Source organism: Acinetobacter portensis, assembly GCF_009372215.1.
Lineage (GTDB): Bacteria > Pseudomonadota > Gammaproteobacteria > Pseudomonadales > Moraxellaceae > Acinetobacter > Acinetobacter portensis.
In genome coordinates this window covers 1-57,671 of the sequence record NZ_LWRV01000058.1, presented here as the reverse complement: position 1 = coordinate 57,671, position 57,671 = coordinate 1, and the positions used below count along the sequence as shown (strand labels likewise).

Annotated in this window: 50 protein-coding genes, 1 tRNA gene and 3 pseudogenes (1 of these 54 running past the window's edge); 28 read left to right on the top strand and 26 right to left on the bottom strand. The window is 36.4% G+C overall.

Annotation, left to right across the window (positions count from 1 at the left end; all coding sequences use genetic code 11):
* A protein-coding gene (gene gyrA / locus A6M14_RS06480; RefSeq protein ID WP_152874172.1) for a DNA gyrase subunit A crosses the window boundary here: on the top strand, window positions 1–601 show its final stretch. Its footprint begins 2,372 nt before the window's first position; the window shows 601 of its 2,973 coding nt (coding positions 2,373–2,973); the start codon falls outside the window, past its left edge; the stop codon is at window positions 599–601.
* An 80-nt stretch (window positions 602–681) separates the two neighbouring features.
* Window positions 682–1,122, top strand: coding sequence for a DUF3887 domain-containing protein (locus A6M14_RS06475; RefSeq protein WP_152874196.1), 441 nt, complete (start codon window positions 682–684; stop codon window positions 1,120–1,122).
* Window positions 1,123–1,368: 246 nt separating this feature from the next.
* Here A6M14_RS06475 and A6M14_RS06470 read toward each other — a convergent pair whose 3' ends face one another.
* Complete coding sequence (locus A6M14_RS06470) at window positions 1,369–1,779, bottom strand: hypothetical protein (RefSeq protein ID WP_152874171.1); 411 nt, start codon at window positions 1,777–1,779, stop codon at window positions 1,369–1,371.
* Window positions 1,780–2,235: 456 nt separating this feature from the next.
* Here A6M14_RS06470 and A6M14_RS06465 point away from each other — a divergent pair, with 456 nt between their 5' ends.
* Entirely contained in the window at window positions 2,236–2,469 is a 234-nt protein-coding gene (locus A6M14_RS06465) for a hypothetical protein (RefSeq protein WP_152874170.1), read from the top strand.
* Window positions 2,470–2,622: 153 nt separating this feature from the next.
* Here A6M14_RS06465 and A6M14_RS06460 read toward each other — a convergent pair whose 3' ends face one another.
* The 6 genes from A6M14_RS06460 to A6M14_RS06435 all read right to left on the bottom strand — a co-directional run bounded on the left by A6M14_RS06460 (window position 2,623) and on the right by A6M14_RS06435 (window position 9,622).
* Window positions 2,623–3,123, bottom strand: coding sequence for a GNAT family N-acetyltransferase (locus A6M14_RS06460; protein ID WP_188110868.1), 501 nt, complete (start codon window positions 3,121–3,123; stop codon window positions 2,623–2,625).
* 188 nt (window positions 3,124–3,311) lie between these two features.
* The gene (gene gltP / locus A6M14_RS06455) at window positions 3,312–4,601 is read right to left on the bottom strand and encodes a glutamate/aspartate:proton symporter GltP (RefSeq protein WP_152874169.1); all 1,290 of its coding nucleotides are present in this window, start codon (window positions 4,599–4,601) and stop codon (window positions 3,312–3,314) included.
* A 256-nt stretch (window positions 4,602–4,857) separates the two neighbouring features.
* The gene (locus A6M14_RS06450) at window positions 4,858–5,955 is read right to left on the bottom strand and encodes an ABC transporter permease (RefSeq protein ID WP_152874168.1); all 1,098 of its coding nucleotides are present in this window, start codon (window positions 5,953–5,955) and stop codon (window positions 4,858–4,860) included.
* Window positions 5,952–7,082: an ABC transporter permease gene (locus A6M14_RS06445; RefSeq protein ID WP_152874167.1), complete on the bottom strand. Its 1,131-nt coding sequence runs from the start codon at window positions 7,080–7,082 to the stop codon at window positions 5,952–5,954. Before A6M14_RS06445 ends, A6M14_RS06450 begins: the two co-directional genes overlap by 4 nt.
* Entirely contained in the window at window positions 7,082–8,161 is a 1,080-nt protein-coding gene (locus A6M14_RS06440; RefSeq protein ID WP_152874166.1) for an HlyD family secretion protein, read from the bottom strand. The genes A6M14_RS06445 and A6M14_RS06440 overlap by 1 nt, the downstream gene beginning before the upstream one ends.
* Before the next feature lie 18 nt (window positions 8,162–8,179).
* A complete protein-coding gene (locus A6M14_RS06435; RefSeq protein ID WP_241678048.1) occupies window positions 8,180–9,622 on the bottom strand; it encodes a TolC family protein in 1,443 nt (480 codons plus the stop codon).
* A gap of 428 nt (window positions 9,623–10,050) precedes the next feature.
* Here A6M14_RS06435 and serC point away from each other — a divergent pair, with 428 nt between their 5' ends.
* On the top strand, window positions 10,051–11,130 hold the full coding sequence (serC, locus tag A6M14_RS06430; protein ID WP_152874194.1) for a 3-phosphoserine/phosphohydroxythreonine transaminase: 1,080 nt from the start codon (window positions 10,051–10,053) through the stop codon (window positions 11,128–11,130).
* Between the two features lie 84 nt (window positions 11,131–11,214).
* Here the strand turns inward: serC and A6M14_RS14090 are convergent, their stop codons facing one another.
* Together A6M14_RS14090 and A6M14_RS06425 are read right to left on the bottom strand one after the other, a co-directional pair.
* Window positions 11,215–11,355, bottom strand: coding sequence for a hypothetical protein (locus A6M14_RS14090; protein ID WP_171500249.1), 141 nt, complete (start codon window positions 11,353–11,355; stop codon window positions 11,215–11,217).
* A 422-nt stretch (window positions 11,356–11,777) separates the two neighbouring features.
* On the bottom strand, window positions 11,778–12,707 hold the full coding sequence (locus tag A6M14_RS06425; protein ID WP_152874165.1) for a hypothetical protein: 930 nt from the start codon (window positions 12,705–12,707) through the stop codon (window positions 11,778–11,780).
* Window positions 12,708–12,955: 248 nt separating this feature from the next.
* Between A6M14_RS06425 and A6M14_RS06420 the strand changes: the two genes are divergently transcribed.
* Window positions 12,956–13,423 (top strand): YaiI/YqxD family protein, encoded by a 468-nt coding sequence (locus A6M14_RS06420; RefSeq protein WP_163123296.1) that lies wholly within the window; start codon window positions 12,956–12,958, stop codon window positions 13,421–13,423.
* A 9-nt stretch (window positions 13,424–13,432) separates the two neighbouring features.
* Window positions 13,433–14,341 (top strand): DMT family transporter, encoded by a 909-nt coding sequence (locus A6M14_RS06415; protein WP_152874164.1) that lies wholly within the window; start codon window positions 13,433–13,435, stop codon window positions 14,339–14,341.
* Between the two features lies 1 nt (window position 14,342).
* On the opposite strand, the gene A6M14_RS06410 is transcribed toward A6M14_RS06415, so the two are convergent.
* On the bottom strand, window positions 14,343–14,915 hold the full coding sequence (locus A6M14_RS06410) for a PilZ domain-containing protein (RefSeq protein WP_152874163.1): 573 nt from the start codon (window positions 14,913–14,915) through the stop codon (window positions 14,343–14,345).
* A 23-nt stretch (window positions 14,916–14,938) separates the two neighbouring features.
* On the opposite strand from A6M14_RS06410, the gene A6M14_RS06405 reads away from it, so the two are divergent.
* The 3 genes from A6M14_RS06405 to A6M14_RS06395 all read left to right on the top strand — a co-directional run bounded on the left by A6M14_RS06405 (window position 14,939) and on the right by A6M14_RS06395 (window position 19,361).
* A complete protein-coding gene (locus A6M14_RS06405) occupies window positions 14,939–16,174 on the top strand; it encodes a lipoprotein-releasing ABC transporter permease subunit (protein WP_152874162.1) in 1,236 nt (411 codons plus the stop codon).
* The gene (locus A6M14_RS06400; RefSeq protein ID WP_152874161.1) at window positions 16,167–16,850 is read left to right on the top strand and encodes an ABC transporter ATP-binding protein; all 684 of its coding nucleotides are present in this window, start codon (window positions 16,167–16,169) and stop codon (window positions 16,848–16,850) included. Before A6M14_RS06405 ends, A6M14_RS06400 begins: the two co-directional genes overlap by 8 nt.
* Before the next feature lie 84 nt (window positions 16,851–16,934).
* Window positions 16,935–19,361, top strand: a complete 2,427-nt coding sequence (locus A6M14_RS06395; protein ID WP_152874160.1) for a DNA internalization-related competence protein ComEC/Rec2 — start codon at window positions 16,935–16,937, stop codon at window positions 19,359–19,361.
* On the opposite strand, the gene A6M14_RS06390 is transcribed toward A6M14_RS06395, so the two are convergent.
* Window positions 19,351–20,292: a lysophospholipid acyltransferase family protein gene (locus A6M14_RS06390; RefSeq protein ID WP_152874159.1), complete on the bottom strand. Its 942-nt coding sequence runs from the start codon at window positions 20,290–20,292 to the stop codon at window positions 19,351–19,353. The two genes, A6M14_RS06395 and A6M14_RS06390, sit on opposite strands and share 11 nt — an antisense overlap.
* Window positions 20,293–20,429: 137 nt before the next feature.
* Here A6M14_RS06390 and sppA point away from each other — a divergent pair, with 137 nt between their 5' ends.
* The gene (gene sppA, locus A6M14_RS06385) at window positions 20,430–21,449 is read left to right on the top strand and encodes a signal peptide peptidase SppA (RefSeq protein WP_152874158.1); all 1,020 of its coding nucleotides are present in this window, start codon (window positions 20,430–20,432) and stop codon (window positions 21,447–21,449) included.
* Window positions 21,446–22,246 carry an alpha/beta fold hydrolase gene (locus A6M14_RS06380; protein ID WP_152874157.1) on the top strand — a complete coding sequence of 267 codons (801 nt, stop codon included), beginning with the start codon at window positions 21,446–21,448 and terminating at the stop codon, window positions 22,244–22,246. The genes sppA and A6M14_RS06380 overlap by 4 nt, the downstream gene beginning before the upstream one ends.
* Window positions 22,247–22,299: 53 nt before the next feature.
* Here the strand turns inward: A6M14_RS06380 and purN are convergent, their stop codons facing one another.
* Together purN and purM are read right to left on the bottom strand one after the other, a co-directional pair.
* Window positions 22,300–22,929, bottom strand: a complete 630-nt coding sequence (gene purN / locus A6M14_RS06375; protein ID WP_152874156.1) for a phosphoribosylglycinamide formyltransferase — start codon at window positions 22,927–22,929, stop codon at window positions 22,300–22,302.
* A 10-nt stretch (window positions 22,930–22,939) separates the two neighbouring features.
* Window positions 22,940–24,010: a phosphoribosylformylglycinamidine cyclo-ligase gene (gene purM / locus A6M14_RS06370; RefSeq protein ID WP_152874155.1), complete on the bottom strand. Its 1,071-nt coding sequence runs from the start codon at window positions 24,008–24,010 to the stop codon at window positions 22,940–22,942.
* Between the two features lie 135 nt (window positions 24,011–24,145).
* Between purM and cxpE the strand changes: the two genes are divergently transcribed.
* The gene (gene cxpE, locus A6M14_RS06365; RefSeq protein WP_152874154.1) at window positions 24,146–25,366 is read left to right on the top strand and encodes a chloramphenicol efflux transporter CxpE; all 1,221 of its coding nucleotides are present in this window, start codon (window positions 24,146–24,148) and stop codon (window positions 25,364–25,366) included.
* A 15-nt stretch (window positions 25,367–25,381) separates the two neighbouring features.
* The gene (hda, locus tag A6M14_RS06360; protein WP_152874153.1) at window positions 25,382–26,086 is read left to right on the top strand and encodes a DnaA regulatory inactivator Hda; all 705 of its coding nucleotides are present in this window, start codon (window positions 25,382–25,384) and stop codon (window positions 26,084–26,086) included.
* Window positions 26,087–26,159: 73 nt separating this feature from the next.
* Here hda and A6M14_RS06355 read toward each other — a convergent pair whose 3' ends face one another.
* The 5 genes from A6M14_RS06355 to A6M14_RS06335 form a co-directional block, all read right to left on the bottom strand.
* Window positions 26,160–26,561: a DUF3106 domain-containing protein gene (locus tag A6M14_RS06355; RefSeq protein WP_152874152.1), complete on the bottom strand. Its 402-nt coding sequence runs from the start codon at window positions 26,559–26,561 to the stop codon at window positions 26,160–26,162.
* The gene (locus A6M14_RS06350; RefSeq protein ID WP_152874151.1) at window positions 26,551–26,871 is read right to left on the bottom strand and encodes a hypothetical protein; all 321 of its coding nucleotides are present in this window, start codon (window positions 26,869–26,871) and stop codon (window positions 26,551–26,553) included. The genes A6M14_RS06355 and A6M14_RS06350 overlap by 11 nt, the downstream gene beginning before the upstream one ends.
* Window positions 26,868–27,482, bottom strand: a complete 615-nt coding sequence (locus tag A6M14_RS06345; RefSeq protein ID WP_152874192.1) for an RNA polymerase sigma factor — start codon at window positions 27,480–27,482, stop codon at window positions 26,868–26,870. The genes A6M14_RS06350 and A6M14_RS06345 overlap by 4 nt, the downstream gene beginning before the upstream one ends.
* 160 nt (window positions 27,483–27,642) lie before the next feature.
* Complete coding sequence (locus tag A6M14_RS06340) at window positions 27,643–28,419, bottom strand: TrmH family RNA methyltransferase (protein ID WP_152874150.1); 777 nt, start codon at window positions 28,417–28,419, stop codon at window positions 27,643–27,645.
* Window positions 28,420–28,479: 60 nt separating this feature from the next.
* On the bottom strand, window positions 28,480–29,454 hold the full coding sequence (locus A6M14_RS06335; protein WP_152874149.1) for a class 1 fructose-bisphosphatase: 975 nt from the start codon (window positions 29,452–29,454) through the stop codon (window positions 28,480–28,482).
* Between the two features lie 182 nt (window positions 29,455–29,636).
* Here A6M14_RS06335 and A6M14_RS06330 point away from each other — a divergent pair, with 182 nt between their 5' ends.
* Window positions 29,637–29,819: an NF038105 family protein gene (locus A6M14_RS06330; protein ID WP_152874148.1), complete on the top strand. Its 183-nt coding sequence runs from the start codon at window positions 29,637–29,639 to the stop codon at window positions 29,817–29,819.
* Window positions 29,820–29,902: 83 nt separating this feature from the next.
* Here the strand turns inward: A6M14_RS06330 and pal are convergent, their stop codons facing one another.
* From pal to ybgC, 6 genes are all read right to left on the bottom strand, one after another.
* Window positions 29,903–30,472, bottom strand: coding sequence for a peptidoglycan-associated lipoprotein Pal (gene pal, locus A6M14_RS06325; protein WP_152874147.1), 570 nt, complete (start codon window positions 30,470–30,472; stop codon window positions 29,903–29,905).
* Window positions 30,473–30,511: 39 nt separating this feature from the next.
* A complete protein-coding gene (gene tolB / locus A6M14_RS06320; RefSeq protein WP_163124722.1) occupies window positions 30,512–31,795 on the bottom strand; it encodes a Tol-Pal system beta propeller repeat protein TolB in 1,284 nt (427 codons plus the stop codon).
* Between the two features lie 202 nt (window positions 31,796–31,997).
* Window positions 31,998–33,206 (bottom strand): cell envelope integrity protein TolA, encoded by a 1,209-nt coding sequence (tolA, locus tag A6M14_RS06315; RefSeq protein ID WP_152874145.1) that lies wholly within the window; start codon window positions 33,204–33,206, stop codon window positions 31,998–32,000.
* A gap of 3 nt (window positions 33,207–33,209) precedes the next feature.
* Complete coding sequence (tolR, locus tag A6M14_RS06310; RefSeq protein ID WP_152874144.1) at window positions 33,210–33,662, bottom strand: protein TolR; 453 nt, start codon at window positions 33,660–33,662, stop codon at window positions 33,210–33,212.
* Window positions 33,662–34,360: a protein TolQ gene (gene tolQ, locus A6M14_RS06305; RefSeq protein WP_152874143.1), complete on the bottom strand. Its 699-nt coding sequence runs from the start codon at window positions 34,358–34,360 to the stop codon at window positions 33,662–33,664. The genes tolR and tolQ overlap by 1 nt, the downstream gene beginning before the upstream one ends.
* A gap of 26 nt (window positions 34,361–34,386) precedes the next feature.
* Complete coding sequence (ybgC, locus tag A6M14_RS06300) at window positions 34,387–34,794, bottom strand: tol-pal system-associated acyl-CoA thioesterase (protein ID WP_152874142.1); 408 nt, start codon at window positions 34,792–34,794, stop codon at window positions 34,387–34,389.
* Between the two features lie 426 nt (window positions 34,795–35,220).
* Between ybgC and A6M14_RS06295 the strand changes: the two genes are divergently transcribed.
* The 3 genes and pseudogenes from A6M14_RS06295 to A6M14_RS06285 all read left to right on the top strand — a co-directional run.
* Window positions 35,221–37,254, top strand: coding sequence for an NADPH-dependent 2,4-dienoyl-CoA reductase (locus tag A6M14_RS06295; protein WP_152874141.1), 2,034 nt, complete (start codon window positions 35,221–35,223; stop codon window positions 37,252–37,254).
* 97 nt (window positions 37,255–37,351) lie between these two features.
* Window positions 37,352–37,441 (top strand) — tRNA-Ser (locus tag A6M14_RS06290).
* 187 nt (window positions 37,442–37,628) lie between these two features.
* A pseudogene (locus tag A6M14_RS06285) lies at window positions 37,629–37,778 on the top strand (tyrosine-type recombinase/integrase); the annotation flags it as partial.
* Between the two features lie 493 nt (window positions 37,779–38,271).
* Here A6M14_RS06285 and A6M14_RS06280 read toward each other — a convergent pair.
* Complete coding sequence (locus tag A6M14_RS06280; protein ID WP_152874140.1) at window positions 38,272–38,703, bottom strand: hypothetical protein; 432 nt, start codon at window positions 38,701–38,703, stop codon at window positions 38,272–38,274.
* Between the two features lie 698 nt (window positions 38,704–39,401).
* Here A6M14_RS06280 and A6M14_RS06275 point away from each other — a divergent pair.
* The 4 genes from A6M14_RS06275 to A6M14_RS06260 all read left to right on the top strand — a co-directional run bounded on the left by A6M14_RS06275 (window position 39,402) and on the right by A6M14_RS06260 (window position 41,737).
* The gene (locus A6M14_RS06275) at window positions 39,402–39,920 is read left to right on the top strand and encodes a YagK/YfjJ domain-containing protein (RefSeq protein ID WP_171500248.1); all 519 of its coding nucleotides are present in this window, start codon (window positions 39,402–39,404) and stop codon (window positions 39,918–39,920) included.
* 65 nt (window positions 39,921–39,985) lie between these two features.
* Entirely contained in the window at window positions 39,986–40,240 is a 255-nt protein-coding gene (locus tag A6M14_RS06270; protein ID WP_152874138.1) for a hypothetical protein, read from the top strand.
* A gap of 581 nt (window positions 40,241–40,821) precedes the next feature.
* Entirely contained in the window at window positions 40,822–41,052 is a 231-nt protein-coding gene (locus tag A6M14_RS06265) for a hypothetical protein (RefSeq protein WP_152874137.1), read from the top strand.
* 469 nt (window positions 41,053–41,521) lie between these two features.
* The gene (locus A6M14_RS06260) at window positions 41,522–41,737 is read left to right on the top strand and encodes a helix-turn-helix transcriptional regulator (protein WP_378226905.1); all 216 of its coding nucleotides are present in this window, start codon (window positions 41,522–41,524) and stop codon (window positions 41,735–41,737) included.
* Between the two features lie 45 nt (window positions 41,738–41,782).
* Here the strand turns inward: A6M14_RS06260 and A6M14_RS06255 are convergent, their stop codons facing one another.
* The gene (locus A6M14_RS06255; RefSeq protein WP_152874136.1) at window positions 41,783–42,250 is read right to left on the bottom strand and encodes a hypothetical protein; all 468 of its coding nucleotides are present in this window, start codon (window positions 42,248–42,250) and stop codon (window positions 41,783–41,785) included.
* A gap of 189 nt (window positions 42,251–42,439) precedes the next feature.
* On the opposite strand from A6M14_RS06255, the pseudogene A6M14_RS06250 reads away from it, so the two are divergent.
* The 7 genes and pseudogenes from A6M14_RS06250 to A6M14_RS06220 form a co-directional block, all read left to right on the top strand.
* A pseudogene (locus A6M14_RS06250) lies at window positions 42,440–44,014 on the top strand (type I restriction-modification system subunit M).
* Window positions 44,014–45,303, top strand: a complete 1,290-nt coding sequence (locus A6M14_RS06245) for a restriction endonuclease subunit S (protein WP_152874135.1) — start codon at window positions 44,014–44,016, stop codon at window positions 45,301–45,303. Before A6M14_RS06250 ends, A6M14_RS06245 begins: the two are co-directional and overlap by 1 nt.
* 9 nt (window positions 45,304–45,312) lie before the next feature.
* Window positions 45,313–46,221: a DUF4357 domain-containing protein gene (locus A6M14_RS06240; RefSeq protein WP_188110867.1), complete on the top strand. Its 909-nt coding sequence runs from the start codon at window positions 45,313–45,315 to the stop codon at window positions 46,219–46,221.
* 39 nt (window positions 46,222–46,260) lie between these two features.
* Window positions 46,261–49,128: pseudogene (locus tag A6M14_RS06235) on the top strand (type I restriction endonuclease subunit R).
* A 518-nt stretch (window positions 49,129–49,646) separates the two neighbouring features.
* A complete protein-coding gene (locus A6M14_RS06230) occupies window positions 49,647–51,404 on the top strand; it encodes a ShlB/FhaC/HecB family hemolysin secretion/activation protein (protein WP_152874134.1) in 1,758 nt (585 codons plus the stop codon).
* Between the two features lie 11 nt (window positions 51,405–51,415).
* Window positions 51,416–51,931 carry a toxin-activating lysine-acyltransferase gene (locus A6M14_RS06225; RefSeq protein ID WP_152874133.1) on the top strand — a complete coding sequence of 172 codons (516 nt, stop codon included), beginning with the start codon at window positions 51,416–51,418 and terminating at the stop codon, window positions 51,929–51,931.
* A gap of 34 nt (window positions 51,932–51,965) precedes the next feature.
* Window positions 51,966–57,671, top strand: a 5,706-nt coding sequence (locus A6M14_RS06220) for a two-partner secretion domain-containing protein (protein ID WP_152874132.1), incomplete at its 3' end; no start/stop codon positions are given.

Here is a 57,671-nt window from a genome sequence, read left to right as displayed (position 1 = left end):
TCGCTTCGCTGAAACTGACGTACGTTCAATGGGTCGTTCTGCAAAAGGTGTACGTGGTATGCGCGTAACATTTGCAGCATCTGTTGTAGAAGATGATGTTGAAACAGATGTAGATTCAGATGATGAAGATACTTCAGATTCGGCATTTGTTAGTCGTATTGTTTCATTGGTTGTTGTACCAGAAACTGGCGAAGTACTTTGTGCTTGTGCAAATGGTTATGGTAAACGTACACCAGTAGGCGATTTCCCAACCAAAAAACGTGGTGGTAAAGGTGTTATTGCAATTAAAACATCTGAACGTAACGGTGAATTGGTTGGTGCGGTTTCTATTGATGAAACGAAAGAATTAATGCTTATTTCAGATGGTGGTACTTTGGTTCGTACTCGTGCATCTGAAGTTGCAACAACGGGTCGTAATGCTCAAGGTGTTCGCTTAATTCGTTTAGGCAATGAAGAGATTCTTGTTGGTGTGGTTTCTGTTGAAGCTGTAGAAGAAGATGACTTTATTGAAGAAATTGAAGGCGAAACTTCTGACGTTGAAACAACAAATGTAGATGAAACTGAAGTTGAATCTGATGTAAATCCATCAGAAGAAGATTAAGTTTTATTGTGTAAAAAAGGATGCTTAGGCGTCCTTTTTTTATATACTGAGCATCTAAGATTTTAATGAAAGTGTAAATGATGAAAGTAAAAATATTGCTTTTAAGTAGTCTGTTTGCTTTAACAGGTTGTGACAAGCTTGGTCAAAAGGCAATGGATTCTATTCCAAACCCAAGTCCTGCACAGGAACAGGTTGCTGTAGATGCTTATAATGATTTACGTGATAAAAAATTCGATCAATTTCTTACTTATTTAGAACCTGAATTACAGGCTGAATTTAATAAAAATACGAAAACTTTGCATAAGTTTGCATCTGCTTTACCAAAGTCGGAGCTAAAGCATAAGAAAATTGTGTCTAAGCAAATTGAAAAATCGACCAATAAGCCAAGTTTATACACGGTCACTTATGAATATAACTATGATAAAAACTTGGTTCAGTACGATGTAAGCTTCGATAAGCCGAATGGTAGCACTAAAATTCGTGACCTCAATGTTTCGGTATTTGGTGAATCTACCAATTAAAAATGAAATCAAATTTGTAGAAAAGGACGCTGAAGCGTCCTTTTTACTAAATAAACTTGTGAAACAATGATGATTTAATGACCGTAAAACATGAAAAATCATTAAAAAGTCTAGAAATAAAGTATCTAGATTTTTTATATGCGATAACGTTTTAATTTGAAAGAGGAAATTAAAAAAAATTCGTATAAGGTGTATTATGTTAATTTTAGAAGAATTAAATAACTACTAAAATTCCTATTCATTTCTTTAGTCTTCATTAACATCGCAACTACTAAGTAATGTATTCAATACAAAAGCTTCATTAGCTACATCATCTAGACCCTCATACTCAAAGTCGTAAATACCTTTAACTAGAATAGTTAATTTATTTTGCCTGCTTAGAAAAAAGCTTAAACCTATTACATCTACAGGGTGGTGGGCCCCACCTAAATATATCGAACCACTTAAATCACCTTGAGCAAAAGTCACAGATTTATTAACCAATAAGCAAAGCTTTGTTGATTGTAAGTCAATATCATCTAAGCGAATTATTGGACTTACGATCTCATCTTGGTAGATAAATGGTTCCATAAAAATATGGATAGATATTTCAGAATCTGAAGAACTAAAAATAATTGCATGTTTCGCAACTAAGTTTTTTGTGTTGAATTTTTCCATATATAGTTGATATGAATAAAAATGATTGATTTTATTTTACATCAATATCTTTTAATTAATAATGGTGAAATTTTTAACTAAATCTCTCTCCATTTAACATAATGGTCGCTATATGAAATGCACAAATTGAAACAAATTAAAATCAATCACTTGTGCTATAAAAATAGTGCTCGATGATGTTCAAAAACCGACGCCGAAACATGTCGGCTTTTTTTTAGGCGGTTTTGTCACCTTATGCCAATAAAATCGATCAAAAAGACACAAAAAAAACAATCCATTAATATTTTTATGGATTTAAGCCAAAAAAATCATCCATAATTTCTGCGGATAAATACAGGGATAAATACAGGGATAAATTTTATCTGAATGTTATGGTCAAAAAAATAAATAATCATAGAAATTACCAAGGTATCAAATATAATTCAGACAAGTCATTTTTAGGTCAAAGAGAAAATAATGAAGTCTAAATTCAATGTGGATTATTTTTCTGATTCAGAATATGAAAAACTGACAATAGAGATAAGTTTTGATGGACAAATACTATGTCAAATCAATCAAGATAAGGGTAAAGAGAATTTAGAAATAGAATTTTTTCATCAATATTATCTAGATAAAAATGATTATATGTTTAAATTTTCATTAAAAGACTTTTTATCTATTATCGATAAAGCAATATCAGAATTGGAGTAAAACTTTAGGTTCTGTTGCATTAAGGGTGAAAGAAGCTATTAATTTAAATATTAGAGTAATTTTTTTGCAACACTTTGCAAATATTTTAACTATTTGTTTAATATTTTTTAATAGATTTCGCATAAGCGCCATTATGTTAAGTCGATGATATCTTTATAGATCCTTACTGAAGAAAACCACATCCATATTTAAAAAATTAGAAGTAAAAGTTTTAATAAATCCTAACTTCTTTAAAAGGTTATGAGCTGGCAGATTTTGTTCTTCAGAAAATGCTATTATCTTTTTAAAGTTTCTATTTTTCATATCTTCTAGCAATATTGAAGCAGCTTCAAGGACATACCCTTGTCCTCGTTCGCTTTTAACCAATCTAAAACCTAATTCTGCTTCATCTATCCCATCTACAGTACATATTTCAAAACCACAGTAACCAACAATCTTATTGGTTTTTTTAGAGATAATAGCTAATTTTCCAAATCCATATCTTTCATAATGTTCTAAGATTTCATAAAAACGATTTGTTGAATCTTTAACATCCAATGTTCCATTAGGTGAAAAAGCCATGAAATCTTTATCTTGAAACAGTGTGATGGCTTCATTTAAGTTTTCTTCAGCAAATGGTTTTAATAATAAGTTTTTTGTTTCAAATGCAGCCACTTTTAAATCTACCTAAAATTAACATAATACACCTTATACGAAATGCCCAGATTAAGGGCATTTCTAGTATGCTTTTAACATAAATCTCTTATGCGAAACCTAATTTAGCATCCAATTCTATATTTATAGTATTTTCTAAAAGCAAAAAAAAGGATGCCGAAGCATCCTTTTTTTTTAATCATAAAGAATTATTTGCTGTTTAACTCAAGCTCATATTCTTTACGTTTATCTTGGTCAAATACGCCTTCCCATTTACTAATTACCAGTACTGCCAAAGCATTACCAACAACGTTCAATGCAGTACGCGCCATATCAAGAATACGGTCAATACCAGCAATGAAAGCAAGACCTTCAAGTGGAATACCTACGCTGCCTAACGTTGCCAATAACACAACAAAAGAAACGCCAGGAACGCCTGCAATACCTTTAGAGGTAATCATTAAAGTTAAAACAAGCGTAATTTCTTGAGTTAACGTTAAATCAATACCATAAAGCTGAGCAATGAAGATTGCCGCAATACTTTGATATAAAGTCGAACCATCAAGGTTAAAAGAATAACCAAGCGGAATTACGAAACTTGTAACTGGTTTTGGCGCACCATAAGCTTCCATTTTTTCCATGATTCGCGGTAAAACAGTTTCAGAGCTTGCGGTTGAATAGGCAAGAATCAATTCATCTTTAAGAATTTTGATGATGGTCCAAATACTGAAGCCACAAATTTTAGCAACAACACCTAATACAACAAAAATAAAGAAGAAAATTGCGCCATATACAAGAAGTGCAAGTTTTAACAATGGTAGTAGCGATGCGAAACCAAAGTTAGCAACAGTTGCTGCAATTAGACCAAATACACCAATTGGTGCAAACTTCATGATCATGTGAACAACTTTAAACATTGTTTCAGAAACAGCGTTTAATACATTAAGTAATGGTCGTTTAACTTCTTGATCAAGCGCACCTAAACCAATACCAAACATTACCGAGAAGAAAATAATCGGAAGCATTTGACCGCTATTTAAAGCAGCAAAGAAGTTTGATGGTATAACCGAAAGAATGGTTTGTATTAAACCATGGTGTGCTTCACTTACTTGGTGTGTCGTTTCAGCATATTTAGAAATGTCGACTTGTGTAAGCGTAGACATATCGATACCAGTACCAGGCTGGAATACGTTTGCAGCAACAAGACCAACAACAATTGCAATTGTTGTAATAATTTCAAAATATAAAATTGTTTTGAAACCGAGCTTACCAAGACTCTGACCGTGACTATTTGCAATACCTAGAATTAACATAGATACCACAAGTGGTACAACAATCATTTTAATTAGCGTAATGAAAATTGAACCTAAAGGATTCAAGAAATTCGTTACTAAATCATCGCGATATTCAGGAGAATAGTGCAGGATAGAGCCTACCAGTACACCAACAATAAGGGCAATTACGATCTGCCAAGCAAGGCTAATCTTAATTTTTTTCATACTCAGCTCTGAAAATATAGATTAGTTAAAAGAATTCATTGGCAAATTCACATAATGAATTCCTATAAAATAAGAAGATATTATGTGAAATTTGTAAGCGAATTCGGATGGGGCTTATTTTTGCAGTTAATCTAATAAATAGGCTGTTGTTTTTAGTAAATCATGGATCGTTTGGTTAATTATTTAACAGTTTTAGTTGATAATTCAATCTAATTGTAGGGTTTAATTGGTTTTTTGGATAGTTGTTCGCTTTGTTTTAATCGATGTGTTTGTTTTTTAAACGATACCAAGCCAGTATTAAACAGCCTATAGAGAAACTAAATAAGTAAATTAATTTGGGAATTACAATTGCGGTGGGAGTACCCATTTGATTCAATTGAATAAACATTTGAATCCCTTGAGTAGATGGAAAAGCATTTCCTAAATACTGCATCCAAATTGGCATAGCCGCATGTGGCCAAGCTGTGCCTGAAAGCAGAAAGAGTGGTATAGAAGTAAATACAATTAAGTGTCCTGCGCGCTCAGGTATATCTAAAAAGCTAGCAAGCAATAAACCTATGGCAGTAACACAGCTTACATAAATAGGTACAGCAAGCAACATTCCCCAGAAATTACCGCCATGCGGATAATCATAAAGCCAAAAGGTAAAACCAAATAAATAAAACGCGCTTAAACATCCAATAGTGAAAATGGCAAAAAATATACCCCAAAATTCACTGTGTTGAGGTTGCCATTTAAATTGTCTATAACCTGCAATAAGCATACAAAGTCCTAGAACAAGCGTTTGATGCACAATTAAAGGCGCAATTGCAGGGAATACATAACTGCCATAGCCTGAACGTGTGTTAAATAAAGGAATTTGATGGATGGACATTGCAGGGGAAAAATGTGACACATTGCCAAATTTTTCTGCTTGAGTCGCTAATGTATTTTCAATTGCTGTAGCAAGTCCTAAACCTATTTGCTTTGTTTTTAAAAAATTGGCAGCACTTAAATATAATCCAACACCACCAACTTCACCACGCCTTAAACTATTCGATAAATTTTCAGGCAAAAGTAAAATTCCATCGGCTTTTTGCTCTTTCAGCATTTGTTCAGCTTCTGCAAAATTACTGGTAATTGCTTTTATATCGACATTTGGGCTACTAGCAACATGATTCACAATGGTTGCAGTGGTTACGCTTTGCTCTTCATCGACAATGACAATAGGCAAAAACTCTGCTTGTTGAGCTTTATACGCTGTAGGATAAAAGAAACTATAAAATACGACCGATAGAATAAGCGTGGTCAGAATAGACTGATTTGATGCAATATCTTTAAACGTCTTAAAATAATATTTCAAAAAGTCTTTCATGCTTGCATTCCTTTTATATATTTTTTAAAAAGGAAAACTGCCAAAGAAAAATAGAAAATGACATAAATCAATAGAACAATAAGAGGTGTAATGGACGAAGCAACTGGACTACCAATAACCCATTGTTCTGTTTGTAATTTGGCATAAGGTGTATATGGAATAATATGCGCCCAAAATTTGGTGAAAAGTGGGGCATTATTCAAAGGTAAAGTTACCCCAGCAAAGCTCAAAGATGAACCACCATAAACCGCAATTAAGCCAAAGGTTTTACTTAAATCTTTTGTGATTAAAACAATGACGGTACTAATAAATGCATAGGCTGAATAAAAGAAAACCTGACCCAATAAAATCAGCCACAAATGTCCTGCGACAAACCAACCACGAATTCCGACAAGCCAAATCATCCAAAGCCAAGTCCATGCACTAAAGATTAAAATATAAACCAAATTTTTAGACAAAATTGCTTGAGCAAATGTCTGATCATTCAACCATTGTTTTGTGGTTTTATATTTAAGTTCCTGACCTACAGAAAATGCGACACAACAGCACATCAATAAATGCAGAATGGCAGGAATCATATAAGGCTCTAAATACAATTCATAATTTAATTCTGGGTTATAAAGCGGAGATATTTTTACATTTGGCGTTGGAACATCTAAATAAGGAATATCATTTTCTAAATAATCTTTGCCCATGAAATTGGCTAAAGCTTCTAAGGTGCTGGCCAGCATTGCCGATGAAATAGCATTGCCAATACTAAAATAACTTTGATTAAAAACAATGCTAATTTCAGCATCTTTTGCCTGAACTAAACGTTGCTCTGCACCACTTGGAATATGAACATAACCCCAAATTTTATTTTGGTTGAGTAAGCGTTCAGCTTCATCTTGGCTTTGTGTTTGATCTTTAATATGTAGGGTATGGTTAAGCGCAATGTATCTTTCAATATTTCGGCTTAAAGTGCTTTGGTCTTGATCAATAATCGCAATAGGTAAATGTTCAGGCTTGCCTTGAGCGAACATGCAACTGAATAAAACCACAATAAATAAAGGCGCAAGCGTGACTAGACACAAATCCCATTTATGTTGAATTAAATAATTGAGTTCACGCCAAATGCCCGTAAACATTATTTTGACTCTTCGACTTTAAACAGAACACTCATGCCTACTTTTAAGTCGGGGAGTGCTTGAGTCGGGACTAAATGAACTTTAAAACTGCGAATGTCATAACCACCTGTTTGACGTGTGGTTTTTATGGTTGCAAAGTCACCTTCGGCATCAATGTGTTTAATTTTAAATTGCACCTGTTTATCGAGTGCAGGAACATATCCTTCAAGCTGTTTCGTTTTATAAACATTTGCATATTGATCTTCACGAATATTTAAACTCACCCAAAAGTTTTGATCAATCAAACTTACAACAGGCACGCCCATAGCAACCAGTTCAGATACTTTGCCATAGGTTTTTGAGACAATACCATCAATAGGCGAGAGTAATTGAGTTTCTGCTTCTAAAGCATTGACTTCGGCAACAGCGGCTTTGGCAATATCCACTTGTGCATCTGCGGTGGTTTTTTGTTGAGGTGTACTGCCACGTTGGGCACGTGAATATTGTTGATATGCTGCTTCTGTCATTTCAGATGCTGAAATTGCCGCCGCATGCATTTCATCTTTACGTTGGCGTGAAATGACACCTTCTTTATATAAGTTCGCACCACGTTGATCAGTCGTTTTAGCCAAAGCTTCTTGTGCTTTTAAAGATTGCCAATTTGCATATAAGCTTGCAATATTTTCCTCTTGTGAACCACGATTAGTAGTCGATTGAAGTGCTAATGCTGATTGTAAAGAGGCAAGTGCTTGTTGTTTTTTTGCGTCCACTTCTGGGCTATGCAAACGAACAAGCATTTGCCCTTTTTTGACAGCTTGACCTTCTTGTACATAGATATCTTCAATACGACTTGGCACTTTTGTACTGATATGTACAGTTTCGGCTTCAACGCGACCCTGAATTTCAACTGCTTTCGGTTGATATGCTTTCCAAAGTCCAAACGCAATAATGCCTAAAACAATAGGAATGAGCGCAAGAAGAAGATATTTTTTCTTTTGATTTTCAGTGTTTTTCTCAGGTTCAGGTAATTTATCCGTAGTTGCATCAGGAGATGAAATGATTTCATTCGCAGGATCATTCAAATTTTGATCTTGAGTCATTTTATTTTCCTCTCCAAATTAACGGATATAACGTGTATTAGGTTGATTAATATAGCTTTGGAACTGATCTATCGAGCCATGACTTTGTAATAATGTCGCTAAAGACATCACATATTTATAAGCATTTAACGCTGTTTCTGCTTTTAATGCACTTAAACTATTTTGTGCATCAATTACTTGAGTTGCTGTGCCCATATCTTCTTTAAAAGAAAGTTCTTGAATACGTAAATTCTCTTGAACTGCTTTCAAGTTTTGTTGAAGTAAAGCATCACTTTGCTGTGCGGTTACTGCTTCGCTATAAGAGGTATAAATAATATTTTCAATTTCTTGTTTAGTGCGAGATGTGAGTAGTTCGGTTGCATATCTTTGTAATTCTGCTGCTTGCACATTTTTATTACTGTCGATTCCTGAGAAAAGGTTATATCGAGCAGCAATGCCGACAATCCAATCTTGTTTATTATCTAGGCTATATTCGCCAAAAGCAAAAACGTTGGGTTTTTTCGCAGCGCTTTGAACTTTGACATTGGCTTTTGCAAGTTGGGTATCTTTTTGCATTTTTTGAATTAATGCAGATTGTTCAGGAAAGCTTTTGAGCAAGTTATTTAAAGATTGATTTTGTGTGGTATTTACGAACAATGGTGTGGTTAAAGCAGTGACATCACTACTTTGTAAAAGATTATTCAAGCGAAATAAACTTGCTTTATATGATGCATCTGAATTTTGGTAAGTTCGCTGTGCATTGTTTTTTGCAACTTCAAATTGCATGCGCTGACCTTTGCTAATAAAACCTTGTTTTTCGAGTTTTAAAGCATTGTTGTAGTGCGTTTGCATCGCATTGAAGTTGTATTGGCTACTCTCAACAAGTTGCTTTTGTAATTGTGCATTAAAATACGCCTGAATAATTTCGAAGCGTTGAGTATCTTGTTGTTGGCGTGTATTGAGTTGGCTTCTTTCAGCATTAATATTGGCAACTTCTTTGGCGCTTGTGGTTAATCCACCTGTATAAATGGGCATCATGAATGACACCGTTGGACGGATTACCTCATCATCCAAACTGACTTGATATTGATTTGGAATCAGACCAATACCGTCATGTATTCCTTGGTTTATTCCATCTTGCAAACCTGAAATATTTGCCCCAGAACCTTGTTGCCATTGATTAATTTGTGAATCGACACCTTGAGTGAGCGATTGATCTAGATGATTTTTTAATGCGCCTAAAGGAATATCAATTTCTTTATGTAAGGCGTAGGCACGAACGTTTAAATCTACACGAGGTAAAGCGATATTTTTGACGGCTTCCGCTTCTAATTTTGCGGCTTGCTCAAGTGCTGTATTGGCTTGCGTTGTAAATGATTCTTTTAATACAGCTTGTTCTGCTTGCATATAACTTATGCTTTGTTGAGCATAAAGTTCACAAGATATTAAAGATGCGAATGAAACAAAGCTAACTTGCACCATACTTTTTATAGATATATGCATTTTCGTTGTTTTAAAGCATTGTTCAAATTGGCTTAACATCATTTCTACTCTTAGAAATAGAATAAAAACAGCAGTATAAAGTATTCATTTGAATTGGTGTTTAACAATATTTGGCGAACAATAAAGAAAATACATTTATATAACATTTTAGCTATCTTAAAGGTATGCATTGGAGAGGGTGGTAATAAATTGGAAAAATTAACTCTTTAAAATAATTTGGATTTTTCAATTTATTGAATTAAATAGTTTTTTTGGATCATTCCAATGCAGATGTATCAGAACGATTGAGATTTTGATTGTAAATGTCCGACAAGATTGAAATTTCTTCAGCTTTAAATACTGCACATATAGCCTATATGTGGTTAAATGCCATCATTTTATTGTGTTTCACTCTGAAAGGAAAAATCATGCGCGCGTACAACTTCTGTGCTGGTCCTGCTGCATTACCTACTGCTGTTTTAGAAAAAGCTCAAGCTGAAATGCTGGACTGGCAAGGTAAAGGTCTTTCGATCATGGAAATGAGCCATCGTAGTAAAGACTATGTTGCGGTTGCTGAAAAGGCTGAAGCAGACCTACGTAAACTCATGAATATTCCTGAGAACTATAAAGTATTGTTCTTACAGGGTGGTGCATCATTACAGTTCTCTGCAATTCCATTAAACCTTTTAGGTAAAAATAATAAAGCAGATTACATTCATACTGGTATCTGGTCTGAAAAAGCATTGAAAGAAGCGCAGCGTTATGGCGATATCAATGTGGTTGAAGCAGGTACAACAATTGACGGTAAACTTGCAATTACAGAACAAAGCACTTGGAACTTATCTGCAGATGCAGCTTATGTTCATTATGCTGAAAATGAAACCATTGGCGGTATTCAGTTTGCAAGTATTCCAGAAACTGACAAGCCGTTAGTTGCAGATTTATCTTCAAGTATTTTATCTGCGCCCATTGATGTCACTAAATTTGGTTTAATTTATGCAGGTGCGCAAAAAAATATTGGACCTGCAGGTTTAACTATTGTCATTGTTCGTGAAGATTTACTCGATCAAGCAAAACCTGAAATTCCAAGTATTTTGAAATATTCAGCACAAGCGAAAAATGATTCAATGGTGAATACGCCATCTACTTATGCATGGTATTTATCTGGTTTGGTATTTGAATGGTTACTTGAGCAGGGTGGTGTTGAAGCAATTCATAAAGCCAATACTGCAAAAGCAGAACTGCTTTATGGTTATATCGATGCAAGCGATTTCTATGCAAATCCAATTGCCAAAGCAAACCGTTCAATTATGAATGTGCCGTTTACTTTGGCAAATCCTGGACTTGAAAAACAATTCTTGAAAGAAGCAGAAGAAAATCATCTTCTTAACTTAGCAGGTCACCGTTCTGTGGGTGGTATGCGCGCAAGTATTTATAACGCAGTTCCATTAGAAGGCGTACAAGCTCTTGTAAATTTCATGGATGATTTTGCGAAACGTAATGCATAAGTTTATTTAAGCAGAATTGCAAAAAGCCCATCAAATGATGGGCTTTTTTATATTTGGTCGAATCTAAACGAGAATAATAAGGTCTTAGAAAACGAAAGTATGTAATAAATAAGCAGAAGCAAGCATCCCCAATACAAAAAATAGGCATGACATAAAATCTAATTGGTAGCGATTTCCAATTCGATGTTCCACTTGCTGTAAATTTTCTTCTTGCACGATTCTCATAGATATTATTTCCGATGATCTATTTATCGTTGATTCATAGGTTTGTCATATTTTTAACATAAAAAATTGATTAAATAAAGTACTATTTCAAATTAACTTAATAAAGTTTTTATTTTAGTCATTGAATTGCTCATTATTATAAAAAACCGCGTAAATTCAGGCTTTCAGATTATGTTTATAAAATTGGTTTAGAATAAAAATTATCCACAGTTATTTGAATTTAAAAACGAGATGTTGAATTTAAAGCTGTGGATAACTGATTATTTTTTGAATTTAAATTGATTAAAAAACAGTCTTTAATTGTGGGTAAAATAATCAAAATTTAAATAATGACAATGAAATATAAATATCTAAAATAAATAAAACCTCGAAATTTATGATGCAAAAGCAAAAAAATAATCGAGGTTTTGGTTTTACTTAAATTATTGTTTTATATTAAAAATACTTACTTGTAGCCAGATGTTTCCGCGAATGTATTGTCCAATTTCAAAGCGACTATATTCAGGATTCTTTGTGGCAATACGCGCAAGAATTGCAGGTTGATTTTCTTCTAAGAAAAGTGTGACATCGTATAATGTATATTCATTATCCATGAAATTCATTGATGTTTTGCCTACAATTTTACTTTGGAACCAAGCTTCATCTTCTTGTCCCATGGTTTCGCCATAAAGATATGCCACCATTTTTGAAAAATTTACGGTAACAGGTTCTTTATCATCATCAGATTTAGGCTCCCAAGCATCTAATAACGCTTGAAGATTTTCAGGTGCAACACCGCCATTTTCAGCCAAAATATCATTGAGTGCGCGATGATGCTTAATTGAAGCAGGATCATCGACAACAATTTGTTCATGATCTGAAACGGCTTCTAATTCATAAGCCCAACCATTGAATTGCACTGTATAAGTTTGGTCTTTGTTGTATTTCAGGTGATTGACACTGTATAAGTTGTCAAATGCATAGGCAACGCCAGCACCTACGTTTAATTGAAGTACGGCTTGTGTATTCGATTTTCCACAAATAATACGTTCAATTTTTGCATCAACCTTGTAAGGGCTTTCAAAGGTTGGAAAAGCAGTTTTGACCGCTTTGGGTTTATTATCTTCAACATCAATGACTTGATTTAGTAAAATAGCCGCTTTATTTGGGCCTTGAATTAACCAAGATTGTGCATCCATTTCACACTCTTCTTTACACAACCCCATTGGCATAATTGGCGCATCAAGTGCCAAACCAAGCCATTTTGGTACATCTGTTGCAGGATTATCTGTTAACAGATTCCAATGTTCTACATGGCTACCGAAGCTTTGTTCTTCAATGGTGATCCGTTCAGGACTATTTTGATTTTTCATATGCACAATTGATTTCGGGTTGTATTTATCTATTAGATCGAGGGTTATTCAGAATTTTCAAGTCGAAGCATCGAATAAACTGAAATTATATCTTTTAAGTTACAAAAGACTCATTTAAAGCTAATCAAATTCTAAATAGATGGCAAGTGTAAATACAAATCTACTTAGATGAGTTTAAAAGAGATTATCTATCATATAGCCTAATCAAATTTGTTAAACTTATCCCACACTCATTTCAGGATTAACTTGTGCTGCCATTTAAACTTTGGGTTGATGCCGATGCTTTACCACGTATTTTAAGAGATGTGATTATTCGTGCATCGGATCGTTATCAAATGGAAGTGACATTTGTGGCAAACCAAAGTGTGGGCATTACACCTTCAATTCGTATTAACTCTATTCAGGTCATGAGTGGGGCAGATGTAGCCGATCAAGAAATTGTAGATCGAATGAAGGAGCACGATATTGTGATTACTCAAGATATTCCTTTGGCGGCTCAAGTTATTGAAAAGGGGGGAGTCGCAATTAATCCTCGAGGTGAAATATATACGACTTCAAATATTAAAGCGCGCTTACATTTACGCGATTTTATGGATACGTTACGTGGCGCAGGTGTGCAAACAGGTGGGCCTCCACCGCTTGTAGAGCGAGATAAACGCGAGTTTTCAAGTGCATTAGATCAAACGATTCAAAAACAAAAAAGAAAAACAGCCTAAGAGTTTAAGATGCCGTCTAAAGCGAACTTAATGTCGACCTATGTGTTACTCATATTCATTTGGTCGACAACACCTCTTGCCATTGTTTGGAGTGTTGCTGACATTCATAACTTGTGGGCATTGGCATTACGATTTTTTATTGCATTACCGTTATCTTTAGCTTTGCTTGTACTGTTAAAAGTGAAGTTAAAATTAAATACAATTTCAATTCATAGTTATATTGCGGGTGCTTTTAGTTTTATTGGTTCGCAAATTTTCACTTATTTAGCAACATCATATTTAAGCTCGGGCATTATTGCTTTAATGTTTGGCTTAGCACCCATTATGACAGGGCTGATTGGTCGTTTTGTTTTTAATATTCATTTACATCGATTGCAATGGCTAGGCATGTTTGTTGCTGTTATTGGCTTAGGTGTGATTTGTATTGGTGGTAGTGATCATCATGTTCAGCCACTCGGTATTGTTTTAATGCTGATTAGTGTTTTTGTGTATTGCATGTCAATTTTCTGGGTTAAAAAAGTCAATGCTCCGCTAGAACCGATGGCACAAGCGTCAGGTTCAATTATTGTTTCTAGTATTTTTGCACTGTGCTTATTGCCCTTTATTTGGCAGTATGCACCGACGCATCTTCCAAGTACAAAGTCTTTAATTGGTTTGTTTTATGCCGTGATTATGGCTTCTTTACTTGCGATGTTCTGTTACTTTAAATTGGTACAAAATATTAAAGCCACAACATTGTCATTAACAACGGTGATGACACCGATGCTTGCAATGTTATTTGGTGCTTTATTAAACAATGAAAAACTAACAGGCATGATTTTCTTTGGAACAAGCATTTTATTGTTTGGTTTGTTTATTTACTTTTATAAAGATTTTATTCAAAGTAAGTCTGTCAAAAAAGCTGAATCTATTGAATAGATCAGCTTTGCTGAGATTTTATAAGTTCTAAAGCTTGGCTTAATTTGCTACGATCTTGTGGAAGTAAACTAATAAAATAAGCACCAGTACGATATGTCCCATTTTCTTCTTGGCGGCAATGAACAATTTGTGCAATGGCGGCAATATGAAAGAAGTTTTCTGGATGGCTTAGTGTAATGTGAATGTAAGAATTATCGGCAAGTGCTTGGTCTGAATAAAAGCTAATACCACTTTCAGATATATTCACATTTGCTGGTACTGGTAACAAGGATTGTACAATTGCATCGTACAAAGTACCTGTGATGAGGTTTAACTTTTGATTGAATAGCGATAAGATGCGTGCAATCTGTTGATCTTTTTCAGATATTTGTTCTATTTCGTGGTCTAAAGCAAGATCGAATTGATCTAACTCTGCAAGTAGAAGAAAATAACGTGGCAACACAAAATTTGAATCATACGGGTCGTTTAGCGCAACTTCTTCAGAAATGACCTGATAGTTGATTCTCAAGGCAGCATCTATGCGTGACATCACTCTGCGGTCATTTTGACCACTTTGATGCTGAAATTTTTCCATAATATTACCTCGGACTAGATGGTATGTTTAAACCAATCTCGCTATATATAGGGTTGAGATACACTCGCGCTAGGCGCAGTAACCATTTTATTTCTTTTATTGCTTTGGTTTCTATGATCGGCCTCACCCTTGGTGTTGCTGTACTCATTACTGTCCTTTCTGTAATGAATGGTTTTGATCGCGAACTTAAGAATCGTGTTCTTGGGATGGTGCCACAAGCCACTGTTTCTTCAACTCAAATATTAACAGATTGGCCTGAACTTGCAAAAAAAATTGAGCAACATCCACATGTGACAGGTGCAGCACCTTTCACACAATTACAGGGGATGTTAACAGCTCAAGGGCAAGTTTCTGGCATTATGGTTACGGGTATAGAACCAAAGTATGAAAAGAAGGTTTCTATCATACAAAATCATATGGTTGAAGGCAGTATTGATAGCCTGAAAAAAGGTGAGTTTGGTATTGTTTTAGGCAAACAACTGACAGATGCCTTAGGTTTAGGCTTAAACGATAATGTGACTTTGGTTTTACCTGAAGCAACGCCATCTCCAGCGGGTGTTGTGCCACGTTTTAAACGCTTTAAAATTGTGGGTATTTTCAGTATTGGTGCTGAAGTCGATTCAATGATGGGCTATATCGCCTTAAATGATGCTTCAACACTTCTACGCCTTCCAGATGGCGCGCAAGGCGTTCGAATGAAGTTGGATGATATTTTCCAAGCACCGATTGTTTCGAATGAAATTGTACGTGAATTGCCATCTAATTTTTATGCATCAGATTGGACATTTACCCACGGTAATTTGTTCAGTGCCATTCAAATGGAAAAGGCAATGGTAAGCTTGCTGTTATTCCTTATTGTATTGGTTGCGGCATTCAATATTGTGTCTTCTTTAGTGATGGTGGTCACCGATAAAAAAGCGGATATTGCCATTTTAAGAACTTTAGGTGCTTCACCTGCAACCATTACTAAAATCTTTATGGTTCAAGGAACTGTGATTGGTGTTATTGGTACAGTTTCGGGTGCAATTTTAGGAGTTATTTTGGCTTCAAGCATTAGTAGTGCAGTGGGTTGGATCAGCAGTGTATTTGGTCTAAATCTATTTGATGCCTACTTTATCAACTACTTACCATCTTATTTAAGATGGCAAGATGTTGTGGTTATTGTGAGCTTATCTTTAATTTTAAGTTTCTTAGCAACAATTTATCCTGCTTTACGTGCTGCGAAAATTCAACCTGCGGAGGCATTACGTTATGAGTAAAGTCGTCCTTGAAGCAAAAAATGTATCGAAGCATTTTACAGATGGTAAAACCACGGTAGAAGTCATTCGTGGCCTAGATTTACAAGTACAAGAAGGGCAGTTTGTTTCTATTGTTGGTTCAAGTGGTTCGGGCAAAAGTACTTTATTGCATGTGTTGGGTGGTTTAGAACGTCCAACAGAAGGTATGGTATTTTTAAACGGACAACGCTTCGATAATTTAGGTGAATCTGAACGTGGTTTTCAGCGTAATTTACACTTAGGTTTTGTTTACCAATTCCACCATTTGTTGCCTGAATTTACAGCGCTAGAAAATGTCGCAATGCCTTTAATGCTACGTGATGGTACAAGCTACAAGAAAGTGAAAGAACAAGCGGAATATTTGTTAGATCGTGTAGGACTATCACACCGTTTAACACATAAACCAGGTGAACTTTCGGGTGGTGAGCGTCAACGTGTCGCAATGGCACGTGCCTTAGTTGCTAGACCTGCGGTTATGCTTGCAGATGAACCAACAGGTAACTTAGACCGTAAAACAGCAGTTAAAATTTTCGAATTATTAAGCGATTTACGTAATGAGTTTAATATGGCGATGCTGATTGTGACGCACGATGAAGCACTTGCACAATCTGCCGATAAAATTTTGCATATGCAAGACGGTGTTTGGGTAAACGAATAAATCCAAAAATACGACAAGTAACCTTGAAGCTCACTTAGGTGGGCTTTATTATTGCGTCCAATAATTAAAATTTAGATAACAATAATGATTCAAATCATCTGTGCAGGATGGATCTTCGGCATCAGTTTTTTAGGTAAAAATATTCATCCATTTTTTCAGTTATCAACGATTAGTTTTTATCTTTTTGCTACCTTGCTTGTGGTTGAATTTGTAATTCATCTACGTATCAGTAATAACTATTTAAGGCTGATGAATGCACTTTTTGCATGTGCAATTGCAACAGTTTTAGGGATGAGTTTTTCAAACCATCAATTACTAGAGCGACTGAAATATAGAGTAGAAAACACAGATGATGTAGAAATTATTGTTGCGGTAAACTCCTTAAATCAATTGAAACCTGAAACGATTCAACAGCAATTGGTGGTTTTAAATCAATTTGAAAAACCTGTTATTTGGAATAGCTCACTTAAAATTGAACAGCATGAAGCACTTAAAATTGGTGATTATTATCGCTTACAAGGAAAAGTTTCACCCATTCATAGTTATGCAACGCCAGGTGTATTTGACATTGAACAGTGGTATATACAGCAAAACTGGATGGGAAATTTTCAAATTAAAGCGGTTGAAAAGCTCTCTGAGCAAGATATAAAAACGCTTGGTTACACCGCTTATGTGAAGCAAAACCAAAGCTTCTTGGCAAAGTTTAAACGGTGGGTAGAGCTTCAGCGTTTAGATATTCGTCATTTTATTCAGAAACAACCCATACAACATAAAGGTCTTACACTTGCATTATTAACAGGCGATGAAAGCTTTCTCAATAAACAGATAGAAGCGCAATTTCAACGCTTTGGAATGAGTCATTTACTCGCAATTTCAGGGCCTCATGTCTTAATTTTTGCTTGTATGATGTGTTGGCTTATTCATCAAATAATTCAAAAATATTGCCCGCAAATTTATTTGAAAATTCCCAAGCAATATCTACTGATTTTTCCATTTTTAAGCTGTGTATTTTTATATTGTGCTTATGTGGGTTTTGAAATTCCTGCATTAAGAACTTTGTTGGTAACGTTGTTAGCGAGTGTATGGATTCTATTTAAATTTCCTATTAAAGCTCTAACTTTATTGCTCTTAAGTGCATCATTATTATTAATATTCGATCCTTTTAGTATTTTATCTGCAGCATTTTGGCTGTCTTATGGCGCGTGTTTTGTATTATTGAGAATTTATCAAACCATACAAGAACAAAATTTTGAAAGTCGAAATATTACTGAAAAAGCGATTCAAGCATTAAAAATTTTAGTGGAATCTCAGTGGAAAATTTTCGTTGCATTATTTCCATTAATGATCATTTTCTTTAAACAAATCGCTTGGATTACACCATTAAGTAATTTGTTTGCTATTCCTTTTATTGGCTTAATTATTGTGCCTTTAGATGTTTTAGCGGGAATGAGCTACTTTTTATTTGAGCCTTTAAGTCAGTTATTTTTTCAAATTAACAATCTGTGTATTACTTTGCTCCTTTCTATAATGAATGGCATTGACGCCATTTTATCTCCACAGCTGATTCCTGTAGCAATGAATTTTTGGATGATGTTATGTGTGATTTTATCGTTGATTATTCTATTTTTACCTCAAGGACTTGTGCCAAAATTTTGGGCCGCTATTTGTTTGTTACCCTTTATTTTGAGTGAAAATACTAAGCATCCATTTGAACTTTCTATTTTAGATGTAGGGCAAGGGCAATCTATATTTATCCAAGCTCAAAATCACACTGTTATGGTGGATACAGGTGGATATTATGATGAAGAAAAATTTAGTGTGGGTCAGCAAATTATTCAGCCATTTTTATCGGTAAAAGGCTTTCGTACAGTGAATCATTTATTTCTTACGCATTTAGATCAAGATCATAGTGGGGCATTTTCATATTTGAAAAATAAGTTGAATTTTGAGCAAGTTTATTCAAATGAACAACTTGATATTTCACCATCTTCTAAGTTTGAGTATTGTCAAAAAGGACAAGTTTTTCATATTAATCCTCATATAAAAATTGCAGTACTCTCGCCAAAGGCGGAGCAATTAGCTTTTGCAAAATTTGATAAAAATGAGAATTCTTGTGTGTTGTATGTTCAGGTATTGAATGCCAAAAACTATCAAAATTATTTATTAATGGGTGATGCAGGCTGGCAAACTGAATATGAAATTTTGCAGGCATATCCAAATCTAAAGGTAGATGTATTGGTATTGGGACATCACGGTAGTCAGCATAGTTCTTCTTATGCATTTCTAGAAAAAATTCGACCTAAAATGGCAATTGTTTCGGCAGGTTTTAATAATCGTTATGGGCATCCTAGCGCAATTGTAGAGACTCGTTTGAATGAATTGAATATTCCATTTTTAAGCACGATTGAAAATGGAACGATACAATTTTCACAGAATAAAAAAGGCGATATATACATTAATAAAGAACGTGATCAAAGGCTTTGGTTAAAAAGAAATAATCTTAGATCATAGGGTCTTGCTGACGTACTTTTTCAACCAATGTTAAAGCATTCTCTGTAGGAATATCATAAATTGTAAAAAGCTCAGGATTTGCACTAAAACGTTTATAGCTCCAATGGTAATTTTCTGGATTTTTAAGTATTAAAGTTTCGATGGCTTTATGAATAATTTCTGTGCCTTGTTCGGCTGTTTGTGAATAAATAGAAGGGTCGATTTCTTCTATAAAAATATCGAAAGAACTATTTTCATTGCGTAGTGCGTACATAAATAATGCAGCAGCTTTGGTTTTTTGAATAAGCTTCGCACTTAAATTACTTGAAAAAAGTGGAATACCAAAATAAGGAACGAGTTCGCCAATAGAATCGGGTGAATGATCTGGCAAAATGACGGTTGTACCACCTTGTTTAAGCGCTCTAAAAATTTGACGAACGCCAGATTCATCTGTAGGTACTAAATTCGCTTGTTCACGGCTTCGTGCGTTACGAACAAAATCATCGGCAGATTGGTTCTTAATGGGTTTATACATGATGGTCATTTGAGTGTGCTGTGCCAGCCATGCATTCATAATTTCCCAAGTACCAAAATGCGGCATGATTAAAACCACACCTTTATTTTGGGCAAGTGCATTATGGAATAAATGCTCATGATGAACTTGATGAATTCGCGCAACATTTTTATGACTTTCTGCGCCCCAAATATGAAAAAACTCAAAATAAGAAATCAATTCATTTTGTATGGCATTTTGCCCAATTCGATTTCTTTCAGCCTGACTCAAGTGTGGTAATGCAATTGCTAAATTCAAACGAATAACATGAGATGTTTTGGTTAACTTTAAAGTATTCACCAATAACGCAAGAAACTTTGCAGTAAAGCGAGCAACAGTAAGAGGTTGGCGACTTACAAAATTTATTAAACGTGTAAAATTTGAATTTTTTTGAGTCATTGTCTTAAATTTTGTAGAAAGCTTAGGGGCGTGAGAAATAATTCAATTTATTATAAGGTAATTTGTGATGTATAAATATAGAACGCACCATCATTGTATATAATGTTGGCAATATTAATAAATTTTGGAATATTTTTATGTCGGATTGGCCGCCAAACCCACAAGATAAAGATCAAAATAGTCAAAAAATTCAACAACAGCCTACTGGCGAAGAATGGAAGTTGTTAGAAAAAGTTATTTTGGTATCTGTGGATGAACAGCGAAAAGCACGTAAATGGGGAATATTTTTCAAATTTTTAACCTTTGGTTATATTTTTTTATTACTCGTGATTATGGGTAAAGGCTGTAGTAATAATGCATCTTCTCCTGCCTCAGAGCCACATATTGCAGTTGTAAATATCATAGGTACCATTGCTGCTGACAAACAAAGCGTGAATAGTAGCGATACCATTAAGTCATTACGCAAAGCTTTTGAAAATACCAATAGTAAAGCTGTGGTGTTAAATATTAATTCACCAGGTGGTTCACCTGTTCAGTCTGATGAAATTTGGCAAGAAATTCAGTATCTGAAAAAACAGCATAAAGATAAAAAAATCTATGCAATTATTGGCGATACAGGTGCATCAGGTGCTTACTATATTGCTTCAGCTGCAGATGAAATTATTGTTAATCCATCAAGTCTTGTTGGCTCGATTGGTGTCATTATGCCGAATTATGGCGTGAATAATTTAATGCACAAATTGGGTGTTGAAGATAGAACCATGACATCAGGTGAAAACAAAGCATTGTTGTCGATGACACAACCTGTAGATGCAGCACAGAAAGCGCATGTTCAAGGAGTGTTAGATAATGTTCATGATCACTTTATTCATGCAGTAAAAGAAGGTCGTGGTGCAAAATTAAAATCTGAAGATCCAGCAATTTTTTCTGGTTTATTCTGGACAGGCGAACAAGCGGTTAAATTGGGTATTGCAGATAAAACAGGTAGCTTAAATACACTTAAACGTGAGCTTAAGTTAGACACTGCTGTAAATTATACAGTTGAATATAGTCCATTTGATTCTATTTTAGATCGTATGGGGGCTTCAATTGGTGAGGGTTTTGCGACTTCACTTTCTAAGCAAGTTCAAACTGAACAAAGTGCGAAAATTCAATGAAGCCATTAATTCATTTTGCGCACGCCAATGGCGTGCCATCGAAGGTGTATCAAAAGTTATTTGATGCACTTAAGGATGATTTTGACATTATTTATGTGCCATTGCTTGGTCCAGATAAGCGATACCCAATTGATAATCATTGGAAAAGCTTAACTCAGCAAGTGATTGATAGCATTGTACGTCAAGCAAATGGACGTAAAGTGATTGGTTTAGGGCATTCATTGGGTTCAGTTCTGACTTTTCAGGCAGCATTACAACGCCCTGAACTGTTTGAGCAAGTGATTATGCTCGATCCACCATTAATTGTAGGTAAGGATGGTTTTGCATTTCATATTGCTAAATTACTGCGCTTAAAGGCACTTGATAAAATGTCGCCCGCAGGTTTATCGAAACGTCGTCGTGATCATTGGGATTCTCGTGAACAAGCGGCTGAGTTATTGCGTCCAAAAGGTTTCTATCAGCATTTTGATATAGATTGTTTTAATGATTATATTCAATATGCTCTAAAAGATGATTCTGTTCGTGGTGGTGTTGAACTCACCATTTCACGTGATGATGAAGTTGAAATTTTCCGTACCAATCCATCTTTATGGTGGTTGCCTCAGGCAAAACCCAAAGTTCCTGTGCAATTGGTTGTTGCAAAAGATGGTCCATTTTTAGCACGTAAATTCCCGCAAATTACACAAAAGAAATTTGGTATTCCATTTAGTGTAGAAGAGGGCGGGCATATGTTTCCTTTAGAACGCCCAATCGAAATTGCACAAATGTTGAAAGATCTCATCAAGCAAAATACTTAAATTTTGACAATAAAAAAACGCATCCTCGGATGCGTTTTTTTATGATTTAAATTTTAGAACTTACAAAACTGAACGGGTGCTTTCATTGGGTGATCTCTATAGATCACACCATTTGAAGTATGTTTTAACGCGCCAGTACAAATCCATTCAACAACTTGAGGATAAATAATATGCTCAAGCTCATGAACACGATTTGCTAAAGATGTTTCGGTATCTTGGTTCGATACTTTTACCACACCTTGAGCCAGTGCTTGACCTGCATCAAGTTCAGCTGTCACGTAATGCACAGTACATCCGTGAAAAACATCACCTGTGTTCAAAACACGTTTATGCGTATGCATACCTTTGTAATTTGGCAATAAAGAAGGGTGGATGTTGACCATTTTCCCTTCCCAAGATTGCACAAATTGAGCACTTAAAATTCGCATGAAACCAGCAAGAATAACTAAATCAACATCCCAATCTAGAAGTTGCTGATGCATAACTGCATCGAAGGCTTCACGAGTAGGATATTGCTTGTGTTCAATGGCTGCTGTTTGAATGCCTGCATTTTTTGCACGTTCTAAAGCATATGCATCAGGTTTATTGGAAATAACACCTACAATTTGCCCCGAAAGATTTGCATCAATCAAGGCTTGTAGGTTGCTACCACTGCCTGAAACAAGTACAGCAATTTTAATCATGGGATGTCTATTACGCGAAAATCACACGGATTTTTTCGTCAGCACCTGAAACAGATTCTGCATTGTCAGCAATATGACCCATTGTCCATGCTTTTTCACCAAGACTATTTAGCATTTCAACAGTTTTATCTGCATCTGCAGCATCAACAACTAGAACCATACCTACGCCACAGTTAAATGTGCGGTACATTTCGAATTGTTCAACACCACCTTCTTTTTGTAGAAGTTGGAATAGTGAAGGCCACTCCCAAGATGACTCATTCACAATTGCTTGTGCGCCATTTGGTAATACACGTGGAAGGTTGCCCGGTAAGCCACCACCCGTGATGTGTGCCATTGCATAAACATCAACGTGTTTAAGAAGTTCTAGAATTGGTTTAACGTAAATGCGTGTTGGTTCCATTGCAACATCTGCAAGCGGACGACCATCTACGATTTGAGTTAAATCAACATTTTTAACATCTAAAATTTTACGGAGAAGTGAGTAACCGTTTGAATGAGCACCAGATGATGCAACACCAATTAAAACGTCACCCGCTTTAACTTTTGAACCATCAATAATTTTGCTTTGTTCAACTACACCTACACAGAAACCTGCAAGGTCATAGTCTTCACCTTCATACATGCCTGGCATTTCAGCAGTTTCACCGCCAACCAACGCACAGCCTGAAAGTTCACAACCTTTACCAATACCTGTTACTACATTTGCTGCAACGTCTACATTTAAGTGACCAGTTGCGTAGTAATCGAGGAAGAATAATGGTTCTGCACCACACACAAGAAGATCGTTTACGCACATTGCAACCAAGTCTTGACCAATTGTGTCATGACGGTTTAAGTTTAATGCTAAACGTAATTTTGTACCAACACCATCCGTGCCAGATACGAGAACAGGTTCTTCATAACCTTTAGGAATTTTACAAAGTGCGCCAAAGCCACCTAGACCGCCCATTACTTCGGGACGTGCAGTGCGCTTAGCGACAGATTTGATACGATCGACTAACGCGTCGCCCGCCTCAATGTCGACACCTGCATCTTTGTAGCTTAAACCAGTGTTTGGGGTAGAAGTTGAGTTGCTCATATTGAAGTCTCCGCATTCGCGCGGGGATTATAACCTGAATATACGAAACTCTTATGTAATTTCTATACTAAAATGTTATCTTTGTTTAAATATTTTATTTTCTATAATGAATATACTTAAAAAAGGCGAGTTCTTATGGTAGATCGCACCTTAGGTCGAATTTTTGTCCTGGTTGGAATTGGATTATTTCTTTGGATTTTATACTTATTAAAGCCGGTGCTTATTCCATTTGTAGGCGCATTTCTCATTGCTTATTTATTTAGCCCTTTAGTTGATAAAATTCATAAAATTGGTTTGCCACGTTGGGTTGCCATTAGTATTGTTTTTATTGGCATAGGTTTAGTTGTTACTTGGGCAATGTGGTATTTAGCACCGCTCGTTTGGCAACAGCTAATGTATGCAAAATCGAGTATTCCTGCCGGAATTCATTGGGTTAATTATACCTTTTTACCATGGTCATCGCATACATTTGACTTAGTTCCTATGGAATTAGATGTAGATCAAATTTCAGCTGCGGTCATGGAGTATATTCAAACAAACTATAGTGCAGACAGTATTCAAAGTGTTATTGCCAGATTAGCACAATCTGGCTTGAGCTTTATTCAAGTGGGTGGGGTGGTTGTTCTTATCCCAATTATTTCCTTCTATTTTTTACTCGATTGGGAAAAAATGTTGGATAGTTTGCGTCGCCTCATTCCTCGTCCTTATGAAAAAACGACCCTTCAAATTGTAGGTGAATGTCATAGCATTTTAGGGGCTTTTGTTAAAGGTCAGTTCCTTGTCATGTTCTTATTAGGCGTGATTTATGCTGTTGGTTTGCAACTGATAGGATTAGAAGTTGGTCTGATTATTGGCATGATTGCAGGGCTTGCTAGTATTATTCCTTATCTTGGTTTTGCTGTTGGGATTATTGCCGCAGCTATTGCAACATTCTTCCAATTTGGTCTAGATTGGATGCAACTTTTATTGGTTGGCGTGGTCTTTATGATTGGTCAGGCGGTAGAAGGGTATATTTTACAGCCATTTTTATTGGGTGATAAAATTGGCTTGTCACCAGTTGCTGTTGTATTTGCTGTATTGGCGGGTGCACAACTTGCTGGTTTCTTAGGTATGTTGCTTGCTTTACCTGTTGCTGCAGTTATTGTGGTACTACTTAAACATCTCAGAGATTTTTACGAGCAGAGTCAAATGTATCAACGACATGTGGCTGTTTCACAAGATGCAAGCACAGGCTCAATTAGCATTCAAACACAAGATATTGATGTTGATATTGAACTTAAAAAGCAAGATGTAAAAGCACTGCAAGAGACTGAAAATTCAGGTAAGATTGAAGCTTCAGATAATAAAGATTCCTAAGGCAAAAATATATTTATGCGTCAATTGCAACTAGACATAGAACCACAACTTGATGCCCGAATTAGTGATTTTTCGGGGCCGAGTTGGGGGCATGTTGTAGATGCTGTAAGACAATTACACGCAGGTCTTTTGAATCGATTTTATGTTTATGGCGGGGCAGGTACTGGAAAAAGTCATCTCCTTTCTGCTATTTGCGATTCTTATTTAGAAGTGGGTAAAACAGCAATTCACGTTTCGCTTCTTGAATTGCTCGATGCGCCAACCGAAGCCATTACTTCATTAGAACAGTACGATTTAGTCGCATTAGATGACATTGAAGCCATTAGTGGTGTTCCACATTGGCAGCGTGCTGTATTCCATTTAATTAATTATAATGATGAAATGGGCGGTCAACTTGTTTTTTCATCACGTTTTGTTCCTATTGAGTTAAAGCTAGAACTTCCAGATTTACAATCACGTCTCACGCAAGCGGTTAGTGGTAAAGTCCCGAGTGGCAGTTTATTTGCAGATCGAATTGCTTTGGTTAATTCTGTCCTAGAACGCAGAGGCGTTCATATGGATCCGCAAATTGTAGATTATTTGCTTGCTCATGGCCCACATCAAACCTCACTATTATTGCAACTGATTGAAAAATTGATTCAATTGCTAAAAGGTGAGAAAACCAAATTAAGCGGTTCAAATATTCGACAAATATATGCACTTATTGATGAGTATGATTAAAATTAATCATTACTAAAAAATAAAAAGGTCTCATATGAGACCTTTTTTGATGTTTAGAAGCTTAAAAAAAAGCTTAATTATTATAAATCGTTTTATATTTGTGGATATATTCTTCACGAATAACAGCACGGTTTTCAGGCGTAGCTTTTTGTAGGCGTTGACTTAAATCTTTACGTTCTTGGGTACTCATTTTTTGCCAAGCTTCACGCATTTGCTGTTTTTCAGCTTCAGGTAATTGAGTGAACCAATCCATGCGTTGTTGTAATGAATTACGTGCAGATTCGGGAAGTTCTTTATTCAATGATTGATAGCGTTTAATGAGTGCTTGCTGTTCTTCATCACTCATACTATCCCAAGCATCACCGACCTGTGTATCTGCATCTTTAGAAAAAATCCAAAAACGATCGAAACCAGCAAAGCTTGTTTGTAAAAAGCCAAGTATGCAAAAAGTAAGCACTAATCTTTTAGCTATCATGTGGAGCTTTGTCCTCACCCATCACCATTAACATTTCCAAGTCTTCTACCATTTGCGGTGAAAGTTTTGGATTTACAATAACCTGATTTTCAGGTTGTGCTGAGATATCCAATGCATTTGGAATAATAACAAAACCTGTAATAGCGGCTGCTAAGGCATATCCAGACATTTTGAAAAAGCCATATCTAGATGACTTTTTAGCTTGGATTTTTTCCAAAACATGGTTCATCACAGCTGGCTTATTTTGATGATGCTGTGCGAGTCCATCAAGTTTAGAAGAAACTTGTTTTAAGAAATCATCTTGTTTCATTCGGATGATCCTCCTGTATATGGATTCATATGTGACAAACTTAAGCGCAAAGCTTGTATTGCGCGGTGATAATGTGTTTTTACACTACCTTCTGTGCAATTCATGACTTGTGCAGTGGTTTTCGTATCAAAGCCTTCCCAAGCGCGAAGCATAAAAGCTTGTTGCTGACGCGTGGGAAGCTGAGCAATCGCTTCTTGTATTTCTTCAGCAGTTACTGCTTGATCTAAAAAGTCGAAAGGATTAGGCGTACTTTCATCGACAATATCGAGTTGTTCCGCATCGTCATCATCCAAATTTACTTTTTTAAAGAAAGAAAATGGTTGAACACGACGTGCTTCTTTTCGACGCCAATCTTGTAATTTGTTATTTAAAATAGTGTAAAACAGGGGATACCATTCATCTGTGGTTTTGTCTGAATAAGATTTATGTAAGGAGATAAACGCCTCTTGTACTAAATCCATTGCAATACCATGATGACCTTGGGTTGCACTTTCCATCATGACTAAAGCACGACCTGTAACTTCATTCATGAAGTTTTTTAGGCGCAGTTCGGCAGTACTCTTTAGAGTACTTGTTGTTTGTGTCCGAGACTGTTCAGGTGCTGAATCCATAGAGATGGAAAATCCTGTCATTGGATACCCACCATTATTAACAAGTTTATATACTATATAACGTTGAAAATAATGGTTAGGTTGACATTACAAGTTATTATTTTTCTAGTGTAATCTATTTTTAAATAAGCGCGAGCCTATTTACAATAAGATTCGCTTATTAGATGCGTTGACGTACCATTTCAAAGAAGCAAATAGAACCTGCAATTGCAACATTCAATGATTCTTGTCCACCAGGTTGTGGAATGGCAACAGCTTCTGCATTTTTTAAAGCGTAGTTTGAAGCACCTTGACCTTCATTTCCAAGAATCCAAACACATTGTTTTCTTAAGTTTTTTGTATATAAGCTTTCTGATTGATGAGAGCTTGTTACATAAACAGGAATAGTGAATTGGTTGATAATGTCTTCAAGTTCAACATTTTCATATGTATGTAATGAAAAATGTGCGCCCATACCTGCACGTAAAACACGCGGAGACCAAATAGAAGCTGAACCTTTAGTACAAACAACTTGCTCAATACCTGCAGCAGCAGCAGAACGTAATAAAGTTCCTACATTGCCTGGGTCTTGAATGTTATCTAAAATTAAAGTGTCCTCTTCAAAATTAAGCGCTTCACGAGATGTAGGTAAGTCTACAATTGCAAGACAAGCCAAAGATGTGCCTAAAGTACTTAAATCTTTATATAAAGATTCGCTGAGCACAAAAACATTACCATCATAAAGCGATACAATTTTTTCTAAATCTGGGTGGCTATATGCAGCTTCAGTGGTAAAAATAGAAGTAATTGCACGTTTTTGCTCTAACCAAGCAAGACTTAAATGCGTACCTTCAAGTACAGTTTGGCGATTCTTTTTACGATATGAACTTTGATCAATTAGACCACGTAAATGTTTAATTTTAGGATTGTCTTTTGAATCTAGAAAAAAAGCTGGCATGGGAGATTTATCCATGAAAGTAAGCAGATTAGATAAATCGCTTACTTTCATTTTTTGAAATTAGTTATGGTATTGCGTTACAAGATCGACTTCATTTTTAGAACCAATCACAACAGGAACACGTTGATGTAGTTCTGTTGGCTGAATATCTAAAATACGAACACGACCTGTTGTAGATGCACCACCAGCTTGTTCCATGAGCATGCTCATAGGGTTTGCTTCGTACATTAAACGTAGGCGACCTGCTTTTTTCGGATCTTTAGTATCGTACGGATACATGAAGATGCCTGTACGGCAAAGAATACGGTGAATATCACCCACCATACATGCAACCCAACGCATATTAAAGTCTTTTTCACGAGGACCAGTTTTACCTGCAAGTAATTCATCGATATAACGTTTTACAGGTGCTTCCCAATGACGTTGGTTCGATGCATTAATTGCATATTCTTTGGTATCTGCAGCAACTTGAATATTTTCTGAAGTCAGTAAAAACTCTTTTGTTTCTGGATCGAATGTAAAGAATACAGTACCTGCACCTACGGTTAATGCCATCATTGTAGATGGACCATAAAGTACATAACCTGCAGCTGCTTGGTTTACACCAGCTTGCATGAAATCTTCAGCTTGAGTTTTTGCATTTTTTGCAGGAAGAATAGAGAAAATTGTCCCTACGCACATGTTGATGTCAATGTTGCTTGAACCATCTAATGGATCGAATAAAACAAGATATTCACCATTTTCTTGAGCAGGAGTGAATTCATCTAATTCTTCAGAAGCCAAACCGCCTACATGTGGATGAACTTTAAGTGCATCGATTAAATAATCATTTGAAATGACATCGAGTTTCTTTTGTTCTTCGCCTTGTACATTTTCGTGTTGCGCACTTCCAAGTACACCAGCTAAAGCACCCTTTTGTAAAAGCTGATCAATATCTTTACAAGTATTAGCAATTGTTTCAATCACTTGAGAAAGTTCAGGTGTTAAATTACCACTTTGTTTTTGTAAGAATTGGGCGAGGGTGAGGTATGACATGGTTGGGAAACTCCGCAAATAGGTTTGATAAGACTTATCAAAAACAACATTGGGGCTATTTTAGAGCAGAACGCGCTAAAAGAAAAATTAAACTACACTATTTGACGTGATTTTACCCTTGCAACTCTTTTAGAAAATGCTATGTTGATATAAATAATGAATAAATATTGGAGAGTGAAAAAATGACAACGTTAAAGTTTGATAAGACTCCAACGCCCAACGAGGCAATTAAACTCGACGGTATTTCTACAGATAGCGTGAAAGCAGCATGGAAAGATTATGATGCTAAACCTGAGTATAAAAAAGTAAATAAACACGATTTAATAGAAGCCATGCAAAGCTCGGAAGAAGAGTCGCATCCTTAAATATTTTTTAAAGTTACAGATATAAAAAAGCACCTCAAAGATGAAGTGCTTTTTTTATAATTGAAATATTTTTCAATACGGTATTATTTTAAAAGCGGTGGAACTGCTTCGTAGTTAATTTCTACGCGACGGTTTTCTTTCCAAGCACCTTCATTATTAGCTGAATTAATCGGCATTTCTTTGCCATAGCTTACAGCTTCAAGCTGATTAGCGCTTACACCAGTTGTTACTAAAAAGCTTTCAACTGCTTTAGCACGACGTTCACCCAAAGCCATATTGTATTCACGTGTGCCACGTTCATCTGTATGACCTGTTAAAGCAACACGTGAATTTGCATTTGCCATTAAGAATTGAGCATGTGCTTGAAGTGTTTGATAATCTTGAGCTGTTAAGTCGCTGCTGTCGTAATCAAAATGTACAACGCGTTTTGCTAAAAATGCTTTATTTTCAGCAGTTACGCCTTTAGATGAAGCACCTGCCAAATTTTGAGCATTTAAAGCAGCATCTTCACTTAGACCTTGAGTGTTTACAGTGCCTGCACCATTTGGGTTTTGTGTAGCATCAATGACATTTGCAGGTTTGCGACTTGCACAACCTGTCATCACTAAAGCTGTTGCTAAAAGCGGTAAAGCTAAAAATTTAAGTGTTTTCATATTATTCATCTCTATAAAAGTTAGTCTGAAATTTTAAAATTATTTAGGTGCCCAAGCAGGTTCGCGAACTTCACCTTGTTCACTTGGTAAATTCATGCGGAAGCGACCATCTAAAGACATAATAGAAAGTAAACCACGATTACCTTCGCGTGTTGCATACACAACCATTTGACCATTAGGCGAGAAGCTTGGAGACTCATCTAAACTTGTTGGGGTTAAAATATTGGTAATACCCGAGTTGAGGTCTTGAATCGCCACTTTGTAGTTACTGCCACTTGGGCGGTGAACTAAAGCTAATTTTTTACCATCTGCACTTAATGTCCCACGTGCATTAAATGCCCCACGGAATGTTAAGCGTTTAGTTGAACCTGAATTTAAATCATAAGTATAAATTTGTGCAGAACCACCGCGGTCGGATGTGAAAATAAATGATTTTCCATCTGGAGCATAACGCGCTTCTGTATCAATGGCGCTGTCGTTGGTCATGCGTTTGAGTTCGCGAGATTGCAAATTCATTTGGTAAACTTCAGGGTTACCATGCATAGATGCTGTAAATAGCATGCTTTGACCATCTGGTGAGAAGCTTGGAGCGCCATTTAAACCACGGAAGCTTGCCAATTTTTCACGCTGACCTGTTGCTAAGTCTTGTACATAAATTGCAGGTCGTTTGGTTTCAAATGACACATAAGCAATTTTCTTTGCATCGGGTGTCCAAGCTGGGGAAAGGATTGGATCTCGAGATGTAAGTACTGTACGAGGTTGTGCACCATCTGAATCTGCAATTTGTAGTGTATAGCGTTCTTGCGGTGTTGCAGGGTTGCGTAACACATAAGCTATTCTTCCACTAAAGTCACCTTTAATGCCCGTAAGTGCTTCGTAAATTGTGTCACTAATCATATGTGCAGCAGAGCGAATACGAGATGCAGGAACAGTGAGTAATTCATTCAATAAATACTGCTGTTTTTGTACATCATACAGTTGGTATTGAATTTCATATGCACCTTCAGCATTTTGCTTTGTTGTGCCTGTCACAACATAAGGTACGCCCGCACTTTGCCACGCTGCTGCATTTGGATTATTCATGCTTGCTGTAGCAGGTAAATTTTGCGATGCGCTTGAGAATTTACCAGAACGATTCAAATCAGTTTCAATAATCGGGTAAAGACTAGAATCGTTAGCAAATGGAACAATCGCAATTTTGGGAGCTTCTTCAGGTGCTTTGGCAATTTCTAAATGTAGCTGTGCTTGAGCATTAATTGAAATTGTTGCCCCTAGAGAAGTAAGAATAGCTAGGCAGAGCAGATGTTTCCGAGTTTTTTCCATCATTCGTTATTAACTCAAATCAAATGGTTTATTGTGTTTGTTCTACATAATGGCACGAATTTATTATATTTAAAGTACATGATTATTAAGAACTGTTAAAACAGTATGAAAATGCTTGAAAAAGTAGCAAAAATTTTCAAAATTATTTATTGAATAAAGCCATAGTTCTAGCCTATGGCTTTATTTTATGTGAATGAACGTACTATTTTGATGTGAAACTTGAGGTAAATGATCTTGCCTCACGTCTTGCATCTGGGTCTGAAGGCATAGGATATGGAGCAGCAGAGCGAACGGCAGCTTCAATACTTGCTTTCATATCTGGGTCACTTGAATTCACAACTACAGATTGTACAGCACCACTATCACTTAATGTGACACGGGCAGTTGCTCGCTTACCCGATGAACCTGAAGGCGTATCCCAAGCACGTTTAATTTTGTTTTCAAAATCTTGTTTCGCAGATGATGCAATACGTTTTGCTTCAGCCTTTTTAGTTGCAGCTTCTTCAGCTGCTTTTTTTGCAGATGATGCTTTGGCCTCTTCTGCAGCTTTGGCTTTTGCGTCAGCATCAGCTTTCGCCTTGGCATCATTCGCAGCTTTTGCCTTAGCATCTGCGGCAGCTTTTGTTTTAGCATCATTTGCAGCTTTTGCCTTAGCATCTGCATCAGCTTTCGCTTTGGCATCATTCGCAGCTTTCGCCTTAGCATCTGCAGTAGCTTTGGCTTTTGCATCAGCATCAGCTTTCGCCTTGGCGTCATTAGCAGCTTTTACTTTCGCTTCGGCAGCAGCTTTTGCTTTGGCGTCATTAGCAGCTTTGAGTTTCGCATCGGCAGTAGCTTTTGCTTTGGCGTCATTCGCAGCTTTGAGTTTCGCATCTGCAACGGCTTTCGCTTTGGCGTCATTCGCAGCTTTAAGTTTTGCATCCGCAGCAGCTTTGGCATCATTTGCGGCTTTTACTTTCGCTTCGGCAGCAGCTTTTGATTTGGCATCATTTGCCGATTTTGCTTGTGCCTCTGCAATAGCTTTTGCCTCAGTAGCGGCTTTGGCTTTCGCGTTTGCAACTTTTGCATCTTCAGCAGCCTTGGCTTCAGCTTTTTGTGCTTCTTGCTTGGCTTTTTGAGTGTCTATAGGGGGAGTTGTTGGTATAACAGGAGCTTCAACACTAGGTTCAGCCGTCTGTGTAATTTCTTCTTTTACATTGGTGTGCGCTGTTTCTTCAAATTCGGTTACTTCACGGGTAACAGGTTTTAAATCTTCAGGCTTAATTAAAACAGTTTTGATTTGCTTTGGTGGTTCAGGAGCTTTACTCATGCCTAAATAAAGCAAGCCAACAATTGCAATGACATGCACACCAAGTGTGAAGCCAATTGCAATTGAATTCTGTTTGAAAGGAGGCTTGTTGAAATCTTTCATAAATTATTTTAAAGGCTCTGTAAGTAAACCTACTTGAGTTAATCCTGCTTCTTGAAGGCTATTCATCAGTGACATAACTTCACCATATGAACGTGTTTTTTCACCTTCAATCACCACGTTTAGTTCTTTGTTTTCAGTTTGAGCTGTTTGTTGAGCTTCACTTAAGATAGCGGTGAGTTCTTGTAATGCTAATGGTTGATCTGCTTTTTGATCTTTATATTGTAAGAAGTATTGTCCATCTTTATCTAAGCTTACAATAGCAGGCGCATCTTTAGATTCGATAGGCGTGCTATTGGCTTGAGGTAAGTCAACTTTAATACCACTTGTGATCATTGGCGCGGTCACCATGAAAATCACTAAAAGTACAAGCATAACGTCAATATATGGCACGACGTTCATGTCACTTTTCAGTGGTTTTTTTATACGCTCGAAGCGTCCTGAACGTTGAATCGCCATTAATTTTGATCCTGATTTGAATCTAAAGATTGACGTTGTAATAAAGCAATCATTTCTTCAGCAAATAAAGCACGATCTGAATAGATTGTTTCACCTTTAGCTGTGAAATGGTTAAATGCCAATACAGCAGGGATTGCAGCAAAAAGACCAATAGCTGTTGCAATAAGTGCTTCGGCAATACCTGGTGCTACAGTTGCTAAAGTAACTTGATCGACATCTGCAAGACCAATAAAGGCATTCATAATGCCCCAAACTGTACCAAATAAACCAATATAAGGCGCAACTGAGCCAATGCTTGCAAGTACGCCAATACCTTGTTCTAAATGACCTTGATCGCGGCTTAAACCCACACGTAAAATACGTTCAGTACCTTCAATGGCTTGGTCAGGTGAGGCATTACGTTTTTTAAGTTTTAGGAATTCACCTAAACCTTGATAGAAAATATCTTCTAAGCCAATACGTTTAGAATTAAGCTGAGCATTGTTATAAAGCGTATTTAATTCTGCACCAGACCAAAATATTTTTTGGAAATGGTCATCATCTGCCTGCGCTTTTTTATAGCTCATATGTAATTTGGCAATTAAGTACCAGCTAAATAAAGATGCTAAAAGTAGAATAAGCATAATTATTTGTACGACTGGACTTGCTTGAAGAATAAGATCAGAAACGTGTAGGGTAGATTCTAGTTGTGTTGCCATAATTACATTGAGCCAATTAATTTTTTTTAGTCTTGTTCCAATTCTTTTAGAATCAGTTCACGAATTTCTTCTGGGAGTCTGCATGGTCGCATATCTGCATTTATACATGCTAATTCGACTTCGCCAGATGCCAACATAATTTCACCACGATAAATATTCTGTTGCAACACAAAAGATGATGCTTTACAAGAAACAACACTTGCAGTGACTGTTATTAGATCATCCATAAGGATAGGGCGTGAATATTTAAGATTAATTTTATGTACAACAAAATTATAGTCTTTTTGATGCCAATAATGATCTATACCTGAAGCACGAAGCCATTCTGTGCGTGTGCGTTCCATAAAGCGAATATGATTTGCATGGTAAACAATGCCACCTGCATCTGTATCTTCAATATATACACGAATGTTGAATTCGAATTTATTCGCCATTTTGGTATTCCATTTCATTATTTCAAAGTGCTATGAAAGCTTTTTACTCAAATTTTGTTTATATAAATAAAGAAAATATTAGATAAAAGCCGTGTTTTGCAGGCTGAGAATTTTATCATAATCACTTTTTTGTCCTATGGCACAAGGTTTCAAACTTAAATTATAGGGTGGGTATTTATTGAGATGATGTTATTCGGGTTTTTATAGTGATTTAGATGATATTTTCTTATTCTTATAATTTGGTTTCGACATAATAAATATTTAAAATAGATAAAATTTTTAATACACCTTTTCATGAATCAAAAAAAATCAATCTGTATTGACCAAACATTCACAGATTTGCATAAAAATGCCATAAACAAAAAAGTAAAATCAGCTAAAGTATTATGCAACAAGTTGCAAAGCCAAAATTAAAAGGAATTCCACATGACGACTAGCTATGCAAATATTTTAAAACCACTAGATTTAGGTTTTACCAAAATAAAAAACCGCGTTGTGATGGGTTCAATGCACTCAGGTCTAGAAGATCGATTTTATCATTATCCAAAACTTGCGGCATACTTTGGCGAACGCGCAAAAGGTGGCGTAGGCTTAATCATTACAGGTGGTATTTCCCCAAATAGACAAGGTTGGTTGTTGCCTGCAGGCGGAACCATGAATACTTTGGGCGACATCGTACCTCATAGACTAGTTACCCGTGCCGTACATAAACATGGCGCAAAAATCTTACTACAAATACTCCATGCAGGGCGTTACGGCTATCAGCCATTTGTGGTGTCATCAAGCGCAATAAAATCTCCAATTTCACCATTTAAACCTAGAAAAATGAGTGAAAGAACCATCCTAAATACTATTAAAGACTATGCACACTCTGCAAACTTAGCCAAAAAAGCAGGTTACGATGGTGTAGAAATCATGGGTTCAGAAGGCTATTTACTCAATCAATTTTTAAGTCGACATGTCAATCAACGTGAAGATGCGTGGGGCGGTTCAATTGAAAACCGTATGCGCTTTGCTGTGGAAATTGTAAAAGCCATTCGCCAAGAAGTTGGTGAAAAATTTATTATCTGTTTTCGCTTGTCGTTGCTCGATTTAGTTCACGATGGTAATACCATGGATGAAGTCATCACCGTTGCAAAAGCATTAGAACAAGCGGGCGTGACTTTGTTAAATACAGGTATTGGTTGGCATGAAGCACGTATCCCAACTATCGTAACATCTGTACCACGTGCAGCATTTGTCGATTACACAGCAGAAGTGAAAAAGCATGTAACGATTCCTGTGATTGCTTCCAATCGTATTAATATGCCTGAAACAGCTGAGGAGATTTTAGCGTCAGGCAAAGCAGATATGATTCAAATGGCGCGCCCATTTTTAGCAGATCCATATTGGGTAAATAAAACCGCAACCAACCGTGCCGATGAAATTAATACCTGTATTGCATGTAACCAAGCATGTTTAGATCATACTTTTAAAAATCAGCGTGTTAGTTGTTTAGTGAATCCACGTGCGGCTTATGAAACGGAATTGCTTTATTTAAAAACAAAAAAACCAAAACGAATTGCAGTTGTAGGCGGTGGTGTTGCAGGTATGTCGGCTGCAACCATTGCAGCAAGCAGAGGTCACAACGTCACATTATTTGAAGCAAGTAATGAAGTCGGTGGACAATTTAATTTAGCCAAAGTTGTACCCGGTAAAGAAGAGTTTCACGAAACCATTCGTTATTTCAAAGTTCAAATTGAAAAAACTGGGGTTGAACTTCGCTTAAATACCAAAGTGAACCGTGAGCAATTAGAACGTGAAGGTTTTGATGATGTTGTGATTGCGACAGGTGTTGTTCCGCGTGCTTTAAAAGTTGAAGGAAGTGATGCACCTCAAGTTCTATCTTATGCCGAAGTTTTGCGAGGTGCCGAAGTTGGGCATAAAGTTGCGGTGATTGGTGCGGGTGGCATTGGTTTTGATGTTTCAGAATTCTTGCTTAAACCACCACATCAACAACAACCTCAAGCTTTAGATGAATGGAAGCGTGAATGGGGGGTAGATTCAAATCCTAACTATATTACTGAAGGTGGTACGGTCCGCGCTGAAATTGAAGCACCGATTCGCGAAATTTATTTATTGCAACGTAAAACCACACCATTAGGTGCGGGCTTAGGTAAAACATCGGGTTGGGTGCATCGTGCGCAATTGAAAAAGCATAATGTTCGTATGTTACGTGGCGTGCAGTATAAAGTAGTCACAGATGAAGGTTTATGGATTGAAACAGCAGGGCAAGATCAACTTTTACGTGTAGATACGGTTGTTGTTTGTGCAGGACAAGAATCTGTTAAAGAATTGATGCCTTTAGAGGGTGAAAATACTTTAGCGAAGTACCATATTATTGGCGGTGCAAAGCTTGCAGGCGAGTTAGATGCGAAGCGTGCAATACGTGAAGGTGCTGAATTAGCAGCCAAATTATAGTTTTTTTGGCATTTTTGGCGAAACAATATTCATTTGAATGCTTTAGATGGTTTTTTCTCTTGTCATAATACGAAAAGCTCCGTATTATGGCGCACATGGAAGCGTGGCAGAGCGGTTTAATGCACCGGTCTTGAAAACCGACGAGGGTTTACCCCCTCCGTGAGTTCGAATCTCACCGCTTCCGCCAAATACTTAAAAAGACCCTTGATTTTCAAGGGTCTTTTTTTTGCCTCTAATTTTGCCCCACATAAAAACCCACATAAAATTTTGTATGCCATCATATTGAGTAGTTGTTTATAAGATTTTATAGGACAATCTCATTTTTGAAGTATTAGAAATACAAACTCCTTTGAGTAAGTGCTACGTTGGTCTTCTCTTTAATTAATTCAGATGCAATAGAACGTCAACTTGCCCATGTGCCACAGAACCGTATGCGCTCTGCATATAACAGAGCGCAGTATTGGGATGAGCGTGTACGAATGATGCAGTGGTATGAGGAGCAGGTGAAGCAGTGGATGGTCTAAAAACGAGACTGTCCATGCTCATCACATATCTCATTTAAATAAGCAGTATGAATTAAATCTTCTAGAACAGAATTTTCACGCTGATTTTTAAACTCAGCTAGTTTGGTGAGTTCCTTTTTAGCTTGTTTGGTTAGGGGGAGGTGATATTTCTTTTTCAACTTGCCTTGATCTCTAAATTGCTTTTGTTGCCAGGCTTTTTTTATGGCATTAACAAAATTGGTATAACTGATATGACTGGTATAAATAGCGTTATATTCTTGGCTGAAGTAGTTAAAGAGGTAGTTGAAAACATATTCTTTTGGGGGTGAATCTATTGTTAAATCAGTATAATGGAATACCCTTTTTAATATATAGGTAGCAGCCCATTCTGAAAAAGATGGATCATCAATGTAATTGTTTAAATTAGGTTTGTAGTTGATAAATATTGAGTATGTATCTATTATTTCATTTATAAGTATTTCTATTATATTAAGGTCTGAATTTTTAAAGGCCCCTAAGTTAATATGAATAATAAAAAGTAAGTTGATGAGGGGGAGCTTAGTTCTGATAATTTATGTTGATGTGATTCTGTTGGGGTTACCTCTGTAAAATTCATCGTTAGTAATCTATTTATTAATAGAAGATGAAATTGAGGATCGTTGGGTATTCTTTTTAATAATTTAGAATTTATATATAAATCCTTTTTTTCTATAAGAAAATCATATTTCTGTTGGATCGTGTTGATATCTAGTTTATTTAGATACTGCCTTAAATATTCCTTAAGTTCTTCAAGCGTATTCTGACGTTGTAAAAGTAATTCAATCTGAACTTCATTAGATTGTAAGGCATATTTTAGTTCATATAAAATCCAAACTAAGTCCTCATCGGCAAATGTCATAAACAATTTACTAATTAAAATATCTTTTTCTATGATGGTTTTTAACAAAGTATTGTCCTACTTTTATTAAGTATTTTGATTGCATTATAATAAAGTTTTACGGCTTATTTTTATAGATTTTTACGTGTTGTTTTCGTAGTGTTTTACGTAGTGTTTTGTGTTCTATAAATCTCTATAACTTCTCATATATACAGGTATTTGAGTAATTTGATATAGGCTTTATTGTCTTATTTGTCACGTGAAGTTTATTTGAGGCTAATGACTGTTCTATACTACATTGATGTAGGTTGGGAGGTGGCATCATCTTTATATCGGAGTGAAGGTAATTGTCTTTAAATTGTGTCGATGCTTTTGAATGAGGAAATGATCAAACAATGTTCGTTTGAATTTTTATCTGCAATTAACTTTAGCTTGAATTAATAATCAAAAAATAAGCTGAGTCTAGGGGTTAATAGAAAGGGCACCCCACGTTGAATAATAAAAAATAAATTGTGGCTTAGCAAGTTATTAATATTATTTATCTATTATTATTTAATGAGTATATTTCTATATGGTTTATATTGTCGATATTCATATTGGTTAATAGGTGATTATTTATTATTGTGATTGATGCTATCTGTATCTAATAATAAAAAAATACATCATTCGTGTTTGGTGTGAAATAAACCAAACACGAGATAATCATGTTCAATCACTCTTATTTTTGTAAAGTAGACATTATAGTTCGACGAGTTTCAGAAGGATTAATGACTCTCAAAGATTTCGAATGCATCCAGCTGAATTCTGAATTCACACTTGATGCTAAATATAAATATAGTGAGGCAATTGATATTTATGCTGAAGCGATGCAGTTATTAAAAAATAAAAAGGAACATTTATCTCAACATGAGATGTGTGAATATGTATTTGAGTATATTCAACGACAATCAAAAAGAATCACAGATCAAGATGCCTATTACAGACGCTGTGAAAAAAAGAATCAAGAGAGCTTACACGCCTACCTCACTCAACTCCTTAATCACTATGCACGTTTACTCTTTGTTCGCGTTGATTTTTCAATTCAAAAGAAATATCAGCATGAAGTTGATATTGAGCAATTTCAGGACTATTTAAAAATCATGTCGAATCGCTACTCAAATCAAGATGGCTGCTTTTCTGATTTGCAGGGTCATGCATGGGCGATTGAGGAAGGTCTTGATAAAGGACTGCATTGCCACACGCTGCTTATTTATGATGGAAATAAGCGTCAAAATGAGCTTATTTAGGAGGATTAATTCAATCTTATTGGAGTCAATTAACAAAAAATAAGGGCTACTGTTTTATTTCCAATATGCGTGCTTACAAACAGCAATTTGAAGAGCAGGGTACTTTAGGGATTGGCATGATTCATCGTGATCATAAACAAGAAGTGCAGAATGCTTTAAATACGGCTCAATATCTTGTTAACCCTGAAAAAGAGTTACAGCATCTACGTGTTCGACTTCCTCGGATGCGTACCTTTGGGACAGGGCAGTTTGAGATTAAGAAACGTCGAGGTTTAGATAAACCACGACACTTGAAGAATCACGCTATTTTAAGACAGTAATCGTTGCTTAAATCCACGCTCTGACTTGACGATAGTGGTCTTGCTGATTATCCTTGGCGGTGCTGACCTACATTGTCAGTCGGTTTTAGCAGACCGTTGCCTAAGAACGCTAAAGGATACTATCTTTTAGTGAGTACCCTCGTGCTCCCTCTACGGTAGAACGGGAGGGGGACACCTTCGGGTGTGCTGATTCTTAGGTTCAGTCTGCTAACCCTCTTTCGTTCTGCCACCATTATTTAGCAGTGATGCGGTAGAACTTCTTTATACCTAAGGAGTCCGCCATGCGCACTTTATTCTCTTCGCTACATCCGCCTTTTATTGATCCGTTTATTTCTGCTCGTATTCAACGCAGCGGATAAATCACGCCTATGCGATTGTATTTGGATCGCATGGTAAAAAAATGACTGATCAATAATAAAAGGGGGTTCGTATGACCCATCTCTATTTCTGCGCTCAAGTGAGCGTCTCTCTGTATTTATTTCATTTAACCCTGTTCTGTACATGCTGCTTTGACACTTCATCAAAGGAGTATTTCTATGCCTAAGCTTTTTAATCGCGCGTCATGCAAGGTGGCGGTTGTCTTGCTACTCGGTCTCATACTGAGTGCCTGTGCGCCTAAAGTTGAACGTCAGTTTAAACAAGGCTGTAAAGATGCTGGGGGCAATCGGGCGTTCTGTTCATGTTTGTATAACAAACTAGAGTCGCACTATGGCCAAGAGATGATGAGTAAAGCTGAAGATATGCGCCAACTGCCTGCGGACTTTAATGAACGTGGCTTGGAATATACCTTCAGTTGCCGTTCAAAACTGTAAGCCTTACAACGATAAAAAATGAAAGAACAATGATGAGAGAACAACGATGAGAAATATATTGGCTTTTTATGTGGTGATTTTATTGGGTTATTGGTTCTACCTGATTTACAACTATCCTGATCTGTATAGCAAAGCGTATTTATTGGGTAAGGCACTGACATGGCCCTTTCAATTACTCGGCTGGATTTTTTAATTCAGCCCGAATAGAAAAAGGATGCAGATGTCTATGCAGAACTTCCACAGCTTTCTGCAACGCTCACCGATGCGTGTGGCGGTGCAAGGGCAGGATTCAATCTATCTTGCCCCTGTGATTCCCCATAAAAAATTAGTGGGTGCCCAACATTACTTACCCAAACACATCCGCCATGAAGAGATTCTGTTATTGGTGGATGACACTGTATTTGGAAGTGCCAAGTTGGGTTTGGTAGTGACCAATGCAGGTTTATTTTATCAAACTGATTTTGAGGATTTGGCTTTTTATGACTTTGCACATGTGCTTCAGGTTGATGTCGAATTGGGCATTGTCGGTGTAGGGCGTTCAACGATTTCCGAGATGATGGATGAAGATTCACCTTATTACGATCCGACATTTCCGAAGAAAGTAAAAATCACACAAAACCGCATCGGCTGGTCAGCTTGGGAAATCCATCAATGGATTGAAGATAAGCTGGCGAGTCGAGAATAGGTGGGAGCGAAAGCTCCCTTATTTTTTTTGTTTTTATGATTTGTATTAACTGAAAAATAACCGACTTTGTTGAAAAAAAGTAAATGATATTCCAGCAAGATAGATGAAGGCATATAAGAACCAAATTAATATGATAAATACGCCTTCTAAGCGAATTTTTAATTCATCTTCTAATTTTAGCCCTTTGAAGGTTTTAGCTATACTGTTTAAGTTATTATTTTCTATTAAGTGATATTTCATTAATCGAATTCGGTCATATTTTTTAGATTTTCTCCATAGATAGTTCTTGAAATCATGATTAAGAATGCAGACATTACTTATTGCTAAATAAATTGACCAAAGCAGGAGTAATAGTCCAACAACATATAGTCCTAAAAATTGATGAGCAAGAAAATCTTCTTTTGTATCAGCTCTATAAAGTGTTAAAAAACCTAAACCACCAATGAATAACTGAGATGCCATATTTCGTGCAAAGGATTGAAGCTCTTTATTCATTTCATTGTCAAAAAGCATATTAATTCCTGTTTGTAATTATTGTGATGAAATTAACAATTTATACTTTAGTTAGGCAATGAGGTTGCGTGTACTAAGCGACAAAATCTGTCGTTATATAGTAATTAGACTTAAATACACCTTAAAAAAAATAGCCAAATATGGCAAAGTACAAGCATCGTAAAATAATGATTTTGGTTGTTTTTAAACATGACTCAAGTACAGCTACAGCAATTACAAAAACAATTATGGAATATCGCCAATACCCTACGTGGAACAATGGGAGCAGATGAATTCCGTGATTATATTCTTGGGTTTATTTTCTTTTAATATCTGTCTGAAAAAGCAATCAATTATGGTAATGAATTACTCACAAATGACGAATACGATTCTACATATACACAATTAGATGAAAGTAATGAAGAGCATCTTACTTATATCAACGAAATTAAAAAGAACTCAATTAATGAAGTAGGCTATGCCTTAGCACCAAAACAACTTTTTCACTCAATTGCACAGCGTGGTCGTGCAGGTGAATTTATTCTTGATGATTTAACTGCAACCTTAAAATCTATTGAGCAAAGTACATTAGGTACAGACTCGGCAGATGATTTTGCCAATTTGTTTGAAGATTTAGATTTAAACTCGACCAAACTTGGTAACTCCGCAAATGACCGTAATGAGTTGGTTGCGAAAGTTCTAAGTCATTTAGATGAAATTGATTTTGATATTTCAAATACAGAGTCTGATGTATTGGGCGATGCTTATGAATACCTGATTGGTGAGTTTGCATCGGGTGCAGGGAAAAAAGCAGGTGAGTTTTATACACCTCAAACCGTTTCGACCTTACTTGCTAAAATTGTGACGCAAGGAAAAGAGCGTTTACGTTCGGTGTATGACCCAACTTGCGGTTCGGGTTCTTTATTATTACGTGTAAAACGTGAAGTAAAAGATGTCGATATGATTTACGGTCAGGAAATGAACCGTACCACATACAACTTGGCACGTATGAACATGATTTTGCATGATGTTCATTTTGCGAAGTTCGACATTAAACAAGAAAATACTTTAACTCGTCCGCAACATATTGATAAACGTTTTGATGCTGTGGTGGCGAACCCTCCATTTTCTGCGGATTGGTCAGCTGATCCTTTATTTTTGCAAGATGAGCGTTTTGCTTCTTATGGCAAACTTGCACCTAAGTCAAAAGCAGATATGGCATTTGTTCAGCACATGCTTTATCAGTTGAATGATAACGGCACAATGGCGGTGGTATTACCGCATGGTGTGTTATTCCGTGGTTCGAGTGAGGGTGTGATTCGTCAGTATTTAATTGAACAACTCAATGTAGTAGATGCAATTATTGGTTTACCAGCCAATATTTTCTACGGCACAAGTATTCCAACCTGTATTTTAGTACTGAAGAAAGACCGTGAGCATACGGGCAATATTTTATTTATTGATGCAAGTAATGATTTTGAAAAGCAGAAGAATCAAAACAAGTTATTGCCTGAGCATTTAGATAAGGTTTTAGATGCATTTATAAACCGTGTAGATGTTGAAAAATATGCCAAAGTGGCGACTTTGCAAGAAGTCAAAGACAACGATTACAACCTGAATATTCCGCGTTATGTTGATACTTTTGAATCGGAAGATGAGATTGATTTAGCTGACATTGCCAAACAGCTTCAAGCTTTGGAAGTGGAAAGCCAAAACACGGATGCTGTGATTGCAGATTTCTGTAAAGAGTTAGGTATTGATTCACCATTTGTGGAGGTGAAGTAATGGCTACGCCTAAATTACGGTTTAAGGAATTTAAGGGTGAGTGGCTTCAGGCTGATATTCAGGCTCTTGTCGATGAGAAAATTATTGACAAACCAATGGATGGCAATCATGGGGAAATTCATCCAACTTCAGCCGATTATGTGGACGATGGGATTCCATTTGTCATGGCGACAGATGTTATTGATGGTAAAGTCCATTTAGATAAATCTAAGAAGATAAAAAAGTCACAGGCTGATGGTTTAAGAAAAGGATTCTCTGTAGGAGGAGATATTTTACTTACTCATAAAGCAACTATTGGTAATGTTGCAAAAGTGCCTGAATTAAAGACACCGTATATCATGCTTACGCCTCAGGTTACTTATTATCGTGTTTTGAACAAGGCAAAATTGATTCCTGATTTTATTAAAAGTACTTTTGAGGCACCAATTTTTCAAAATGAATTACTAGCTTTGTGTACAGGAGCAACTAGGCTTTATATAGGTATTTCAGAACAGCGTAAATTACCATTTTCTTATCCATCTAAAGAAGAACAAACTAAAGTTGCTGCTTTTCTTTCTGCTGTGGATGAAAAGATTAGCCAGTTGACTCAAAAATACCAACTGCTGAGCCAATATAAACAAGGCATGATGCAAAAGCTGTTTAGTCAGCAGATTCGTTTTAAAGCGGATGATGGTAGTGAATTTGGGGAGTGGGAGGAAAATGTAATCCAATATTTTATGGATAAAAACTACATTATTGACCAAATGGATGGAAACCATGGTGAGTTATATCCAAAATCGGAAGAATTCAGTGAAAAAGGTATTCCTTATATTGGTGCAACAGATTTTAGTAATGGGCAAGTGAATTTTTTAAGTACAAAGAAACTTCCGATAGAGAGAGCTTTGAAGTTTAAGAAAGGCATCGCTAAAGATGGTGATATTTTGTTTGCACATAATGCTACAGTTGGACCTGTTGCATTGTTAAAGACGGATCTAGAATTTGTAATATTAAGTACTACTGCAACATATTATCGATGTAATCCTCAAAAATTAAAAAATATTTATCTGAAAAGTATTTTAGAATCTGATTATTTTAAAAAACAATATGTTGGAATCATGTCGCAATCAACAAGAAATCAGGTTCCAATCACTACACAAAGAAAATTGAAATTATTGGTGCCTTCGCTAGAAGAACAAACCAAAATCGCTAACTTTTTATCTGCGATTGACCAAAAAATTGAAGTGGTTTCACAGCAAATTGAACAAGCTAAAACTTGGAAAAAAGGCTTGTTACAGCAGATGTTTGTTTAGGAGATAAAAGTGAGCTTAGGTAAAAGCGTAATTTTATATTTGGTTGATGGTACACCTAACGGTATTTTAACTGCTGAGATTATTAATTGGACTGGACATGTATTGTCTGCTCCACGAACAAAACTTTCAGAACTAATTAAGCGAGATGAATGTGGAAAGACTGGCATTTATTTTTTAGTGGGTGATGATTTAGAAAACTCGTTTAAACCCAAAGTATATATTGGTGAATCAGAAGATATTTCTATACGGTTACGACAGCACAATAAAACAGAAGAATCAGGCGGGAAAGATTTCTGGGGGAAAGTGTGTTTAGTGACTAGTAAAGATTTAAACCTAACGAAAGCACATATCAAATATTTAGAGAGTCGATTGATAGAAATTGCAATAAAGAATGGTAATTGCGAGCTTCAGAATAGTACAGCACATCAATATAATCGCTTACCTGAGTCAGCAACAGCCGATATGGAGTATTTTTTAGAACAAATAAGAATGATTTTACCTGTATTGGGATATAACTTTTTAAAAGAGAATAGCCAAAATCATAGTTCAAATACAGATATCAACACTATTGCTTTGGAAACTCAGAAGAACACTCGTTTCTATTTATCTACTCGTGATTTAAAAGCATTTGCAGAAGAAATTGATGGTGAATTTCTGGTACTGAAGGACTCACAAGTTAAAAAGATATCATCTTTATCGACACACTCATATATTAGTAAATTAAGACCTATGCTTATTGAGCAAGGAGTTATTTCTACTGATACATTTACGTTTGCACAAAACTATGCATTCACTAGTCCATCAGCAGCAGCAGCTGTTATTAATGGGCAGGAAACTAATGGGCGAAAAGCTTGGAAAGAAATCAATACAAATGTGACATATGCTGAGTGGCAACAAAATCAAGTTGATTGTGCCTAGTTGATAAAAATTGGTGAAATTGGAAAAATGGGGTTAATAATGACAGTACAAAGTGAACAACAACTCGAAAATGCACTCATCGCACAGCTTAAAGGCTTGGACTATGAACGAGTTGTTATAAAAAACGAAGCACAACTACTGTCAAACCTCAAAAAACAAATCGAACGTGCCAATGAACTAGCACCACTATCAGAAGCAGAGTGGAAGCAAGTCATTAGCTTCTTAAATTCAGGAACGGTATTTGAACGTGCTAAAAATCTACGAGATCAATTTCCTGTAAAATTTGACGATGGCTCAAGCAAACACATCTTTTTCTTATCTGAAGACCCAACAAAAAACTACTTTCAAGTCACCAACCAAATTACCGTAGATCATCGAGATCATAATGGGCGTACAAGCCGTTTCGATGTCACACTTTTGGTCAATGGTTTACCACTCGTACAAATAGAATTAAAAAAACGAGGGATGGAAATTGCAGAAGCCTTTCATCAAACCCGACGTTATACCCGAGAAGCATATTGGGCAGGGCAAGGTTTATTTAATTTTATTCAACTCTTTGTTATTAGTAATGGTGTAAATACACGTTACTATTCAAATGGTACAACAGGTATCGAGTTTGCATTTCCTTGGGCAGATATCACCAATAAACATATCAATGAAATCACCAAGTTTGCCGATGTATTTCTAAACCAACAGCATTTAACGCAAATGTTGACGCAATACATGGTACTGCTTGAAACCACAAAAAGTTTAATGGTATTACGTCCATACCAAATATATGCAGTACAAAACATTATTCAGCATGTACAGACTGAACCAAGCAATGGCTATATTTGGCATACCACAGGTTCAGGCAAAACACTGACCTCATTTAAAGCCAGTCAGCTCATTATGAAAATGCCAGAGGTAGACAAAGTTCTATTTGTGGTAGACCGCAATGATCTAGATACACAAACCTCAAAAGAATTTAATGCCTTTAAAGCGGAGAGTGTAGATAGTACAGACAGTACAAATACATTGGTCAAACAGCTTGATCAACGACATGACAAACTCATTGTCACCACAATTCAAAAGTTGAATCGTGCCATTAGCACAGACCGTTATTCTGAATATGTAGACTATTTAAAAGATAAAAAAGTTGTTTTCATCTTTGACGAATGCCACCGTAGTCAATTTGGTGATACTCATCAGAACATTAAAAAATTCTTTAAAAATGCCCAAATGTTTGGCTTTACAGGTACGCCAATTTTTAAAGAAAACAGTACATCTAAGGCAGGATTAAAACTGACCACAGATTATCTATTCAATAAATGTCTACACCAATATGTCATTGTCGATGCGATACGAGATAAAAACGTCTTGCAATTCCAAATTGATTATCGAGGGAAATACACCGTAAAAGGTATGCAAAACGGTGGTGAAGAAGTCGAAGGTATAGATACCAGCGAGTTGTATAACAACCCTAAACGCTTAGAAATGATTGCACGTTATATTGTTGAGAATCACGATACTAAAACTAACAAGCGTGATTTTACAGCAATGTTCTGTGTGAGTTCAGTCGATACACTCACGCAGTATTATGAGCTGTTTGAAAAAGCCCAAGCAGATAAACAAAAAGAAGATGAAGAGCAGGGTAAATTATTCAATCCCTTAACTATTGCCACCATATTCTCTTATGGGGCAAATGAAGCAGTAGAACCTACTGAGCAGAATGGTTTAATTGGAGAGGAGTCTACAGATATTCCAAGCCAAATTAACCAATCAAGCCGAGATAAATTAGATCGTTATATTGCAAAGTACAATGAGTAGTTCAAAACCAATTATAATTCAGGCGATCAGTTTTATGCCTATTACCGTGATATTGCAGATCGAGTAAAGAAAAAAGAGATTGATATTCTACTTGTCGTAAATATGTTCCTGACAGGCTTCGATTCAAAACCATTAAACACGCTTTATGTTGATAAAAACTTAAAGCATCATGGATTGATTCAAGCATTTTCACGAACGAATCGTGTTTACAATAATAAGAAATCATTTGGCAACATTATCTGTTTCCGAAATTTAAAACGTGCTACCGATGAAGCTTTGGCTTTGTTTTCAAATAAACAAACCAAAGAAGTTGTACTTGTCCCTAGTTTTGAAGAAATTAAAAAGGACTATACACGAGCAGTTGCTAAATTATTGATGATTGCACCCGATTGTCAGAGTGTGGATGACCTCCTTACTGAAGATCAGCAACTCGAATTTATTAAGGCATTCCGTGAAGTCATGCGTTTTAATGCACAGTTACAAACTTTTGTTGAGTACGATCAAGATCAAACGATTTTAAATAAACAAGATTTTGCTGATTATGCATCGAAGTATTCAGATTTATGTACAGCTGTAAGAACGGTGGTACAAAAAGAAAAAGTATCTGTACTAGACGATATCGACTTTCAGCTCGACTTGTTGCATAGAGATCGTATTAACGTTGGTTATATTATTAATTTATTACAGCTTGCTATAAATAGTAAAGATGATGACAAGCGTAAGAAATATGAAGCACAAGTAAATGACTTGATTGGTGGCGAAGCGACACTACACAACAAACAAGAATTGATTAAAAAATTCATTGAAGAAAACATGCCGAAAATGATCAATGGGCAAAGTGTTCAATCTGCATTTGCTGAGTTTTGGGATGTCGAGAAAGAGCAGGCATATCAGAATTTATGTGAACAAGAAAAGCTTAATCCTGCGGTGATGAAAACGGTACTCGATAATTACGAGTTCACGAAGCGTTTGCCGCGAAAAGAAGAATTAAAAGATTTACCTAATTTTAAAGTAAAGCTATTTGAACGAGAGAATGTATTTAGTTCATTACTTGTGAAGACAAGACAGTTCATTGAAAAGTTCTATATAGGGCTTTAAATAAAACAATTAGTGAAATATACCCATGCAGCTAGATGGCTGCATGGGTATATTACTGCGTTTTAAATTAGGGTTAAAAAGGGTAATTCGATTTTTATTATTTGTTATTAATCAGAGTTATTTTGATTCAGTTAATCTGCCACCACCTCAATGAATTATTATTTGTTATTGTACTTAATTTAATTTTTTCAAAAAAACTAAATTTATTGAATCAATAAAACTATGAATAAACATAATAAAATTCACGTTATTTCTGTTTATTTACTTTGTTAAAAACTATAAGTTTTGATTGAGTAAATTCGCATTTCTAAAAATAATTGATCGAATACTTAATGACTAATTCTGTATGTAAAGTAGCAAATGAGTAAGTTAGTTTAATTGTGAACTTAATTACAAAAAAAATATCGTATTAATAACCAATTGTTTATAAGTAATCTTCTAAAGGTTTAGGTGGGTTTTTGTTGAAATTTTGATATTTATTTGTTAAATTGCGCACAAAATTTAATCGTAATGTGGTTATGTTAACTAAAAATATATTATTAAAAAGTATTGTTTTGGCTTTGGGAGGTAGTTCTATTTCTGCACATATTTATGCAGAAAGCTTTGACCCTGCTGTAGATGGGCTTATACGAAATCAACAACGCCAAGCCGAATTAGAAAAAATTATTCAACCTTCAGCAGATGTAAATTTAGATGCTGCACGCCAAAAAGAAAACTTGAAACTTCATGAAATAAAAGAAGAACAGTGTTTCGAGATTAATGAAGTAAAACTAAACGGTGAAATGGGTGATAAGTTTAGTAAATACTTAACACAAGCTTTAAAAGAACTCGAATTTAAATCGGGTTTATGTATGGGTGAACAAGCCATTAACTTGCTGATGACCAAAACCCAAAACATCATTATTGGTCGAGGCTATACCACCACACGTGTATTGGCTGCCCCACAAAACCTAAGCACAGGCACATTAGAATTGACCGTAATTCCTGGTTTGGTGCGTGAAATCAAACTGGATTTAAGTGATGAAACCAATACTCGAGCTGGACGAATCCAATACGCAAAAAACATCTTTCCAATTAAAAAAGGCGATGTGCTGAATTTACGGGATTTAGAACAAGGCTTAGAAAACTTAAAACGTGTACCGACAGCAGAAGCAGATATTCAAATTGTCCCTGCGGATGCACCGAATCAAAGTGATGTCATCGTTAAGTGGAAACAAAGAAAAATACCAATTCGTGTGACCTTAAGTGCAGATGATGCAGGTAGCCGACAAACAGGCAAATACCAAGGCAACATTACGGTCTCTTTAGACAACCCCTTATTTCGAAGTGACCTATTTTACATTACGGTTGGGCGCAACTTAGCGGATCAACAAAAGATCACGGATAAAAAAGGTGCGACGGTAAAAAGTGGAACCAACAACTATGCATTGCATTATTCAGTACCGTATAAAAACTGGTTAATCAGTGCCAATGCAAGCCAATACAACTACGACCAAGCAGTTGCAGGCACAGATAACGTCTATAACTACAATGGTGAAAGTCAAACACAAGATTTAGGTGTAACACGCTTGCTTTATCGCGATGCAAAACGAAAAACCTCAGCGACACTTAAGGGTTGGCATCGCCAATCAAAAAGCTTCATTGATGATGCAGAAATGACCATCCAAAGACGTGATGTTTCAGGCTGGCAATTCAATATCGATCATCGTGAATATATCAAGTCATCGGTACTGGATTTAAGTCTTGGCTATAAACGTGGTACAGGTGCTTTTAGTGCCTTACGTGCCCCTGAAGAAGCCTTCGATGAAGGGACTTCGCGCATGGAAATTTGGACATTAGATGCCAACTTAAATGTGCCATTCCAATTTGAAAAACAAAACTATAGCTACTCAAGCGCATTAAGAGTTCAGTACAACGACACACCACTGACTATGCAAGACCGCATGTCTATTGGTGGACGCTATACGGTACGTGGCTTTGATGGAAATATGACCTTAGCTGCCGATCGCGGTTATTACTGGCGTAATGATTTAGCCATGTCAATTTTCCCCGCGCACCAATTTTATATTGCATTAGATGCAGGCCATGTTGATGGACAGTCAGCAGATCAACTGTTGGGTAAAACCTTGGTTGGAGGAGCAATGGGCTTTCGAGGGCAAGTGAAAGTGGGTGGCACATTCTACTATGACGTATTTGCAGGCAAGCCACTGAAGAAGCCAGATTACTTCCAAAACTACGACATGAATTATGGCATGAGTTTGAATTACTCGTTTTAGTTGAGAGTGATATGAAGATTGGAAATATAAGTGTAATTGCGCCATCACATTATCCTCAAGAACATTGGAGTGAGGCTGAAGTATTGGGATCCTTGATGTGGTTATGGCAATACGTGCCTAAATTAAAAGATGCACCTTTAAGTTATTTAATGACGAGAGTCGTACCTTTTATACAACACCGACAGTTTGCAGTGTTTGTAGAAAATGACCGTGTCATTGGCTATGTCAGTTGGGCGTTATTAAATGACGAAACTGAAAAAAAATATGTAGGTAGTCAAGGTTTGCCACTTGCATTAGATGAATGGAAAAGTGGGGAACACTTCTGGATTATTGATTGGTTTAGCCCATTTGAACATAGCCCAATGATGAAAAATGTAATGGCGCAGTACTTATTTCCTAAACATATTTTGCGATCGCTGTACCACAGAGGTCAAGAGAAAGGCTTAAGGATACTTAGCTTTAAGGGGGCTCAAGTAAAACATCAAGATTTCCAACATTGGCAAAAAATACATTCCCTTGCTGAATAACATATTTAAAAATTAAAGAATTGGTGATAGAGAAATGAATAAGAACTTTTATAAAACGATTTTTAGTAAAACCCGTGGTGAAATGGTGGTTGTTGCAGAGAATGTCTCTGCAGAAGGACAAACAAGCAATCGAAGCACCACGCAGGTAGAGATCAACACAGAATCTACAGCTGAAAAAAGTTTAGGCTTAAAAGTTCTATCCTTCTCTATTATGTTGCTGACAGGTGTAGCAAGCCTAGGTGTTACCACGGATTTAGCACAAGCCAATGTAGTTGCAGATCCAAATGCAGCGGGAAATCAAAGACCGACCATTATCAATAGTGCCAATGGTACAACCCAAGTCAATATTCAAACGCCAAGTCAAGCAGGCGTTTCAATGAACCATTATCAACAATTTGATGTGAATCAAAAGGGAGTGATTCTTAACAACAGTCGTCAAAATGCACAAACCCAACTTGCAGGACACATCCAAGGCAACCCTTGGCTTGCGGGTGGTGAAGCCAAAGTGATTGTGAATCAGGTCAACTCGACCAATGCTAGTCACCTCAATGGCTATATAGAAGTGGGTGGACGAAAAGCCGATGTGATTATTGCCAACCCTGCAGGGATTAATGTCGATGGTGGTGGCTTTATAAATGCAGGTGGTGTGACCTTAACCACAGGCAATCCATTACTAAATAATGGCGCTGTGACAGGCTTTCAAATCCGAGATGGTTTAATCAACATTACAGGACAAGGTTTAGATACTAGTACAGCGGATTACACACGGTTACTCAGTCATGCCGCACAAATGAATGCAGGGGTATGGGCAAAAGACTTGCAAGTGGTGACGGGTCAAAATGACATCGATATAGAAAACAATATTAAGCATGTCGGTGCAACAAACAGTGGCACAGCAAATACGCCAAAATTCTCGATAGATACAGGAAGTTTAGGTGGGATGTACGCAGGCAAAATCAGCCTGATTAGTACAGACAAAGGCGTAGGTATAAATAATGCAGGGCAAGTGTTTGCTTCTGCAGGCAGTATTAAAATTGGTGCAGATGGACAACTCCAAAATAGTGGTGCAGTGGTTGCACAACACAAAGAAGATGCCAAACAAGCGACCTTAGATATCAAAGCCACAGATTTAAACAACAGTGGCAGTATTTCAAGTTTAGCGAAGCAAAGTATTCAAACCAATAAGATTAATAATACAGGTTTGATCGCAACATCTGCTGAGCTGAATATTCGTAATAAAGAGACGATTCAAAACCAAGGTGAGTTGAATGCAGGTCGAATTGATGTAGAAACAAAAGAGTTAAAAAACAGCACAGGTAAAATTGTACAAACAGGCTTACAAGACTTAGCGATTGATGCTAAAACCCTTAACAATAAAAACAAAGGTTTAATTGGTTATACCGAAATTGATCAAGATGCAGGAACAGATCCAAGTACAGGCACAGGTGGTGGAAATACAGGTGGCTCAGGTACAGGAATAGAAGCACCGAGTACAGCGACAGGTGGTGGTAGCACCAGTTCAGCCAATACGCCAATCACTGCAAGCTTCGCCCAAGGCAAGATTAAAGCAGACAGTATTGAAAATGATGCAGGGAAGATTACTGCGAATGGTGGGGTGGATTTAAGTACAGCCAAGACACTGGATAACACGGCAACATTAAATTTAAATACCTTAAGTGCCAACGGTGATTACATTCGAAACCACGGTGTATTGAGTTCAACAACACTCACAGCTCAAGTGAGGGATGTTGATAATAATGCGGGTGAAATATATAGCCAGAATGCTGCAATACAAGCAGAGCAGTTGAATAACCAAAAGGGTATTATTCAAGCACAAGACAGATTGAATTTTAATGTACAAAAGCAACTGAATAATCAAGCAGGACAAATCACTGCAATTAATGCTGTTAAAATCCATGATGATAATCAAAATACGTTAAATATTGATAATACAAAGTCTGGGAAGATACTATCAACTGGAGATATCAGTCTTCAATCCAAAAAATTACAGCATGCTGAACAATCACTTCTTATTGCAAATAAAAATATTTATTTAAAACAGCAAGGGGCATTAAGTGTAGATTCTGCTATACAAGCAGGACAAGATCTGGTGATTGAAAATCAATCTGATATTATAAATAATACTGTATTAGAAGCAGGACAATCGTTAAGTCTAAGTGCTCAAAATATAAAAAATAATGACCAAGGAAAGGTTCAAGCGAATCAACTGGTTCACATTTCAGCTCGAGACAAAATTGAGAATACAGGATTAATCAATAGCCAAGGTTTAACCTTACTTGATGCAAAAAATGAAATTAAGAACATAGGTACGGGTCAAATTTATGGTGACCATATTGCCTTACAAACACAGCACTTACTGAATGCGGAACAACAAACAAATGATGGGTTAAAGGCTGGAACTATTGCAGCACGTAAGCGAGTGGATATTGCTGCAACCAAAATTGAAAACAGAGAACAAGCATTAATTTCGAGTGAAGATAAACTGGTTATTGGTGCTAAGTTAAATGAAAATAATTTAGCGGAAGGTTCAGCAAAATATCTAGATAATGCGAGTGCACGAATACAGTCTAATGGTGATATGTATTTAGATGTTGATACCTTAACCAACCGTAACCTTCATTTCAGTTCCAGTGTTAAAGAAATTCCAGGAACACGCAAGGAAGTAACAGCCTATCAAGGAGATGGACGTAGTGAAATTCTTGACTCATCACATGTTACTGGTTGGGGGGGCAAAGAGACAGTTTATTTAGATGGTCAAGAGTTTGAAGACTATACCCGTTACAACTATACCGAATATGAAAAGAAAGATTATGTGGATTCAAGTGCGCCTGCGGAAATTATTTCGGGTGGAACGCTGGGGATCAATGGTCAAAATTTAACAAATGATAAAAGCCAGATTCTAGCAGCGAAAGGCATTAATATTTTACAAAATGAGATTAATAATATTGATGCCGATGGCGAACATCGCCTGATAAAAACAGGAACCTCTCGATATCACTATGTAGGATGGAATAAGTTAGGTACAAGTAAACGTAGCAAATGGAATAGTACGAGAGCTTATAACCCTGCAGATATTGTGACACCGATTAAATTAGATGTGGTGAAATACGATGGTGCTTATCAGGGGGGTGTGAATTCAACGCAGATTGAAGCGGTAAAACGAGAGAATGTAGAGGGAAAAACCCAAACAGAAATCCGTAGTATTACGCCAGATTTAAGTTTACCAAGTCAATCTTTATTTAGTATCAATAAAGATAATAATAATCGACCTTTGATTGAAACGAATGATGCCTTTACCAATTATAAAAAATGGTTAGGTAGTGATTACATGTTAAAAATGTTCTCGACAGACCCACAAAATATGCATAAGCGTTTGGGGGATGGTTACTACGAACAAAAATTAGTAAATGACCAAATTGCAAAACTTACGGGTAAAGTCTATCTCGATGGTTATAGTAATTATGAAGATCAATTTAAAGCATTGATGGATTCAGGTATTAGTACTGCTAAAGACCTGAATTTAAGTATAGGGGTTAAACTCTCCGAAGCCCAAATTGCACGATTGACCAGTGATATTGTATGGTTAGTGAAAGAGACAGTGACTTTGGCGGATGGTGAAAAAGTACAAGTTTTAGTACCGAAAGTTTATGTTGCCGTTCAACCAGGTGACTTAAATGGTCAAGGAACTTTAATTGCTGCTGATCATGTTAATATTAAACTGACTGGAAACTTAAATAACCACGGTAGCATCGCAGGGCGGCAATTGGTCAACCTAGAGGCCAATAACATTAATAATGTTGGTGGTCTAATTAAAGGGAATGAGGTCTTTGCGACTGCAAAAACGGATATTAATAATATTGGTGGGCAAATCGAAGCGAATAAAGCTTTAGTACTAGATGCTGGCCGAGATATTAACAATATCACCACAACGATAAAAACTGAAAACAAAGACGGTTTAAGTGAATTTACTGCAGAAAATATAGGGCGAGTTGCAGGACTATATGTTAACGATGCAGATGGTCAGCTCATTGCTAATGCGAAGAATAATATTAACTTAAAAGCATCAGATATCCGAAGTGAAGGTGGTGTCGCAATTCATGCGGGTAAAGACTTAAATGTATCGACAGTAAATGTGAGTCGAAGTGATCTGAGCTCAGCAGGAGAAAAAGATCAGATTTTGAATGCGTCGAGTCGTGATGTAGGAACTCAAATTCAGTCTAAAGGCGATATTTCCCTTAAAAGTGATGATAATACACACATTAAAGCAGGCACATTGAATAGTGAATCTGGCAATGTGGTGATTGATGCTGGCAAAGATGTGCTGATTGAAAATGGACGAGATGAAAGAAGCTCTGAACTTGCAGCCCAAGAAAAAGGTGGATTCTCAAAAACAGACAAGAAAATTAAGTCTTCAACCAGTCAATCGATTGCAACAGATATCCAAGCGGGCGGCAATGTTCTTATTAATAGCCAAGAAGGTGATGTACAAGCAACACATTTGATTGCTGAAGCGAAAGAGTCTATTCAAATTTCAGCGAATAAAGGCAATGTGAAACTCATTTCAGATATTGATACTGACATGAAGAGCAACGTATCAGAGAAGAAGAATGCAGTGCAATTTGAAAATCGTCAATCGGGTTATATTGATGAAGAAGTTGCACAAACCCAGCTCAAAGCTGGCAAAAATGTCGATATCAATGCAGGCAAAAATATTGAGCTACAAGCCAACGATATTCAGGCTAAAGATAATATTTATATCGGAAATACACAGTTTGAGCGTCAGGCAGATGGCAGTTTAAAATCAAGAGATGGCAGTGCTATTCCTGAAAATGTGAGTCTGACGACCTTAGAAACCAATGACCAACAATGGGATGAAAAACAAAAAGGTTATCGAGGTGTTGCCAAAGACTTAATGAAAGCGACAGCGATTGGTTTAGCAGGAATTGAAGGATTAGCACCTGGATTAAAAGCGCCTAAAATTACGATTGGTGAATCATCAAGTACACGTACAGAACAAAGCAAACAAACAGGCACAGATTTAGCAGCTACAAATATTAATGTGGGCTCATCTGAGAAGACTCAGATAAAAAGTGCAAACATCAATGCTAAAAACACGGTTATTTCAGGGAAAAAAGTAGAACTAGATGCAGCCGAAGAACAACAAAAGACGGTGACATCCAATAGTAAAGAAACTGTTGAAGGTCTAGGGGTAAAACTCAACAAAGATAGTATTCGTGTGGGTGGCTTTGTACTTGAAGACACAGAACATGAAGTGAAGACCACGACAACCACGCATAAGTCAGGCACTATTAATACTGAAAACTTAACGATTCAAGGGACAGAAGGCGTTGATATTTTAGGGCAAAATATCACTGCGTCTGGTGATACTGTTATTGATCATGGTCGAGGTGATTTAAACATTGGTGGTTACGAAAATAAAACCACGACAGAAGAGAAAACCCATACTGAGACTGTGAGTACAGAAGTCGGTGTTCGAAATGCTTATGTCGATGCTGTACTTGCTGTAGCTGCTATCGCAGATGCAACAAAAGCATTATCGAAAGCGAAAGATGACTATAGCCAAGCGCAACGAGATTATGCAGCGGGTAAAATCACTAAAGAAGCACTAGATGATAGTAAGGCGAATATCGCATTCGCAACTGCTAATGTTACGAGTGCACAAATTGCTGTAGCTGCTGCTGCCGCTACAGCGGCTGCA

Excerpts from the sequence above, each read along its gene's own strand:
- A6M14_RS06475 (WP_152874196.1), top strand. The coding sequence starts at position 682 with ATGAAAGTAAAAATATTGCTTTTAAGTAGTCTGTTTGCTTTAACAGGT.
- A6M14_RS06470 (WP_152874171.1), bottom strand. The coding sequence starts at position 1,779 with ATGGAAAAATTCAACACAAAAAACTTAGTTGCGAAACATGCAATTATT.
- A6M14_RS06465 (WP_152874170.1), top strand. The coding sequence starts at position 2,236 with ATGAAGTCTAAATTCAATGTGGATTATTTTTCTGATTCAGAATATGAA.
- gltP (WP_152874169.1), bottom strand. The coding sequence starts at position 4,601 with ATGAAAAAAATTAAGATTAGCCTTGCTTGGCAGATCGTAATTGCCCTT.
- A6M14_RS06450 (WP_152874168.1), bottom strand. The coding sequence starts at position 5,955 with ATGAAAGACTTTTTGAAATATTATTTTAAGACGTTTAAAGATATTGCA.
- A6M14_RS06445 (WP_152874167.1), bottom strand. The coding sequence starts at position 7,082 with ATGTTTACGGGCATTTGGCGTGAACTCAATTATTTAATTCAACATAAA.
- A6M14_RS06440 (WP_152874166.1), bottom strand. The coding sequence starts at position 8,161 with ATGACTCAAGATCAAAATTTGAATGATCCTGCGAATGAAATCATTTCA.
- A6M14_RS06435 (WP_241678048.1), bottom strand. The coding sequence starts at position 9,622 with ATGGTGCAAGTTAGCTTTGTTTCATTCGCATCTTTAATATCTTGTGAA.
- serC (WP_152874194.1), top strand. The coding sequence starts at position 10,051 with ATGCGCGCGTACAACTTCTGTGCTGGTCCTGCTGCATTACCTACTGCT.
- A6M14_RS14090 (WP_171500249.1), bottom strand. The coding sequence starts at position 11,355 with ATGAGAATCGTGCAAGAAGAAAATTTACAGCAAGTGGAACATCGAATT.
- A6M14_RS06425 (WP_152874165.1), bottom strand. The coding sequence starts at position 12,707 with ATGAAAAATCAAAATAGTCCTGAACGGATCACCATTGAAGAACAAAGC.
- A6M14_RS06415 (WP_152874164.1), top strand. The coding sequence starts at position 13,433 with ATGCCGTCTAAAGCGAACTTAATGTCGACCTATGTGTTACTCATATTC.
- A6M14_RS06410 (WP_152874163.1), bottom strand. The coding sequence starts at position 14,915 with ATGGAAAAATTTCAGCATCAAAGTGGTCAAAATGACCGCAGAGTGATG.
- A6M14_RS06405 (WP_152874162.1), top strand. The coding sequence starts at position 14,939 with ATGTTTAAACCAATCTCGCTATATATAGGGTTGAGATACACTCGCGCT.
- A6M14_RS06400 (WP_152874161.1), top strand. The coding sequence starts at position 16,167 with ATGAGTAAAGTCGTCCTTGAAGCAAAAAATGTATCGAAGCATTTTACA.
- A6M14_RS06395 (WP_152874160.1), top strand. The coding sequence starts at position 16,935 with ATGATTCAAATCATCTGTGCAGGATGGATCTTCGGCATCAGTTTTTTA.
- A6M14_RS06390 (WP_152874159.1), bottom strand. The coding sequence starts at position 20,292 with ATGACTCAAAAAAATTCAAATTTTACACGTTTAATAAATTTTGTAAGT.
- sppA (WP_152874158.1), top strand. The coding sequence starts at position 20,430 with ATGTCGGATTGGCCGCCAAACCCACAAGATAAAGATCAAAATAGTCAA.
- A6M14_RS06380 (WP_152874157.1), top strand. The coding sequence starts at position 21,446 with ATGAAGCCATTAATTCATTTTGCGCACGCCAATGGCGTGCCATCGAAG.
- purN (WP_152874156.1), bottom strand. The coding sequence starts at position 22,929 with ATGATTAAAATTGCTGTACTTGTTTCAGGCAGTGGTAGCAACCTACAA.
- purM (WP_152874155.1), bottom strand. The coding sequence starts at position 24,010 with ATGAGCAACTCAACTTCTACCCCAAACACTGGTTTAAGCTACAAAGAT.
- cxpE (WP_152874154.1), top strand. The coding sequence starts at position 24,146 with ATGGTAGATCGCACCTTAGGTCGAATTTTTGTCCTGGTTGGAATTGGA.
- hda (WP_152874153.1), top strand. The coding sequence starts at position 25,382 with ATGCGTCAATTGCAACTAGACATAGAACCACAACTTGATGCCCGAATT.
- A6M14_RS06355 (WP_152874152.1), bottom strand. The coding sequence starts at position 26,561 with ATGATAGCTAAAAGATTAGTGCTTACTTTTTGCATACTTGGCTTTTTA.
- A6M14_RS06350 (WP_152874151.1), bottom strand. The coding sequence starts at position 26,871 with ATGAAACAAGATGATTTCTTAAAACAAGTTTCTTCTAAACTTGATGGA.
- A6M14_RS06345 (WP_152874192.1), bottom strand. The coding sequence starts at position 27,482 with ATGGATTCAGCACCTGAACAGTCTCGGACACAAACAACAAGTACTCTA.
- A6M14_RS06340 (WP_152874150.1), bottom strand. The coding sequence starts at position 28,419 with ATGCCAGCTTTTTTTCTAGATTCAAAAGACAATCCTAAAATTAAACAT.
- A6M14_RS06335 (WP_152874149.1), bottom strand. The coding sequence starts at position 29,454 with ATGTCATACCTCACCCTCGCCCAATTCTTACAAAAACAAAGTGGTAAT.
- A6M14_RS06330 (WP_152874148.1), top strand. The coding sequence starts at position 29,637 with ATGACAACGTTAAAGTTTGATAAGACTCCAACGCCCAACGAGGCAATT.
- pal (WP_152874147.1), bottom strand. The coding sequence starts at position 30,472 with ATGAAAACACTTAAATTTTTAGCTTTACCGCTTTTAGCAACAGCTTTA.
- tolB (WP_163124722.1), bottom strand. The coding sequence starts at position 31,795 with ATGGAAAAAACTCGGAAACATCTGCTCTGCCTAGCTATTCTTACTTCT.
- tolA (WP_152874145.1), bottom strand. The coding sequence starts at position 33,206 with ATGAAAGATTTCAACAAGCCTCCTTTCAAACAGAATTCAATTGCAATT.
- tolR (WP_152874144.1), bottom strand. The coding sequence starts at position 33,662 with ATGGCGATTCAACGTTCAGGACGCTTCGAGCGTATAAAAAAACCACTG.
- tolQ (WP_152874143.1), bottom strand. The coding sequence starts at position 34,360 with ATGGCAACACAACTAGAATCTACCCTACACGTTTCTGATCTTATTCTT.
- ybgC (WP_152874142.1), bottom strand. The coding sequence starts at position 34,794 with ATGGCGAATAAATTCGAATTCAACATTCGTGTATATATTGAAGATACA.
- A6M14_RS06295 (WP_152874141.1), top strand. The coding sequence starts at position 35,221 with ATGACGACTAGCTATGCAAATATTTTAAAACCACTAGATTTAGGTTTT.
- A6M14_RS06275 (WP_171500248.1), top strand. The coding sequence starts at position 39,402 with ATGACTCTCAAAGATTTCGAATGCATCCAGCTGAATTCTGAATTCACA.
- A6M14_RS06270 (WP_152874138.1), top strand. The coding sequence starts at position 39,986 with ATGCGTGCTTACAAACAGCAATTTGAAGAGCAGGGTACTTTAGGGATT.
- A6M14_RS06255 (WP_152874136.1), bottom strand. The coding sequence starts at position 42,250 with ATGCTTTTTGACAATGAAATGAATAAAGAGCTTCAATCCTTTGCACGA.
- A6M14_RS06245 (WP_152874135.1), top strand. The coding sequence starts at position 44,014 with ATGGCTACGCCTAAATTACGGTTTAAGGAATTTAAGGGTGAGTGGCTT.
- A6M14_RS06230 (WP_152874134.1), top strand. The coding sequence starts at position 49,647 with ATGTTAACTAAAAATATATTATTAAAAAGTATTGTTTTGGCTTTGGGA.
- A6M14_RS06225 (WP_152874133.1), top strand. The coding sequence starts at position 51,416 with ATGAAGATTGGAAATATAAGTGTAATTGCGCCATCACATTATCCTCAA.